This is a genomic window from Nostoc sp. CCY 9925, assembly GCF_963920935.1.
Taxonomy (GTDB): Bacteria; Cyanobacteriota; Cyanobacteriia; order Cyanobacteriales; family Nostocaceae; genus Nostoc.
This window is the reverse complement of the sequence record NZ_CAWUDO010000067.1, coordinates 1-48,355: the sequence shown is the minus strand read 5'-3', so window position 1 is coordinate 48,355 and position 48,355 is coordinate 1. Positions and strand designations below refer to the sequence as shown.

Annotated in this window: 40 protein-coding genes, 1 tRNA gene and 1 pseudogene; 14 read left to right on the top strand and 28 right to left on the bottom strand. The window is 41.0% G+C overall.

Annotated elements, in window-relative coordinates; genetic code table 11:
• Positions 1 to 48: 48 nt before the first annotated feature.
• From ACM0OY_RS27295 to ACM0OY_RS27285, 3 genes are all read left to right on the top strand, one after another.
• Positions 49 to 2,301 carry a PAS domain S-box protein gene (locus tag ACM0OY_RS27295; RefSeq protein WP_414571921.1) on the top strand — a complete coding sequence of 751 codons (2,253 nt, stop codon included), beginning with the start codon at positions 49 to 51 and terminating at the stop codon, positions 2,299 to 2,301.
• Between the two features lie 13 nt (positions 2,302 to 2,314).
• Complete coding sequence (locus ACM0OY_RS27290) at positions 2,315 to 3,529, top strand: EAL domain-containing protein (protein WP_414571920.1); 1,215 nt, start codon at positions 2,315 to 2,317, stop codon at positions 3,527 to 3,529.
• A 166-nt stretch (positions 3,530 to 3,695) separates the two neighbouring features.
• Positions 3,696 to 5,039 carry a PQQ-dependent sugar dehydrogenase gene (locus ACM0OY_RS27285; RefSeq protein ID WP_414571919.1) on the top strand — a complete coding sequence of 448 codons (1,344 nt, stop codon included), beginning with the start codon at positions 3,696 to 3,698 and terminating at the stop codon, positions 5,037 to 5,039.
• On the opposite strand, the gene ACM0OY_RS27280 is transcribed toward ACM0OY_RS27285, so the two are convergent.
• Positions 4,986 to 5,222: a hypothetical protein gene (locus ACM0OY_RS27280; RefSeq protein ID WP_414571918.1), complete on the bottom strand. Its 237-nt coding sequence runs from the start codon at positions 5,220 to 5,222 to the stop codon at positions 4,986 to 4,988. The genes ACM0OY_RS27285 and ACM0OY_RS27280 overlap by 54 nt on opposite strands.
• A gap of 79 nt (positions 5,223 to 5,301) precedes the next feature.
• Here ACM0OY_RS27280 and ACM0OY_RS27275 point away from each other — a divergent pair, with 79 nt between their 5' ends.
• The gene (locus tag ACM0OY_RS27275; RefSeq protein ID WP_414571917.1) at positions 5,302 to 5,709 is read left to right on the top strand and encodes a phosphomannose isomerase type II C-terminal cupin domain; all 408 of its coding nucleotides are present in this window, start codon (positions 5,302 to 5,304) and stop codon (positions 5,707 to 5,709) included.
• A 220-nt stretch (positions 5,710 to 5,929) separates the two neighbouring features.
• On the opposite strand, the gene ACM0OY_RS27270 is transcribed toward ACM0OY_RS27275, so the two are convergent.
• The 7 genes from ACM0OY_RS27270 to dndE all read right to left on the bottom strand — a co-directional run bounded on the left by ACM0OY_RS27270 (position 5,930) and on the right by dndE (position 11,840).
• A complete protein-coding gene (locus ACM0OY_RS27270) occupies positions 5,930 to 6,688 on the bottom strand; it encodes a HEAT repeat domain-containing protein (protein WP_414571916.1) in 759 nt (252 codons plus the stop codon).
• 174 nt (positions 6,689 to 6,862) lie between these two features.
• Positions 6,863 to 7,441 (bottom strand): GNAT family N-acetyltransferase, encoded by a 579-nt coding sequence (locus ACM0OY_RS27265; protein WP_414571915.1) that lies wholly within the window; start codon positions 7,439 to 7,441, stop codon positions 6,863 to 6,865.
• A 17-nt stretch (positions 7,442 to 7,458) separates the two neighbouring features.
• Complete coding sequence (locus ACM0OY_RS27260) at positions 7,459 to 7,647, bottom strand: hypothetical protein (RefSeq protein ID WP_414571914.1); 189 nt, start codon at positions 7,645 to 7,647, stop codon at positions 7,459 to 7,461.
• A 283-nt stretch (positions 7,648 to 7,930) separates the two neighbouring features.
• Entirely contained in the window at positions 7,931 to 8,341 is a 411-nt protein-coding gene (locus ACM0OY_RS27255; protein ID WP_414571913.1) for an ABC transporter permease, read from the bottom strand.
• Positions 8,326 to 9,618: an AmpG family muropeptide MFS transporter gene (locus ACM0OY_RS27250; RefSeq protein WP_414571912.1), complete on the bottom strand. Its 1,293-nt coding sequence runs from the start codon at positions 9,616 to 9,618 to the stop codon at positions 8,326 to 8,328. Before ACM0OY_RS27250 ends, ACM0OY_RS27255 begins: the two co-directional genes overlap by 16 nt.
• A 333-nt stretch (positions 9,619 to 9,951) precedes the next feature.
• A complete protein-coding gene (locus ACM0OY_RS27245) occupies positions 9,952 to 11,409 on the bottom strand; it encodes a DNA phosphorothioation-associated putative methyltransferase (protein WP_414571911.1) in 1,458 nt (485 codons plus the stop codon).
• A gap of 44 nt (positions 11,410 to 11,453) precedes the next feature.
• The gene (gene dndE / locus ACM0OY_RS27240; protein WP_414571910.1) at positions 11,454 to 11,840 is read right to left on the bottom strand and encodes a DNA sulfur modification protein DndE; all 387 of its coding nucleotides are present in this window, start codon (positions 11,838 to 11,840) and stop codon (positions 11,454 to 11,456) included.
• A 112-nt stretch (positions 11,841 to 11,952) separates the two neighbouring features.
• On the opposite strand from dndE, the pseudogene ACM0OY_RS27235 reads away from it, so the two are divergent.
• A pseudogene (locus ACM0OY_RS27235) lies at positions 11,953 to 12,308 on the top strand (four helix bundle protein).
• Positions 12,309 to 12,322: 14 nt separating this feature from the next.
• Here the strand turns inward: ACM0OY_RS27235 and dndD are convergent.
• The 3 genes from dndD to dndC form a co-directional block, all read right to left on the bottom strand.
• Entirely contained in the window at positions 12,323 to 14,308 is a 1,986-nt protein-coding gene (gene dndD, locus ACM0OY_RS27230) for a DNA sulfur modification protein DndD (RefSeq protein WP_414571909.1), read from the bottom strand.
• 121 nt (positions 14,309 to 14,429) lie between these two features.
• Positions 14,430 to 14,849 carry an IS200/IS605 family transposase gene (tnpA, locus tag ACM0OY_RS27225; protein WP_414571908.1) on the bottom strand — a complete coding sequence of 140 codons (420 nt, stop codon included), beginning with the start codon at positions 14,847 to 14,849 and terminating at the stop codon, positions 14,430 to 14,432.
• A gap of 84 nt (positions 14,850 to 14,933) precedes the next feature.
• Complete coding sequence (gene dndC, locus ACM0OY_RS27220; RefSeq protein ID WP_414571907.1) at positions 14,934 to 16,637, bottom strand: DNA phosphorothioation system sulfurtransferase DndC; 1,704 nt, start codon at positions 16,635 to 16,637, stop codon at positions 14,934 to 14,936.
• Positions 16,638 to 16,871: 234 nt separating this feature from the next.
• Between dndC and ACM0OY_RS27215 the strand changes: the two genes are divergently transcribed.
• The 3 genes from ACM0OY_RS27215 to ACM0OY_RS27205 all read left to right on the top strand — a co-directional run bounded on the left by ACM0OY_RS27215 (position 16,872) and on the right by ACM0OY_RS27205 (position 21,105).
• Positions 16,872 to 18,470 (top strand): DGQHR domain-containing protein, encoded by a 1,599-nt coding sequence (locus ACM0OY_RS27215; RefSeq protein WP_414571906.1) that lies wholly within the window; start codon positions 16,872 to 16,874, stop codon positions 18,468 to 18,470.
• 350 nt (positions 18,471 to 18,820) lie between these two features.
• Positions 18,821 to 20,164: an ATP-binding protein gene (locus ACM0OY_RS27210; RefSeq protein ID WP_414571905.1), complete on the top strand. Its 1,344-nt coding sequence runs from the start codon at positions 18,821 to 18,823 to the stop codon at positions 20,162 to 20,164.
• Complete coding sequence (locus ACM0OY_RS27205) at positions 20,161 to 21,105, top strand: O-methyltransferase (RefSeq protein ID WP_414571904.1); 945 nt, start codon at positions 20,161 to 20,163, stop codon at positions 21,103 to 21,105. Before ACM0OY_RS27210 ends, ACM0OY_RS27205 begins: the two co-directional genes overlap by 4 nt.
• A 40-nt stretch (positions 21,106 to 21,145) precedes the next feature.
• Here the strand turns inward: ACM0OY_RS27205 and ACM0OY_RS27200 are convergent, their stop codons facing one another.
• From ACM0OY_RS27200 to argF, 7 genes are all read right to left on the bottom strand, one after another.
• On the bottom strand, positions 21,146 to 21,613 hold the full coding sequence (locus ACM0OY_RS27200; protein ID WP_414571903.1) for a DNA phosphorothioation-associated protein 4: 468 nt from the start codon (positions 21,611 to 21,613) through the stop codon (positions 21,146 to 21,148).
• Between the two features lie 93 nt (positions 21,614 to 21,706).
• Entirely contained in the window at positions 21,707 to 22,258 is a 552-nt protein-coding gene (locus ACM0OY_RS27195) for a Uma2 family endonuclease (protein WP_414571902.1), read from the bottom strand.
• 153 nt (positions 22,259 to 22,411) lie between these two features.
• On the bottom strand, positions 22,412 to 24,484 hold the full coding sequence (locus ACM0OY_RS27190) for an AAA family ATPase (RefSeq protein WP_414571901.1): 2,073 nt from the start codon (positions 24,482 to 24,484) through the stop codon (positions 22,412 to 22,414).
• Entirely contained in the window at positions 24,481 to 24,654 is a 174-nt protein-coding gene (locus tag ACM0OY_RS27185; RefSeq protein WP_167755996.1) for a hypothetical protein, read from the bottom strand. The genes ACM0OY_RS27190 and ACM0OY_RS27185 overlap by 4 nt, the downstream gene beginning before the upstream one ends.
• Positions 24,655 to 24,962: 308 nt before the next feature.
• Positions 24,963 to 26,444 carry a DNA phosphorothioation system restriction enzyme gene (locus ACM0OY_RS27180; RefSeq protein WP_414571900.1) on the bottom strand — a complete coding sequence of 494 codons (1,482 nt, stop codon included), beginning with the start codon at positions 26,442 to 26,444 and terminating at the stop codon, positions 24,963 to 24,965.
• A 153-nt stretch (positions 26,445 to 26,597) separates the two neighbouring features.
• Positions 26,598 to 27,203: a transcriptional repressor LexA gene (gene lexA, locus ACM0OY_RS27175; RefSeq protein WP_414571899.1), complete on the bottom strand. Its 606-nt coding sequence runs from the start codon at positions 27,201 to 27,203 to the stop codon at positions 26,598 to 26,600.
• Between the two features lie 252 nt (positions 27,204 to 27,455).
• The gene (argF, locus tag ACM0OY_RS27170) at positions 27,456 to 28,376 is read right to left on the bottom strand and encodes an ornithine carbamoyltransferase (RefSeq protein ID WP_414571898.1); all 921 of its coding nucleotides are present in this window, start codon (positions 28,374 to 28,376) and stop codon (positions 27,456 to 27,458) included.
• A gap of 437 nt (positions 28,377 to 28,813) precedes the next feature.
• On the opposite strand from argF, the gene ACM0OY_RS27165 reads away from it, so the two are divergent.
• Positions 28,814 to 28,885, top strand: a tRNA-Thr gene (locus ACM0OY_RS27165).
• 115 nt (positions 28,886 to 29,000) lie between these two features.
• Positions 29,001 to 29,153 (top strand): hypothetical protein, encoded by a 153-nt coding sequence (locus ACM0OY_RS27160; protein WP_414571897.1) that lies wholly within the window; start codon positions 29,001 to 29,003, stop codon positions 29,151 to 29,153.
• Positions 29,154 to 29,167: 14 nt separating this feature from the next.
• On the opposite strand, the gene ACM0OY_RS27155 is transcribed toward ACM0OY_RS27160, so the two are convergent.
• A complete protein-coding gene (locus ACM0OY_RS27155) occupies positions 29,168 to 30,616 on the bottom strand; it encodes a protein kinase domain-containing protein (RefSeq protein WP_414571896.1) in 1,449 nt (482 codons plus the stop codon).
• 374 nt (positions 30,617 to 30,990) lie between these two features.
• On the opposite strand from ACM0OY_RS27155, the gene ACM0OY_RS27150 reads away from it, so the two are divergent.
• Positions 30,991 to 33,669 (top strand): MHYT domain-containing protein, encoded by a 2,679-nt coding sequence (locus tag ACM0OY_RS27150; RefSeq protein ID WP_414571895.1) that lies wholly within the window; start codon positions 30,991 to 30,993, stop codon positions 33,667 to 33,669.
• Positions 33,670 to 34,147: 478 nt separating this feature from the next.
• Here ACM0OY_RS27150 and ACM0OY_RS27145 read toward each other — a convergent pair whose 3' ends face one another.
• The 6 genes from ACM0OY_RS27145 to ACM0OY_RS27120 all read right to left on the bottom strand — a co-directional run bounded on the left by ACM0OY_RS27145 (position 34,148) and on the right by ACM0OY_RS27120 (position 42,213).
• A complete protein-coding gene (locus ACM0OY_RS27145; RefSeq protein ID WP_414571894.1) occupies positions 34,148 to 35,764 on the bottom strand; it encodes an iron uptake porin in 1,617 nt (538 codons plus the stop codon).
• 207 nt (positions 35,765 to 35,971) lie between these two features.
• Complete coding sequence (locus tag ACM0OY_RS27140; protein WP_414571893.1) at positions 35,972 to 37,015, bottom strand: Gfo/Idh/MocA family oxidoreductase; 1,044 nt, start codon at positions 37,013 to 37,015, stop codon at positions 35,972 to 35,974.
• 361 nt (positions 37,016 to 37,376) lie between these two features.
• Positions 37,377 to 38,378: an ABC transporter permease subunit gene (locus ACM0OY_RS27135; protein WP_414571892.1), complete on the bottom strand. Its 1,002-nt coding sequence runs from the start codon at positions 38,376 to 38,378 to the stop codon at positions 37,377 to 37,379.
• A complete protein-coding gene (locus tag ACM0OY_RS27130; RefSeq protein WP_414571891.1) occupies positions 38,375 to 39,928 on the bottom strand; it encodes a sugar ABC transporter ATP-binding protein in 1,554 nt (517 codons plus the stop codon). The genes ACM0OY_RS27135 and ACM0OY_RS27130 overlap by 4 nt, the downstream gene beginning before the upstream one ends.
• 121 nt (positions 39,929 to 40,049) lie before the next feature.
• The gene (locus ACM0OY_RS27125) at positions 40,050 to 41,075 is read right to left on the bottom strand and encodes an ABC transporter substrate-binding protein (protein WP_414571890.1); all 1,026 of its coding nucleotides are present in this window, start codon (positions 41,073 to 41,075) and stop codon (positions 40,050 to 40,052) included.
• 148 nt (positions 41,076 to 41,223) lie between these two features.
• The gene (locus ACM0OY_RS27120; protein ID WP_414571889.1) at positions 41,224 to 42,213 is read right to left on the bottom strand and encodes an ABC transporter substrate-binding protein; all 990 of its coding nucleotides are present in this window, start codon (positions 42,211 to 42,213) and stop codon (positions 41,224 to 41,226) included.
• A gap of 463 nt (positions 42,214 to 42,676) precedes the next feature.
• Between ACM0OY_RS27120 and ACM0OY_RS27115 the strand changes: the two genes are divergently transcribed.
• Positions 42,677 to 42,799 (top strand): hypothetical protein, encoded by a 123-nt coding sequence (locus ACM0OY_RS27115; RefSeq protein ID WP_414571888.1) that lies wholly within the window; start codon positions 42,677 to 42,679, stop codon positions 42,797 to 42,799.
• Positions 42,800 to 43,045: 246 nt separating this feature from the next.
• Here ACM0OY_RS27115 and ACM0OY_RS27110 read toward each other — a convergent pair whose 3' ends face one another.
• The 3 genes from ACM0OY_RS27110 to ACM0OY_RS27100 all read right to left on the bottom strand — a co-directional run bounded on the left by ACM0OY_RS27110 (position 43,046) and on the right by ACM0OY_RS27100 (position 45,229).
• Positions 43,046 to 43,942, bottom strand: a complete 897-nt coding sequence (locus ACM0OY_RS27110; RefSeq protein WP_414571887.1) for an inositol oxygenase family protein — start codon at positions 43,940 to 43,942, stop codon at positions 43,046 to 43,048.
• 298 nt (positions 43,943 to 44,240) lie between these two features.
• Positions 44,241 to 44,597 carry a DUF1815 family protein gene (locus ACM0OY_RS27105; protein ID WP_414571886.1) on the bottom strand — a complete coding sequence of 119 codons (357 nt, stop codon included), beginning with the start codon at positions 44,595 to 44,597 and terminating at the stop codon, positions 44,241 to 44,243.
• Between the two features lie 146 nt (positions 44,598 to 44,743).
• On the bottom strand, positions 44,744 to 45,229 hold the full coding sequence (locus tag ACM0OY_RS27100; protein WP_414571922.1) for a gluconokinase: 486 nt from the start codon (positions 45,227 to 45,229) through the stop codon (positions 44,744 to 44,746).
• Positions 45,230 to 45,542: 313 nt separating this feature from the next.
• Between ACM0OY_RS27100 and ACM0OY_RS27095 the strand changes: the two genes are divergently transcribed.
• Positions 45,543 to 46,772, top strand: coding sequence for a LacI family DNA-binding transcriptional regulator (locus ACM0OY_RS27095; protein ID WP_414571885.1), 1,230 nt, complete (start codon positions 45,543 to 45,545; stop codon positions 46,770 to 46,772).
• Between the two features lie 37 nt (positions 46,773 to 46,809).
• Positions 46,810 to 48,237 carry a glucuronate isomerase gene (gene uxaC / locus ACM0OY_RS27090; protein ID WP_414571884.1) on the top strand — a complete coding sequence of 476 codons (1,428 nt, stop codon included), beginning with the start codon at positions 46,810 to 46,812 and terminating at the stop codon, positions 48,235 to 48,237.
• Positions 48,238 to 48,355 lie beyond the last annotated feature (118 nt).

The window sequence follows — 48,355 nt, the reverse complement described above, 5'->3', positions numbered from 1 at the left end:
TATCATACTTTCATGCTTGGTTGTGGGTTTTTCCCATGATTGACTGACTTGAAAACAGCCAAGATTTCTGAGGTGATGCATACCTCAGTGAAAACACTGAAAGTGTCAGAATTTCAGGGAATGCCCTGTGTCCTGTCACTACTATGCCAGCAGCAGTTGGATATACTGCCAGTTGTCGATCGCCAAGGTCAAGTTGTCGGTGCAATCACTCATGAGAGTATTTGTCAAGCCCTGGCACAAGAAATAGAAAAAACTACAGATAACTACAAGCAAACTGAAGAAAGACGGCGTTTGTTAGAGTCAGCTGTAGTGAATGCTGCGTTTATTCAAAATCAACACCAAAAAATTCACGAATACACTGAGATTGACGATGATACCACGGCTTTTGAGGTGCTATGTGAAAGTGAACAGTGCTATTGCATGATGACTGATAGAGTACCTGTGCTGATTTGCATATCAGATAGTGACGCTTTGGGAAATTTTTTTAATCAATCTTGGCTAAACTCTACTGGAAGAACTCTAGAACAGAAATTAGGTAGCGGTTGCACACAAGGTGTTTATTCAAAAGATATTCAAAGCCATATCGCTATTATTGGTTCTTTTGAAAGAGAACATCTGATTTTCTTTCAGGGGCAATGGCCTAAGTACAAATGGTTACCAAGACGCGCTATATTACTTAAAGACACGACAGGCAAACCCGGCCGCCTCATTGGAGTTTCCGTGGATATTACCTCCCATGTACAGGCAAAAGAGGAACAACTGTGGCAATCCCAGCAAGCCGCGCTACAAGAATGCAAACTTGCTCATGAAGCACTCAAACATAGTGAAGAAAAATTCCGTAACTTAGTTGAAGCCAGCAGCGATTGGATATGGGAAATTGATGAAAACACAGTCTATACGTATGTCAGTCCGAAAATACGTGACATTTTGGGTTATGAACCAACAGAAATTTTAGGTAAAACACCCTTTGATTTCATGTCACCTGAAGAAGCTGAACGTCTGATTAATATTTTTACTCCGATTGCTGCTGCACAACAACCATTTAGATGTCTCAAGAATATTAATATTCATCAAGATGGTCATTTAGTTGTTCTCGAAACCAGCGCAGTTCCAGTGTTCAATGCTGAGGGACAATTCCGTGGGTATCGGGGTGTAGCCCGAGATATTACAGAGCGTAAACACTCAGAAATTCCACAATTTAGGAGCCAACAACAGCTGCAATATTTACTTTCTTTTAGCCCAGCTGTTATCTATACCTGCAAAACTTATGGGGACTTTGGCGCGACATTTATTAGCGAAAATGTCACAACAATCACGGGGTATGAAGCACAAACATTTGTCAAAAATTCTCAATTTTGGGTTAGTCATATTCATCCAGAAGACACAACCCAAGTGTTTGCTGAACTCTCGAAGATATTCGAGCAAGGACAGTACACAATTGAATACCGATTTTTACACCAAGATGGCATCTATCGTTGGATATACGACCAAGGTAAGCTAGTCCGAGATCGAGCTGGTAACCCTATGGAAATAGTGGGTTACTGGGTAGATATCACAGAACGTAAGCTATTAGAACAAGAACTCAGAGTAGCACTAGAAAAAGAAAAACAACTTAGCGAACTGAAATCTCGCTTTGTCTCCATGACTTCTCATGAATTCCGCACGCCGTTAACTACTATTCTTTCTTCTTGTGAGTTACTGGAACACTATCGCCACAAATGGACACAAGAAAAACAACTGACTCACTTCCATCGCATTCAAAGTGCCGTCAAGCGGATGACTGAAATGTTGAATGACGTGTTAGTTATTGGTAAAGCGGGAACCGGAAAATTAGAGTATAGACCAACATCTTTTGATTTAGTCCAATACTGCCAACAGCTAGTGGAAGAAATACAGATGAATCTCAACAATCAGCGCTTGATTTCTTTCACCAGTCAACATGAATCTATACCTTGCTGTATGGATGAAAAATTGTTGGGACATATTTTCAATAACTTACTATCAAATGCAATTAAATATTCGCCAGATGATAGCATTGTCAAGTTTAGTCTCCGTTGCCAAAATGGGCAAGCAGTATTTGAAATTCAAGATTGGGGGATTGGCATTCCAGAAAAAGATCTTCCGTTCCTGTTTGAATCATTCCATCGTGCCAATAATGTCGGCAATATACTAGGCACTGGATTAGGAATGGCAATTGTCAAAAAATGTATAGATATCCATCGAGGCAAAATATTTGTCAGAAGTACAGAGGGTTTAGGGACAAAATTTACTGTAATTATATCATTAAATAATAAACTATAATTTGAGGTCAATTATGCCCAAAATTTTAATAATTGAAGATGAGGAATCAGTCAGGGAAAATATATTAGATTTGCTAGAAGCTGAAGATTTTGAAACTGTTGCTGCCGCAAATGGGAGAATCGGGATAGATTTGGCTATTTCGGAAGTCCCTGATTTAATTTTGTGTGATATGATGATGCCTGAAATTGACGGTTATGGTGTGCTAACAGCATTACGCCAAGACCCCGCTACGGCAACAACTCCTTTCATTTTTCTCACTGCCAAATCTGCCAAATCTGACTTCCGTCGAGGTATGGATCTGGGTGCAGATGACTATATAACTAAGCCATTCACTCGGGCTGAGTTATTAAGTGCCATCATGAATAGGTTAGAAAAATACGCTACTTTAAAAAGATATTTATCTCCTCAAACTGCAACTCACAACTTGTCTCCGAAAATGCAGTTGTTAGAAATTAGCTTACATCGAGCAATCAGGCAATATAATTTTCAAGAGTTTGAGATTTATTATCAACCAATAGTGGATATTGCTTCTGGAAAGATAGTAGCTGCTGAAAGTTTGTTACGCTGGCAAAGTCCGGAGTTGGGGATAATTTATCCCACAGATTTTATTCCCATTGCAGAGTCTACAGGTTTAATTGTTCCTATTGGGAAATGGGTTTTAAAAAGAGTGTGCCAGCAAATTAAAAGCTGGCGGGATGATGCTGGAATTGATTCATTGAAGATTGCTGTAAATTTATCAGTGATTGAATTTAATCAGCCAGATTTTATTCAGAAAATAATAAATTTTATTGAAACCAATGATTTGCAACCAGATTGCCTAGAATTAGAACTGACAGAAAGTATGATTATGCAAGATATAAGTAGTGCGATCGCCACGATGAATAAATTGCGTTCTCTGGGTGTGAAAATAGCGATCGATGATTTTGGTACAGGCTACTCTTCTTTAATTTATCTGAAAAATTTACCAATCAATACTTTAAAAATTGACCGTTACTTTATCCATAACGTTGCCAACGACCTCCAAAAATCAGCCATTACCAAAGCGCTAATTCAAATGGCTCACAATCTCAACCTCAATGTAGTTGCTGAAGGTGTAGAAGCTGAAGCAGAACTAGCTTTTTTGCGCCAACACAACTGTAATTCTATGCAAGGTTTTCTATTTAGTCGTCCATTACCAGCAGCCGAATTTGAAAAGTTTTTTTTGACAAACAAATGCTTATATGCGTAAAAATTGAGGACTAGGTATTGGGTATTGGGCATTCGGAGTTGAAAAATAGTATTTCTAATCCCCAGTCCCCCGTCCCTAATCCGTTAATAAAAATCGGACTTTAGACCGACGACAATCATTAATTATTGAGTCTAAATTATAAAAATTGTGTATAGTGTTTACTGCTATGAAAGCTCCTGCGCGTTTCTTGCTGCCAGTTTTTTTACTCATTTTGGTAGCAGGGTGTAACCAGACTCGCGCCTCCTCAGATAATCCACCACTGCAAACATCTGTACCTGATGCCGAACTGGCACAAAATTCTACACAGTCGAAAAATATTATCCGCACAGAAGTATTTTCACCTAAACCTATCCGAATTAATCTCAAGAACCTGCCTGCACCCTTCGCAACAGAAAGTGCATCTAAGCGGCCTGAAGTTGTCCCCATTCCTCAAGAACCAGTACTACGCGTACCACCAGGCTTTACAGTTAATGTCTTTGCCGAAGATCTAAATGCCCCACGCTGGCTAGCTTTAACCCCTGGTGGTGATGTACTGGTGACCGAAACCGGGCAAAATCGTATTCGTCTGTTACGTGACACTAACAGCGATGGCGTAGCCGATGTTCGAGAAACTTTTGCTACCAGGAAAAACGGACTCAATCGACCTTTTGGCATGGCTTTTGCTGATGATTCCTTCTTTCTGGGGAACACGGATGCTGTATTGCGTTTTCCCTATACTCAAGGTCAAAAGCAAATTACAGGCAACGGGCAAAAAATTGCTGACTTGCCTGCTGAAGGTTATAACAATCATTGGACACGCAATGTTGTTGTCTCGCCTGATGGCAATAAATTATATGTATCAATTGGTTCCGGAACCAACGTGGATGAAGAACCTTTACCACGGGCTTCGGTGCAGGTGATGAATTTGGATGGTTCCCAACAGCAGACCTTTGCTTCTGGTTTGCGTAACCCTGTTGGTCTGGATTTTCATCCTGTAACTAAGGAACTTTACACTACCGTTAATGAACGGGATGGAATTGGTGATGATTTGGTGCCAGATTATTTGACACGCATCCGACAAGGAGAATTCTACGGCTGGCCTTACACTTACCTAACGCCAAATAACCTCGATCCACGTCAAAAAAACAACGATCAAAGCAAACGCCCCGACTTAGCAGCCCTTACCAAAACACCGGATGTGCTGTTTCAGGCGCACTCAGCAGCATTGGGTTTGCAGTTTTATGATGGTAAGACATTTCCCGAAAGATACCGCAACGGTGCTTTTGCTGCTTTTCGTGGTTCTTGGAACCGCGATCGCGGTACTGGCTATAAAGTCGTGTTTGTTCCCTTTGATGCAAAAGGGCAACCACAAGGCTACTACGAAGATTTTCTTACAGGATTTTTGCTCAATCCCTCTGTACCAACTACTTGGGGACGACCCGTGGGTTTACTTGTCTTACCAGATGGCAGTCTTCTATTAACAGAAGAAGCCAATAATCGGATTTATAGGATTCAGTATACAGGAGGCTAGTTTAAAAATGGGGAGATGGGGAAGCGTGGGGAGTAAAGGGGGAAAGATTTCTTTCCATCCTCCCACACCTCCCACACCTCTCACACCTCCCACACCTCCCACACCTCCCACACCTCCCACACCTCTCAATGCCCATGCGCCACGCCCCATACCCATATTCGGCGGGTATAGTCCTTTTTTCATAGGGAATACCTATCCGGATTTACTTCCTTTAGGGTAGATTATTGACAAATATTAATAATCATGGGTTGAAAGATTAGTTATGACTCTGGATGAAAATAATACTCAGTCAGATATTAATGAAGTGTCTTCACATTCAGGTACACGATATTGGGGTAACGTGGAGGTGATTGAAGAGGGACAAAGCTATAGAATTAGTCGCGTTGAAATCAAGCCCAGACATGGCATTAAACCACAAATCCATTATCATCGCAACGAACACTGGGTTGTAGTCTCCGGTGTAGCTAAAGTCACTTGTGGTGAAGACGAAATCCTACTCAATCGCAATCAGTCAACTTATGTTCCCGCAGCAACATTGCATAAGGTAGAAAATCCCGGTCATATTCCCTTAGTTATTTTAGAAATTCAAAATGGCGAGTATTTGGGTGAGGACGATACAGAACGCCCCTATGAACTAAATTTGGTCAAGTCTGTAAATGAAAATGAGTAGGAGATGACGGGTATTAGGCATAGGGAGTACTGTTAGCGGAAGCGGGGCGTTTAGCCCGTGCTGAGTTAGGAGTTAAGAGTAAAAGTTATCAAGAAAGGCAGAGGGCAGAGCTGCCTTCTTCAATCTTCCCCTGCCTCCCCTACCTCCCCTGTTCCCCCTGCCCCTTTGCCCCCCTGCCCCCTGCCTCTTCCCAATGCCCAATGCCCCATACCAAAATAAATCAAAACCACCCTTCTTGTTCTAGGGTTTCAATCAACTGCAAGCCACGGGGATCGCCTACTCCTAAGAGTGAGGCTTTGGCGTCTTCCCGTACTCCCAAATCTTGGTCTTCGGCGAAGGCTTGAATGAGAGCATCGATCGCTGTAGCATAAACTACGTTAGAAGGCAGTTCGCGGCACAGTTGACCAATTGCCCAAGCACTGTTGCTCCTGACTGCTGCTACTGGATCGTTGACTAAGGCTCCTATCAACGGTGGTATTGCCCCAATAATTGCTTCATAACTTACTTCTGCCATTTGTGCTAGGGCGCTAGCAGCCCACAAACGCACTGCGGAAATGTCAGTTCTTAAGGCGTCTGCCAGGGGTGCTAAAGAACGGCGATCGCGACAGTTTCCTAAAGCCCAAACAACGCCTTTACGCACATAGCCATTCCAGTCCTGGTTTAATTGAGTGATTAACGGACTCACAGCTTCGGAACTGGGATTGCGTCCGATGCCATAAGCTGCACTCACCCTAACTAAGGGGCAGGTATCAGTTAACAAGCGAATCAGATGGGGAGTTGCACGAGCATCTTCCAGATCGCAAAAAGCACGCGCCGCTAACATTCTTTGCTGGGGCTGGGGACTGTTTAGCAGGGCTAACATTACTTCTGGATCGGGTTTGGGCACTTCCGAGGAGGCAGTTAGCGGCTCTATTTTATCTAGGGGGCTTTCTAGCTCCTCCTCTGCATCAAGTAGGCTTAGATCGTCTTCGTCATACATAATTTCATTTCAATCCGTTTTGGGGATTAACACATAACCCCCTGCGCCAATAAGTTAAAGCTTTATATATATCAGTTGCGTTATTGTACACTTTCCGTTGTCCCTCGTTGAATTCGATCCAAACGAGAACCGCCATCACTCAGACGCTAAAGTATTTTATCGTTATCCTTTAATTTATTTTTCTGCATTCAGGAATTTTACCATCCATAGGGATTGGGTTTGATAACCTAATCGGTCGTAAAGATTTAATGCGGGTTTGTTTGATTGAAAAACTTGTAAGCCAATTTGGCGATCGCCTCTTTGAATCGCCCAATTTTCCACATATTCCATCAAGGCTGTACCAATACCTCGCCGCCGATGTTCTGGCGCAACATAGAGGACAAAGATATGAGCATGACGGTTACCCTGGACTTGATCTATGGCATTCCCCACCCAGACGCAGGCTATGGGGGAAGAGGCAGAGGGGATGGGGGGCGTACTTCGACTGCGCTCAGTAAGCAAAGGGGCACAGGAGAGAGATTCGTTATTAGTCCCTTGCTCCTCTGCTCCCCTGCTCCCTTGCTCCCCCTCCTCTTCGACCCACCACAAAGGGGTATCGCTGGAAAAGTATTGCTTAACTGTTTGCTCTAGGTGGGAAAAATCCTGGTTAGGAAAAAGATCTTGGTAAGTCTGCTGCATGAATTTTAGCAGCAGCGATCGATCTAAAGTTGAGCCACGGCGAATGAAATAGCCAGGTAGTAATTGCTCAGACACTTCTAACGTTTATTAACTTAGCTAGCTGACTTATGCGCTGGTGGTAAATCAGCGGGGGTTGGTTGAGAACTTATCCCTACGTCTTCAATTGGTGCTGGTGCTGCCATATCGGAGGGTAAAAATATCCGAGCGCTGACTGCCACTAGGGCAAAGACAAATACCAAAACTACAAGCAGCGGGGCGATGTATTGACGAAAAATGGCCATATTTTAATTGCAGATAGCTAGCAACTTTATGAGAACTTAGCTGAAAATTTGTAAACTATTCTTGATGTATTTTAGCGATTTCTCTGTATAGAGAATAGGGCATTGGGCATTGGGCATTGGGTATTGGGTATTGGGCATTGGGTTGGGCATTGGGTATTGGGCATTGGAGCAGGGGGGAAGATTTTCTCCCCTGCCCCCTGCCCCTTGCCTCCTGATCTCCCTCATCTCCCACCCTGCGGGAAGCTAAAGCTACATCTCCCCATGCCCCATGCCCCATGCCCCATTACCGATCGCCATCCAAGTCATCAAGCACTCTCTCGCAATACCAATTTTCCGGCATTCCAGGATAAGTCTCTTTTGCTTGTTCAATTAACTTTTCGGCAGCTGCGGTATCACCAGATAATCTTGCAATTAGCCTGTTTTTAAGATAACTATCAGATACATCCTCTTCTACTTGGCTTGGTATTGGGCGATTTAGTGATGATGGTGATGACCGAGACTGCTCTCTCCGCAGTTGCCAAAATAAGACGTAATAAAGGGTACCAAAAATTAAAATTAGGCTGAGTGTTCCGAAAAAAGTTAGGAGGTTAAACGGTAGAAATCCTAGAACTAACTGTGAGAGAACATACCCAAGTAATAAACCAGTAAGCAAGAGGATGAATGTGCCGACAGCAATAACTACTTGATTCCCCATATATCCTCTTCTTCGTCCTCAAGTCCTGGTCTGGATACTGCCACTGGCTGAGGGTTCCAAGGGGCAAATACTGGCAATAAAAGTAGTCCGGGGACAGCGGCGGCGATGGTGATTAAGAAAAAAGTAGGCCAACCGGTGCTTTGGGCGATGGCGCCTCCAGGTGCTGACAGAATATCGCGGCTGACAGCCATTAAGCTGGAGAGCAAGGCATATTGAGTTGCAGAAAACCGCTGGTTACAAAGACTCATCAAAAAGGCAACAAAGGCTGCCGTCCCCAATCCACCACAAAATTGTTCTATGTTGATGGCAAGTACCATAGCTTGGTAATTTTTACCGATGTATGCTAGGAAAAAGTAAGCTAAATTACTTACTGCTTGTAGAATACCAAAAACCCAAAGCGATCGATTGATGCCTATAGCACTGAGAATTGAACCACCTGCTAGGGCACCGACAATCGTTGCAATTAATCCCATGCCAACTTGAATTGCTCCAATATCGGTTTTGGTAAAACCTGTTTGCAGCAAAAAGGGCGTGGTCATATTGCTCAACAAAGCATCACCCAGTTTATATAGGGTAATGAACACAAGAATTAAAATAGCGTAGAAGATACCTTGACGCTGAAAAAATTCGCCAAAGGGCAAGATGACAGCATCAGCTAAGGAAGCGGGAGGACTAATTTCCTTGGGTTCTGGTGCTAACAAAGTGGCAAAAATACCAATTAACATTACTCCTGCCATCAATAAGTAAACTGACGACCAAGGCATTTTATCAGCAAGTATCAAGGCTAAAGCACCTGCGACTAACAAGGCAATGCGATAACCTAAGATAAAAACTGCTGCACCAGCCCCCATTTCTAGTTTTTCCAAAATATCGGTGCGGTAGGCATCACTGGCGATATCTTGAGTTGCACTGATAAAAGCAATGACTATGGCGTTGATGGCTAAAAGCTGCAATGCTTGTTTGGGTTGTTGAAAACCCATGATGGCGATCGCTATTACCAAACCCACCTGTGTCAAAATTAACCAACCTCGTCGTCGTCCCAAAACTGGCAAGCTGAACCTGTCTATCAAAGGCGACCAGAGAAACTTTAAGGAATAAGGCAACCCAGCGAGGCTAAACCACCCAATAGCGGCTAAATCTACCTTCTCTACGGTCATCCAAGCCTTCAAGGTATTACCGATTAACAATAAAGGTAAACCCGATGCAAAGCCTAAAAATAACAAAGCCGCCATCTTGCGACTACCGAAAACTTGCAGCAACGATTCAATTTTCCTCATGGTTTTAACTTTTTGCCTCTTTTGAGGAAATCTCAGTCATAGTAATTGGAGTTTGGATAAAGTACAACAAAGCAATGAAAAAATGTATCATCTAAACTAATCTTTGTAAGAATTTGCGCGATCGCAACAGCAGAAATTGAGTATTAATCCTTAGCAAAGGTTGTGTCTACTTTCCTGCACACACACCAACTCACCAAGATTTACTCGCCCTAAATCCAAATTCAGGATACCTTTATAGCTCAGTTGTTTACCTTAAACCAATTTGAATAATGATTGTGATACACGGTGTACTCAAAGCGATTCCCAGTAAATCTTTGACAATCCAAAATTGTATTAACTTTCTTGAATTGAATAAACCTCATGTCCTCTAATTTCTACTTTGTGTGCGGCGAGGCATTTTTCCCAACCTTCACGAGTACCGATATCGCTTTTGGCTTTGAGCAATCCTAATTCTTCTTGTTGTTGGGTGAGTTTAGCAAATTCTTCGTAATGCGGGTATGTGGTAGTAACAAATGTTTCTTTACGGTGCAAAATCGGCGGATTTGCTCTAGTTTTATATTCTCGGTGAGTAACAGCTAGGGTTTTTAAGTCAATACCTATACTTGCTTGTAAAGCTGGATGGGGGTCAGTATCAAATTCTGGATAAAAAAGATAGGATATTTGCGGTTTATCAATGTGATATTTTATCAATGTGGCTCCATCTACACGCCCAATGGTGCGGCTAGCGCAGCCTTCGTAAATTCGCAGCAAAGGATCGAGTGCTGCCAGCGCCGAAACATGGACGTAAAGGGCACCGCGTGTGCGTTTACCAATTTTGCTTTTTTCACAAGCAGTTTGAATCACCCCAGTTTTGCCTAAGCTGAAAAGTTTTTGGTCGGCGACTTGGCAGGCTTCTTCGTAGCTACTAAAAAAGGCTTTGATGTCGTGACGCATTTGGGGCGATAGCTTCTGCCATGCAGGGCGGCGATCGAAGTGGGTGAGGGCGAGATATACTTGGATATCTAGAGAGCGACGATAAGCGATCGCATCCCATTCTGTTTCATCAGTAGCTTGCAAAACTACCCCAAAGGCACGGCGGAAGTTACCAAATTCCTTCAGTAGTTCTTGTTCATTTTCCAATTCCCCTTTTACAGGCAATCTGCCGCGCTTGGTAAAAAAAGCCATGAGTGGTTGCAATTGTTCTTGGTAATCTTCAAACCGCTTAGTGGGAATACGAACTCGCGGTGTAGAAGATGTAGAAAAGAAGCGGATAGCTTTGTAACTTTCTTTTTGGGCTTCATCTCGAAAAACAAAGTAGACGCCTAGCGCTACGGGCACAGCGTCCACATTTAGGACTTCATCAATGTAAGTTTTGAGTTCCTCTTGTTCGTAATATTTCTGAAAAGTGTTGCGACGGGTTACAATTCCGTCATTGTAAGCCAGCTGAGTTTTGCTGGGAGCATTAACTAGCACTTGAGCCGCGACAATTAAAACTTGCTGGGTGAGTTCCCAAGCTTGGATGAGGCTTTGACGGCGTTCCTCTGCATCTTCGATGACGTTGAGGATGTAGCCCAAATTAACAACATCTGCGGGGGTGTGTGGTACATCGGGATAGTAGTAAGGGTCCCAGCCTGCGCTGGTATAGCCCAAGTTGGCTACTCGCTGCACATCACCACCGTAGCCGCAACCGTAGTCAAAAAAAGTGGTGTCTTGATGCAGGATTGCCCATTCTATTGCCAATCGCACGGGGCGGGATATGTCAGTGCGAGCGATCGCAGCTCGATGGCGCTCGATTTCTAAAGCTTCAGGCATAATATCAGTTAACAGTCAACAGTTAACAGTTAACTAATATCCTTTCAATCTTTAATGGCCAGTTGAATTAAATCTTCAATTTTCTTGATATTTTGATCGCCTGCTAAGTAACCGATACCGCGATGTAAATGCAGCCGGAATTGGGTGACGAGGGTTTCTTTGTCGGTGGGATAGCCATCATTGTGACAGCGTTGCTTGAGGGCGAGGAGGAGAATATCAGACATTTCGCCGCCAAAGACGCGCCAAGTCATTTCGACGTTGCTATCTTGGGGAATTGGTACGGGGGAGGGTGGAGTTGGTTCTGCTAGGGAACGACAAAAGGCCCAACGGCAGAGGATATTCCATTGGTCAATTTTAGTACTGCGCTTAAGTTTGCTAAGTTGGTCTTTGGCTGTTTGGGAAAGTTTTATTCTTTCGATTGGAGATTCCATAATAATTCGTAATTCGTAATTCGTAATTCGTAATTCGTAATTGATTGAGGCTGAGATTCTAGTTTTTGTTTTAGATGTGGGAAGTATAGATATTATGATTTAAAAGAGAAATATGGTAACTAATAGTAGCATTACTGACCGAACAAGAAGTTTTGCAGTAAGAATTGTTAAAGCTTGTTGTTTTTTAGATGAAAACCTGGAGTTTATCGAATCCTCTCTAAACAATTACTTCGTTCTGGTACTTCGATTGGTGCAAATGTTAGAGAAGCACAGTCTGCCCAATCTAATAAAGATTTTATCAATAAATTAGAAATTGCTTTGAAAGAAGCAAGAGAAACACAATACTGGTTAGAAATATTAATTGAATCCGAACTAGTAGATAGACACAAATTTCAAGGACTCCTCCAAGAAGCAAACGAAATTGGCAAAATTCTAGTTGCCTCCACCAAACGCCTCAAAGCCAAATAATTACGAATTACGAATTACCAAAAGTAGCCTCGTTGTATAGTGGTTTGGCGGGTAGAGGAGTCGTATTTGAGGAGGTATTCGCGGGCGATCGCTTCATTTTCTCGCAGTGTTTCCACTTCTTTTTTGCCAATCTCAGTATCCGTAGATAGCAGAATAACTTGATGGCTAGCGGATGGAAAGTAACGTTCAACTAAGTTGTTGCGGTGAGAGGAGTCGAGTCTACCTAGCGGCGTATCGATTGCTACTGGGAGGCGGTGTCCAGAGACTTTGGCTAAACCCCATAAGAAGGCGATCGCAAGTAGTTGTTTTTCGCCAGCAGAGAGGCGATGTTTCGGGACTTGTTTACCATTTAAATCGTAAAGCAAAAGGCTAAAAGTCTTAGTATCAATGGTAATGCGATGCACTAAATCTGATTTGTGCAGGAGATAAAGGAAGCAATTTTTAACTTCTTCCTCTAATTTATTGAGTTTTCGCAGAGTTAATTTTTCCCGAAAAGTCTTGAGTGTTTCTTGAACTTTCGCTACTGAGGTAATAATATGTTCGCTATTTTTATGTTTAATATTTTCTACGGTATAATCATTTAATTCCTTTTTTGACTTGGCAATAACAGTTTCTAATTCAGCTAAACGACGGCGGATTGTTTCATAATTTGCTTTAGCTTCAACAACTTGATTTTGTGCCGCTTCTACTGCTTGACGCAGCTTTGTATAATCTTCTGGTGCTGCTGCTGTTTGCACTTGTCTTTCTAGAGTATGAATTTCTTCTTCTTTATTTTTGAGAATAGCTAATTTCTCTTTTGCAGAAAGTTTAGAATTTTGTAAGTGATATATGAGATTATCTAGCTGACTTAAACTTTCATCATCAGCTAATAACCAAGGTTCTTCTATCTGGATAGTCTTGGCATATAAATTATCTACATCTTGAACTAGAAAAGATTGAATTTTTTCAACTTGTGTCGGGGAAATTTCCCCTTGATTTAGCCAAGCCAGTAAGCGCTGATCTCGCTCAATTAACAAATCTTTAGAAATTTGCACCTGTTGATGGCGAAATTCTTTTTCACCCTGTGTTTGCACCTGATTAAGCAAGTTTGGAATTAATGCCAGAGGTAAAACATCAGCCGCAAATTCACACATCGACTGACGTACTTGCTCAATTTCCGCAGTTTTTGTATTTTGTTGTAGTTCTAATTGATTGCGTTCTGCTGCAATCTTCCCGCCTTCAGAAATAAATTTATCAAAGGCTTCTTGCTGCTTTTTTTCTAATTCTTCTACCTGATTTTTGAAAATTTCTAATTTTTCTCCTGTTGTCTGATAATCTTCTTGTTGTTGGGTTAACCTAGTTTCAATTTCTTCTAGATTGGCTAAATCTTTACTATTACCAACTTCTTTCAGTTTGCGATTAACTAAGATATCTAAATCAACTGCTAAACGATCTGCTAACTCTAAACCTAAAAGTCCGCGAATTGCGTCTACTACAACTGGTGGTGGTGTTTCCTGTTCTGCAAGTTCTTTAACTTGTTCGCCATCAAAGAGAAATAAGTTAGAAATACCTAATGGCAGGAGATTTTCAATATATTCATCCCAGATATTAACTAAAGCATCAGGCCATGTATCACTGTCACCTAAAATACCTAATGTATCTTTACCGTCTTTAGGATTTTTTGTCCAACTACGGACAACACGATATTTTATTGGTTTATCGTTTTCAATATGTTCAAAAAGTAATTCAATACGGGTATCTGCAACTGGGTCTATTTTGTTGTTAACACATTGGTTGAGAAAATCGCTGTAACTTAAATTTCCACGGGTAGAACATTGGGCGCGGGGGCCATAAAGGGCGAGACGAATGGCATCCATAAGGGTAGTTTTTCCGCCGCCATTCATACCGCCTAAGAGAATAATTGGGTGTGAGTTTTCCTCATCAATTTTTGGGTTAAGGTTGATTACCTGTTTTCCACTGTAGGGGCCAAAGTTTTGTAATACGAGTTCAAGAAATATCATTTATTTTTAAGCAAGGTTTTTAAGATACTGGGCGAATGGAATTCGCGGTTACACAGGCAAAGTCCACCTTTCCTTCGGAACGCTACGCGAACGTGGACTAAATTCGTACATAATTTTTGGGTTATTTGGGAGTTAGTTCCCAGGTGGAAATGATTGATTTTTGGCTATGGTGATTGGGTTGCTTTCTGATGTAATTGGCTATATTATCAATAGCATCGTGACTAACTGTAAAAGCTCCATAGCTACCTTGCCATTTAAAAAACTCACCTGGCTTGATTTCGTCGGTGATGAAATGGGAAGAACTTCCTTTAATTTGTTTAATCAATTCAGAGATACTGATGGTTGGTGGAAAACCCGTTAGCAGATGGATATGATCTTCAATACCACCGATCGCAATTACGGTATACTTTAACTGTTCAGATTCCCGAATAATTGCCCCGTAAACTTCCTTCTGAATATCAGGCGTAATTATAGGCAATCTATCCCAGGTTGCCCAAACATAATGCACATACAATTGTGTAAAACTAAAACTTGCTCTCATTTCTGTTCAACCCACGAAGGTGGGTTTCGTCTGTGTAGCCGCGAATTCTATTCGCCCGGTATCTTATAAACTTCGATTAGCCTTCTATTCTTCCGAATTTCCCTTTTTAAATTTCATACTTGCCCAAGTTACTTGTTCATCAGTTTCACCTTCATCTACTTCATTGATTGCTGGAACATCGCCCAAAGTCATCTGCTTGACTTTTGCAACATCACCTTGACTAACTGCTTCGCTTAATTCGCGTTTCAAACGAGCATTTTTAATCGCATCTTCTGGAGAACGGGAACTCGTATTAAAGCATTTTTCTAGGGTTTCATATATTCCCACACGACGAGTCTTTTTACGATACTGGCGTTCTGTGTCTAACAATTTCGCCATGAGTTCCAAGTGCATTGCGTCACCTTCACAGATTTCTTCTAATACTATCCATTCATCACGACCTAGTAAACTATAGTCAGCACCAGGGCGGGGGTCTTGAAATTCTTCACCAGTCACTTCTTGATAAATCCGGGGTAAGCTATCATCAAATTCGTGTTTTTCTTCTAGCCAAATGCGGCGGATTTCGCTCATTTCTTCTAGAGTAATTAGGGTGATGTCGCGCATATTTTCTGGCGCTGTACGACGGGTTTTTGTTTGCGCTTCTAATAATCGTCTAAGCCAATGTTCCCGCCAATATTTGGTATATGGGCCATGAATTGGCTCAATAGATACTTCACCATCGACATGACGTTCAAAAAGTTGGACTTCTCCCCAGATGCGACGGAAGTCTCTTTTATCGCGGTCATCTCTATTATCTAATTCATTGCGAATATCCAATAGAGGCTGCATCCATTCTTTTTCTTCATCATTTTGAATCATTGCCTCCATTGATTTATCCTTACTAACAATTGTGCAAACCCAACAGCCAAATCGAGAATCACCACAGCTAGCAGTCGAAGTATCAACAACTAGTGGACATTCATTATCTGCTGTAGCACCTCGATACATAGTGAACAAATCTTTGTTGCTATATCCCCAAGGGTTTTGCCATTGATTTAAGTAAATCCAAACTTCATCAGTACGCCAATCTTCAATAGGGCTATAAATTAAAGAATTAGGTAAGCTTGCACTATGGTAAAGCAGAGATGTTGGTGAACTTGAATCAGAAATAAGACGATCTTTTAGACTACCTGCTTGATGTTTTTCCATTGAGATAGCGCGTTTAATACTTTCAGCCTTGCGCGTACCTAAAATAAGAATAACTTCCCCATTTACTCTAATTACATCACGGATAAAGTGGTTAGAAGGATGAATTTTCAAACGGTCTGTACACCAGCGGAATTTTCCTCGCGGTGTTGGATAACCTTTACCAATCAAGCTTACCCAGAATGTCTCTTTAATTTCTGGTTGTAATAAATGGGGTTCAATGGGCATTTTCTGTTCTTTAGCAGTAACCCTCATTTTTTCTAAGGATTTGCGTACCCAAACAGAGACTACAGGGTTTTCTACCAGTGTGTCAGTTGTAATAACATGAATAGTCTTTTTTCGTTTTTCAACTGGTAGTGCTGCGATCGCATTCCAGATAAGCTGTAAAGTGGCAGTACTATCTTTACCACCGGAATAGCCTACTACCCAAGGTATCTGGTCTAAACAATACAATTCTTGAATTTCAGTGGTGAGAGCTTGGATATAGTCCACTAACTCTGCTACAGTACGTGTTTGCTGACCTGTCTTGAAAAATTGCTCCTCTTGGGGAGACCCCAAGACCGCATTTTTCGCTTTATTTTCTGGTTGTTGTGCTGTAGTCATTTCTCCTTCTCTCTGGAAACACTGGCGTAATATTCGGGCGAATAGAATTCGCGTCTACATAGACAAAACCCACCTCCGCAGGTTTAATGTAATATCCGGGCGAATAGAATTCGCGGCTACACAGGCAAAACCCAGCGACCTGGGTTGAAGAAAAGTTTTTAAAAACTTTACTACTAATATCGAATTTTTTGGATAATTAAACGACATAATCTTATTGTGTTTTTAAAATTTAACATGAAAGACAGTGCATCCGACCCAACTGCTGACATCGCTAGAGAATACCTGGAACGAGAAAACAAGGAAAAGCAGGTACTAGCTTTACTCCTAGAGAAGTTTTTAGGGAAAAAAGATCAGATTCTTGTTCAAAAAACCGAGATGGGTGGTACTGAGGCTTATGTTAGCTCTGTTACACTGGAATGGTTTGCAGGTCGGGTTCACTTCGCCTCTGGCTTACCTCTGTTTCAGAAAAAGTATAATCCTGAAACTGATAATGTCGAAATTGACGCAGATAGTATTGATGAAATTCAGCAGCGTCCCCTTGATTGGTCACGTCAAGCGCCACTGGTGCAGTATTTGGCGGCTCGACACAATCATAAATTTCCGCCAGTGCTGGTAGTAATTAATCAACCGTGGGTGGATAATCCCAAAGCTGCTGAGTGGGATAGTGAAGGACGCGCCACCAAGTCTACTACTGATTTCGTCCCCTTAGATAAAGACGCTAAAGTAGGTCTGCTAAATATTTCTGAGGATGATGTAACTATTTATGCACTAGATGGTCAACACCGATTAATGGGTGTACAGGGGTTGATGGAGTTAATTAAAACTCGTAAACTCCAGCGCTATAAAAAAGATAAAGGTGCTGATGACAGTTTTATTACAGTCAATGATTTGATAGAAAAGTACCAAGTAGACCTTGCTTACTTGCAAAATTTACCCAAGGAGAAAATTGGTATTGAGTTCATCTGTGCGGTAGCGGTTGGGGAAACTCGCACCGAGGCAAGGCGGAGGGTGAGGTCGATTTTTGTTCATGTCAACCTGATGGCTGCACCCTTGACTAAAGGTCAGCTAACACAGTTGAATGAAGATGATGGTTTTGCGATCGTTGCTAGAAAAATTGCAGTTACACATCCACTATTAGAACAACGACAAGAGCGCAATCCCCGTGTTAATTGGAATAGTGCAACAGTAGCTTCAAATTCTACGGTTTTGACGACTTTGCAAGCTCTCCAAGATATGTCTGAGCGATATTTGGGTCAAAAGTTCCCTCACTGGAAACCCTTGGAGAAAGGTCTAATTCCCATGCGTCCAGAGGATGAAGAACTTGAGCAGGGAATTGAGGAATTTAAAAAGCTATTTGATTCTTTGGCTAGTCTTTCTAGTTATAAAATTTTAGAACACGAGGATACCCCAGCTTTACGGCGCTTCAGCTTTGAGAAAGATGGAGGTGAAGGAAATATGCTTTTCCGTCCAGTTGCTCAAGTTGCATTAGCGCAAGCTTTGGGAATTTTGGTTTTTAAAAAAGGTTTTTCCCTCGCAGATATTTTTAAGAAACTGCGGAAGTTTGACCAGCAAGGTGGTTTTAGTGGTGTGGAATATCCCCAATCTCTCTGGTATGGGGTTTTGTATGACCCAAATAAAAAGCGAGTGCAGGTTGCTGGACGAGATTTGGCGGCGAAGTTATTGGTTTATATTCTGGGTGGAATTCAGGAACAGATGGAACGTGCTGAACTTCGTAAGTCTTTGGCGGATGCTAGGACTGTGGAAGATAAAACTATAGGTTTTGATGGCAAGTTTGTTGAACCAAAAGCGGTAGGACTTCCACCTATCCTGTAATTACTAATCTTGAATCCTTAAGTCAACTCGGACAAAACTTTTTCATTGCTTCCTTTGTACTTAATTACTTTTGTAACAATAGTTTAAATAACATTAATTTGGAATTCGATTGGTAATATTTACAATATAAATATTACCAATCGACAATAATAAGGATATATGTTATGGTTGATTTATTTTATTGTTATATTTTATGTGAAATAAATAATTAAATTCTAAAAAATTTGAGTTTATTAAAAACTGTTTCCTCGAAGAAATCAATAGTATCTAGTTAACAGTTTATCCTCCTCAAACAGCAAGAAAATTAGCATTCCTAACAGGTTAAATTACTATTTAAATAAAGGAAATATATGTCTGATCAGACTGATATAGAGCGACGAATAGTAGCATCTCCTACAAAAGAGTTTTTTATCTATATGCTAGTAAAAGATTTAGATTTAACTCGTGCAATCTCGGATCTTGTAGATAATTGCATTGATGGAGCTAAGAGACTAAGAAAAGATAATAACTATAATGGCTTAGAAGTTTATATTGAAGCATCTGAACAACATTTTAAAATTAGTGATAACTGTGGTGGTATTCCAGTAGAAGTTGCAAGAAAGTATGCATTTCGTTTTGGCAGGGCAGATGGCACGCCTAGTACTGAATATTCTATTGGGCGATTTGGTGTAGGGATGAAAAGAGCGCTTTTTAAAATAGGAAAAACTTTTAGCATAGAGTCTATCGCTGAAAGCTCTCGATTTATTGTCAAACAGAATGTTGAAGAATGGGCTCATAATAAAGATGATTGGGACTTCCATTTCAACGAACTTCAAGAAAATTTTACTCCCACTACAGAACATCATTTGGGAACAGTAATAGAAGTCAGAGACCTTTATCCAGGTATAGCTGAAGAATTTGCATTAGCCAATTATCAAACACGCTTGAGTAATGAACTTACAGCAGATCACCAAATGAGTATAGAGCAAGGATTAAAAATATATTTAAATGGAATTTCCCTAAAATCTTCTCCTCTCCATCTCTTAGTTTCAGATAAAATTACTCCAGCATATAGTAATAGAGAAATCAAAGAAGAAGAGGAGATTGTTGCTGTTAAAATATATGCCGGTCTTGCTGAACCTGAACCAAGTAAAGCAGGTTGGCATATTTTCTGTAATGAAAGACTAATTCTTAAGGCAGACCAATCTCGTACAACTGGTTGGGGTAGAGAAGCGGGAAATCCAAACTACCATAATGACTATGCCAGGTTTAGAGGGTTTGCATTTTTTAATTCTACTCAACCTAATCTTCTTCCTTGGAATACTACTAAAAGTGATGTTGATTCAGACTTACCGCTCTATAGGTCAGTACGCTTGGAAATGATTAATATTATGAAACCAGTAATTCATGTATTAAGGGAAAATTCCAAAGATAAAAGGAAGCTAGAAGATGAAGATAAAACACCTTTAGAGAAAATTATTGAAGAAGCTGATTTTTGTTTGCTAAGTTCTATTACACATGAAAGTCCATTTAGTATATCGCCTCCTGAACTAGAATTATTACCTACTGAACAAGAGGCAATGAAAAATATTCAATATTCTAAGCCTGAATCAGAAGTTATTAAAGTTCAAAAATTACTGGAGGCAAAAACGCTTAGGGAAGTGGGAGAAAAAACATTTGATTACTTTATTAAAATGGAGTGTGATGAAGAGTGAGCGGAAGCTACAAAGATATTAATTACGCTATTCGACCAGCGAAGAGTATAGAGAGAAAAATGCTGTGTGAAACATTTCGTCGTCTCTCTGTAATTTGTCCAGTCGAAAAGTATCGTTACATTGGATTTGGTTCGGCGTACTTTTCTGACTTCTATCTCTTTCATAAAGCACTAAATTTCTATTCCATGCATAGCATTGAGAGAGATACTAACAATAGTAAACGTTTCGAGTTTAACTGTCCATTCAAATGTATCCAAATTCATTTTGGTGAATCAAACGTAATTTTACCCACGCTAGAATGGAACAATCTAAGTACTATAGTATGGTTAGATTATGATGGAAACTTGAATCAAAATGTTCTTGCAGATATTAAGACAGTTTGTTCAAATGTTAGCCCTGGAAGTGTAATTATTATTTCAGTTAACGCTCATCCTTCTGGAGAAGCAAGTACACGCCTTGATACCTTAAAAAAGTCAGTTGGAGAAGAAAGAGTTTCCCCATCTATATTTGAGAAATATTTAGCTCAATGGGGAACTGCAAAAGTTTTAAGAAGTATTATTAATAATGAGATTCAGGAAACACTTACTGATCGAAATGGTGGATTACAAAAGCCTGCTAAGATTACATATCAACAGTTATTAAATTTTCATTATGCTGATGGTGCAAAAATGTTAACAGTAGGAGGTATACTATATAGCCAAGAACAAAAGGATAAGGTTGATAATTGTTATTTTGATCAGCTACCATTTATCAGGACTCAAGAAGAAGAATATTTAATTAAAGTTCCTAATCTTACCTATCGTGAATTACGTTATCTAGATACTCAACTTCCAGTTAATGATATTTCAACAGTTACTTTACCTGGTGTATCTTCAAAAGATATTGAAAATTACTCTAATATTTATCGTTACTTCCCAATGTTTGCGGAAACTGACGTTTAAAACAAGATCATTTTCATATTAAAAAAATTTTAACCTCTTTTTATAAAAAGCTACGTAAATCAAATTCTTGCTTCTCAGATGGATAACCATCTCTTTCTAAACTAAGGAAGAGTAATATTCTCTCTGAGTAGTCAACAGAACCCCGTAACTCATTTTGTAAAATTTCCAGTCCTGCGTTAGCATACTCTTCAAATATTTGAGTACGTTTATCTTCATCTTGTTCTTCTCTAGATGAAAGTATGTTGATATCTTTAGTTTCATTGATTCCTAATAATTTAATGATTAGGTCATATCCCAATGAAGCAAAATTTTCTTGTGGAATTGGAGATGGTTCTCTTTTTGTAGTTTCTCCCAAAGGAACGCGCTTTTTATTTTTAACGCCCAATGCTGCGGCAAACACCATTACTTCTACATAAGTCTGAAAAGGCCCAGTTGTGTCTTTTGATGCGACTAGAGATTTCACTAACTCAGCCTTATCTTTAGCAACCCTGATTCTATTTGCAGCCATTGTTTTAATATTTACATTGTTGCTATTTTAACCGAAAGTTGGAAGTGATAGTAATTATTAGCGCATTATTTTATACTAGTATGTGGGCGATCGCTAAACAAATAAATTATCCACTAACATAGTCCATCCTGGTACTGCGGGTTCAGCTTCAGCTACCTCATCACGGCGATAAACTTGCGGTTTTTCAGGATTACCAGCACGATATACTCTGATAACTTCCTCTTTAAGTACATCCACATCCCAAACTACCAAAGTACCAGCCGCAAAATAATCACGGCGTTTGCTAGCCATATCTTTCTCTGCTGTCTCGCCATAATCATTTTCACTTCTTACCTCAGCAGCAAACACAGGCGCACCATTAAGAAACTTCCCACCTGTAGGTTTGCTAGTATAAAATGCAGCATCAGGACTTAAAGAACGACGATGAGGGAGATTGACAATAAAACCGACATTATCAGGTAAAGCATAGCCGCTTTTTGTTAGACGTTCATAATCCCGTAAACTTGCATAAATTTCACCACCTGCACGTCCTGGTAAAAATCCAGTTGGAGACATTAGTACCAATTTTCCATTGACAATCTCTGCCTTACAATTGTCTGGTAATTCGTACAAATCTTCAATAGTTGCTTCAGTTTTAATACTCATATCTTCTCTTCTCTCTGCGCCTCTGCGTGAAATTTAAATTTCCATTTCAGATATTCCTGTGGAGACATATAATTTCTGTCTGGATTCGCCACCATCACCTCATTCCTTTTCTCAACTGTAACTAAAAAAACCTCCGCGCCTCTGCATGAGTAATTACCCGTCTCGTTCAACCGCGATAATTTCCGTATACTCAAACTCGTTCGGACTTTGTTTCACCAAAGGATATCTTTCCCCACCCAACTCAATATAATCTTGTTCGCAATCTGGCTTAGAAGAATAATACGTAAGCACATATTCTCTCCCAATTCTGTCTGTCATTTCTGCTTCTACTTCACCCCGCCATTGAGTCTTAGTAACTAAAACTATCAACTGATTCGCTAATTGGGGAATTGTCTTCGCAATGTGTCGCCGCGAATTCTCATCCAAACTTCCAAACGGCGAATCCATCACAATTGGGAAAGTACTACTATCGGGAATCATCATCATTTTTCGTTTTTCACTCCATTCCCGCACTTTGTCAATGATGCTGGCTATAAAAGATAAACTGAGAATTTGATTCTCCCCGGTAGATGCTGCAACTGGTGCTTCCACCCCTGTAGTATTTTCTACTAATGTCAGTTCATATTTATCGCTAATTTTAGGAATATAGGGAGTTACAGAAATTTCTGTGAATATCTCCTGCACTCGCTTTTCTAATTGCAGACGAAATTGTTGTTCTTGACGATTTCTAACTTCTGTTAATCGTTCGATTGCATCTTGAGTGGCATTAATTCGTCGCTGTGCTAAAGTTTGCTTATCTTCATTCAGCTTTTGTTTGGCGATTTGTTTGTTTAAACCTTCAATTTCAGTTGTAAGTTGAGCAATTTGCTGCTGATTTGCACCCTGTTCTCGATTTAATTCATCAATTTTACTTTCAATTTCATCTAATCTTTTTTGCAAACTGCTAATTTCTTCATTAGCATCTTTTCGCAACCGTTCTTGAATATTATCTAAATCGCCTTCAATTTGAGATATACTTTGCCTTAATTGATTAATTCTAGTTTGTTCTCTATCAACTTCTTCCCAAAATCCTATCGCTTGCTTATCAATTTCATCTACTTGTGCGCTCATCCGAATTGCAGTTTCTTCCACCGCCGAGGAACCAGCTTTATTTAACCAAGTACTCACATGAGTATGAGAATGATTACCCTCGTGTAACTCTGCACCACAAATGCAGCGTTGAGAATTGAGTAAATCATTCACAAATTCCCGCGAAATTCCTGAGGTTAACTCGCCACGCTGCTTTAAATCATTGATAATCCCTCGGAACTGCGATGTAGTTTCTGACAGTAAAACCGTATAACCCCGTGCGGAGATAACTTTCTTCAGCGCTTCCTTGGTTTTTTTATATTCTTCTTGATTCGCTGCTTTCTGTGATTCTAAATCCTGCCATCTTTCTTGCAATTCCTTAGCAGCACTCAGTTCTCGTAAACGACTACTTGTCTCTTTTTTGAAAGTTTGTTGATATTCTAACTCTTCTTTAATTTCAGTTTGCCGTTTGGTAATGCCTTCACGTTCTCGTTCTATCTTTTCTTGCTGTCGTAATAGCTGTTTAGTTTCAGAATCACCAATAGCTTTTAACTCATTTTCTAGAGTTTTTTTAGCATCTCCCAAATGTCTGATAGAACGGTTGATTACTTCCACACCCAAGAAAATTTTTGTAGCTTCAGCAATTTCAGCTTTTTTATCAGAACGGACTATTTCTTCAATTCTTTCGCCGTCAAAGAAAAAATATTGATGTAAACTAGCGGGTAAAATTTGATTAATTATATCGTCTGGTTGCTGAATTGGTATATTCCATTTGCCATCATCCGCACCAACCCACATGGTTAATTGAGTTTTACCAGCGTCAAAATCACCTTCGTTTTTATAACCCCGACAGGTGCGTTTCACTCGATAGCGTTTACCTTCATGTTCCCAGCCAATCTCTACCCAACATTCTACAGCTTGGCCTTTTTGAGTTTCTGCGATCGCTCTTTTATTCACCAACTGCTCTATCGATGCAAAGGCCGCACTAAATTTATCATACAATACCCACGTAAAGGCATTCAGTAAACTAGTTTTTCCAGAGCCATTATTGCCATGAATAATTGTCGTATTCTGAGCATCTCCCCCAGCGATGAGCATCTCTGGTGTCGTACCATAAAAGGAGCGAAAGTTACAGAGCTTGATTGAAGTCAGCTTCATCGCACCTCTTCCTTAATAATGTCCAAAATATTATCATTTATATGGCTGTTAATCTTCTTATCTAGCCTGCCTTTTTCCAGCTTCCATACACGCTCAATAATTCGCCGTACTTCTGGTGGTGCGCTGTTTATTGGCTCCTGCACATCATCGATATTCGCCTCTTGTGACATATCGGATTTTGAAATATAGTTTCTCTATATTTTAACTTTCTCTAGTGCTGGAATTGCCTCAGTAAAGCCACTGTTAGCATTATCTTTAAAATCCTAATTTTATTTGAAAAAATACTTTATTGTTTAATTGTTTTCTGTTATTATATATTTTAAATAATCTAGATCATAATGGGATGTAAGTAAAATTTTTAAAGGTGCTGACATCCCATTATGATCAAACTCATAATTTTATTGTTTCATACTTAATACTTCTTTTTTCATAACTCGAAAAATTTTACAAAAAAATACAACTATTCCCTAATTCATCATCAAATATCTAATAAACCATATCGTTTTTGTAAATCCAGTAATTTCATTCTGGCTTCACCAGCGTTATCAGCCAAATCAGCAAACTCCACAAACCGACGTAACTCCTTTTTTAACAGATTGCGTTCAACTTCTATGGTTTCTCTATCTAAATCTGGCGGCAAAACAATCATGTCAAATATAGTTGCACGTTCTTTCGCAGGATGAGGGCGTAAAACTCGCCCCCGTCGTTGGATAAACTGACGAGGATTACCAGAACTTGATAAAATCACCGCAGTTTTAATTGCTGGAATATCAACACCTTCATCTAAACAACGAATTGCTACTAAACCTTGCAATTCTCCACTTTCAAATTGATGACGTAATATTTCTCTTTCTTCTAAAGAAGTTTGAGCCGTATAGGTGCTTACCTTATATCCCAAATCTACTCCCAAAATTTTAGCAACAGCTTTGAGTTGGCGTAGCGATGAACGTTGTCCCGCCTCTTGGGAACCATCACTACAATAAAAAAGAGTGTGGCTAGTTTCGCGGCGAGTTGACATTAAATCGCGCAAAGCATTTAATTTATTTTCCGCTGCACCAATTAACCTTGCCCTTTGCATCAATAACGGCTTTAAATCTTCATTATCTTCAAAATCTCCTGCTTGTCCATTTTCTCGTTCTCTATATAGTAGCGATCGCCCAATTCTTTTAGTTAACTTTAAATAGGCAATACTTTCTGCTTCAGTTAACTCCACCAACACAGGATAATACAGATAATGTACCAAAGCACCACAGGCGATCGCATCCCTTAAAGTGAACTCTGGCTGAAGAACTGGGCCAAAATAATCAAATAAAGATTGCGTACCCAAATCATCAAAATACCTTTCCGGCGTGGCAGATAAAGCTAATCTCAATCCCACGCGGCGCGGCAAACTTTCTTCTAACTTGGGTGCGCCTAAATTATGTGCTTCATCTCCAATAATTAAAGTTTTGGCGGGAAAATATTTGAGTTGAGATTGAAACCCATCTCCAATTAAAGTGGAGTTCGTAGTGATAACGGTGACAAACCGTTGAGAACCAGAACGCAGATTATAAATTTGCGTGGAAAGTTGACTTTGCCAAGTGCGTAAATTCTCAAAGGCTAAAATCGGTTGCAAATTAAATTTTTCACATTCTCGCGCCCATTGGGTGACAAGATGACGGTAGGGACACACCACCAACAGCACTTGTAAATTAATCTGCTGATATAATTCACAAGCGATCGCTAATGCCGTAATAGTTTTACCACTACCAGTAGCCATTTTGAGCGTCCCTCTACCATTATTAGCAAACCAGCTGGCGATCGCTTCTTGCTGATATTGCCGTAATTGCAAAGATGGAGGTCTTCTTGGACATCCTGGTAATGGTTGCGATGTTTGATAACTGCCCTTACTTTCCCTCGCAAATGGTACTTTTAATCGGAAAGTGGGCAGTTGGCGCACTGGATTTGCCGTCAGGTACATAAAATGTTAAGCACAAATGTGGTGATGAACCTTAATTATTGGACATTGGGAGTGTTGACTGTTGACTGTTGACTGAGGAGTTATTATTCTCCCTGTGCCTACCCATCTCCCTCATCTTCCCCAGTCCCCAGTCCCCAGTCCCCATTTCCCAATTCAGTTGTACCCCCGCCAAACACCAATCAGCGAACCCTGCACCTGCACTTGCATAGCGCTGACTTCAATGGGATTGTACTTAGAATTTGCTGGTTTGAGAGTAACGCGATCGCCTTGACGATAAAAACGTTTTAATGTTGTACCGAATCCATCAACTCTCGCGGCGACGATAGTGCCATTTTTCAAATGATTTGGTTCTGCTACTGGACGCAAGAATACCACATCGCCATCAGCAATTAAATCTTCAATCATGCTATCGCCAGCTACTCGCAAAGCGTAGGTTTGGGGAGGTAACGAGAAATTAGAAAAGTCTAAATGATCTACAGCATCAGTAAATGGTTCTATTAAACCACCAGCAGCGATGGTACCCAAAATTGGTATGCCTTGTTTAACAGAACGCAAAATCCGAATCGTTCTTGCTTGGCCTTCAGTCCATTCTATATATCCTTTTGTACGTAAATGTTCTAAACGACTTTGAATTGGTGCTGGTGACTTCAAATTCATCGCTTGCATCATTTGGCGAATTGAAGGCGAATGTTGATGCGTTCGGATATATTCTGCCAACCATTCGTAAAGTTCTTGTTGAGCTTCTGTTAGACGTTCCATAAAGAAAGCGGGAAGTAATTATAAATGTCTCTAGAACATTAGTACTACAAAAAACTCCCCATAGGCAATAGAAAAGTAAAAATATTAAAGGCAAAAGTAAGAATATTTTTCTTTTCTTTCACCTATTTATTCTTGATTTTTTCCGAATAACTCGTCAAGAGTCAGCCGCACGTCGCAATTCTGACTCTTATATTTTGTACAGACGCGATTAATTGCTATTTTGTACAGACGCGATTAATCGCGTCTCTTCCTTCATTCTGCCCCTAAGATACTAGCAAGCAAAGCTTTTTGGGCGTGGAGGCGATTTTCTGCCTGTTCCCAAACTCGTGATTGAGAACCCTCAATAACTGCTTCAGTAATTTCTTCACCACGATGGGCTGGTAAGCAGTGTAAAACAATTGCCTCTGGCTCAGCAAGGCTCAATAGCTGCTCGGAAATTTGGTAAGGTTGGAAGATAGGCAGACGGTTATCCGCTTCTGCTTCTTGTCCCATACTTGCCCAAACATCAGTATAAAGTACAGCACTTCCTTTGGCAGCTAATTCTGGGTCATGAGTGAGTAAGACTTCGGTTTTATGATTAGCGATCGCTCTTGCTTGTTCTACAATTTTAGAATCTGGTTCATATCCGCTAGGAGTGGCAATTCTGACATTCATTCCCACCAAAGCACAGCCCAACATCAGAGAATTAGCGACATTATTTCCATCACCCACATAGGTCAAAGTTAACCCAGCAAGGGTGCCAAAAGCTTCTTGAATCGTCAATAAATCCGCTAATATCTGACAGGGATGTTCTGCATCGGTAAGCGCATTAATCACCGGAATCTTCGCATAGTTAGCAAAAGTTTCCAAATCTTGCTGTGCAAAAGTGCGAATTGCCAAAATATCCAGATATCTATCTAAGACTCGCGCCGTATCCTGCAAAGGTTCCCCGCGACTAACTTGAGTGACATTGGGGTTAAGATCGATTACCTGTCCACCAAGTTGATACATCGCCACAGTAAAACTTACCCGCGTGCGAGTAGAAGCTTTAGAGAACAACAACCCTAAGACTTTATTACACTGCAACTTCAGCTGTTTGCTTTTAAGTTGAGTTGCCAATTGCAGAAGTTCTTGAAGTTCTGTTGGACTGATGTCCGCCAGACTTAATAAATCTCGTCCGTTCAACGCTGCCATGCTTGTGATGTGTAAAGAACAATTATATAATTCTGTTTCTTTACCCAGCCGTGTCAAAAAAGTACAATTTTAGAACTGTACCAGATATTTTGGCGTCCAGCCCAGGATTTGAGTTAGCTTTTGCTATGAATATTAATTTACCAACTTTATTTGTAATTACAATCACTGATTTTGGGGATCGTCGCATTTGCAAGGCGTATTCAAGCATCTATGCTTGGAAAAACCGCGATATTGCCAAAATATCAGATTTTCTAGACTAATTTGCGATCAAAGCAGTCATCACGGAAGAATCACACAACCAAATATCAAAAAGGTTTTCCCCTACTCCCCATTTTCTAGTATAGATATTTTTTAGCGATCGCTCTAGACAAATACATTCATTATGGTACAATTAGAAATTGTGGTTGCTCATTGAGAGCAATGCATACAGAAAACTTGCCAGCATAGCACAGTGGTAGTGCATCCGACTTGTAATCGGAAGGTCGTCGGTTCAAATCCGACTGCTGGCTTTAACGAAAAACCCCTATTTTCAGGGTTGTTGTACAGTGACTAATTATTTGTCGTCGGTGACAAATTAATGTCCCAGAAACTACTAACCCTTTTTAGAGAATTAGTCACTAATTAATGTCATCTAATATAGAATCAATCACTTTTGTAGGCTTTAATCAATATGATGATATCAAGCCAGCAGTGGGATTTGTTTTCAACCCTCCCAATGATTGGGAGGATGGTTGTAGCTTTAAGTCAATATTTGAGTACGATCCTTTTGCCCCGTAATCCTCAATTCTGTTTCACTTTATTTCCTTAAAAGACACTTTAGCCATTGGTGCATTTAAGTCTTTACTAGCAAAGGCGCAATATGCTTCTGGATTGATTTGTCCGTAATTTTTGAGAAACTTAATACAATTGGGACGGTCTTTAAAGGTGGCTATATAAACTATAAATAAATTTTTTTTCTCTAATAAATTAGGGTAATCTGGTATCCAAAACACTCCTGATTGGCTAATTCCTTGGGATTGTAAAATTTTCACTTGCTTGATGGCAGCTTGCAGATTTGGCAAACTAGAATTTGCTACGAAATAAAAAGAATTAGGTAAATTAGCAGCGTTTGTAATTGGTGATTCTCGGATTGTCCCTATTTGATAATTTGCCGCTCCAGGTGGAAGAGACAAGGAAGAATTTTCTCCAACTTGTGTTTTTGGAATTAGGGAAGATGTGGCTCCTTGATATGTCCCAGATTGGGGAGAGTTTGCTAACAAAAGACCAATAATCACGCACCCACCGATTAATCCACCGCCAATTAAAGTGCTACCAATAAAAATAGCATTTTGTTTACTACTTTGAGGCGCTGGCAAGCGGATCACAGAATTACTCAAAGCAGAGAGTTGACTATACATCGGTACTTTTGGTGCAGCTGAATTGGCGATGTTTTGCAAAGCATCCAGCATTTCTTTAGCACTTGAATAGCGCTCCCTAACATCAAATTGAGTTGCTTTTTTTAAAACTTCCATCAAATTGGGACTGATGGCATCTCGATTCCAAATATGCTCTCCAGTATAAGAATCTGTCATCAATTCGTGGGGCAATTTCCCCATCAATAAGAAAATAGCTGTTAGCGCCAAGCTATACAAGTCACTGCCAAAAACTGGACGCCCTGCTGCTTGCTCGCTAGGCATAAAACCTGGTGTACCAATAATAATTGAATTACTAACAGTGCCTTCTGAATGCATCACTGTTGCCATTGTTTCGCGCACTGCACCAAAATCAATTAAAATTGGTTTGCCATCAGATGAACGCAGAATAATATTGTCTGGTTTAATATCGCGGTGAATAATGCCTTTGCTATGTACAAAGTCCAGCAGTTTCAACAGACTGATTAAAATGGGAATTACTTCACTTTCGCTAAAACAACCGTTTTGTTTTACTTGTTGGTTTAAGGTTTGTCCAGAAATCCATTCTTGTACGAGGTAGAATTGCCCATCTGCTTGAAAGTAGGCGTAAAGAGTGGGAATTTGATTGCTAGCTCCTCCCAGATCTTCTAAAATAGCGGCTTCTCTTTGAAATCGCCTTTGTACCAACTGGTAAACTTCTGGGTTGTCGGTAACTGGTTTGAGTTGCTTAATTACACAACGTCGTCCCGAAGGCATTTGGGTATCTTCGGCTAAGAATGTTTCGCAAAATCCACCAGTTCCAAGTACGCTAATAATGCGATAGCGATCGCTCAAAAGTGTTGATATCATTACGTTTTCTTGACTTAGGTTTGTTTGGAAGCACTCTTTAGAATTAACAATATACAAATGCCCGTTTCAAAAACTTTGGCAGTGCATACTTTTTGATATAAATTATTAATTCATCCTAAACAAATAGAGTATGTATTAGCTGCATACTTATTTTTTGTATCTAAGTATGAGAATATCACGAATTGCTCTTTTGATTAAGATACTGAAACAGATATAGAGAGTAGTCGAGCTATGGGGAATTTGTAATTCTTATTGGGCATGTTGACTGTTGACTGAGGAGTTATTCTCCCCACACCTCCCACACTTCCCACACCCCCACACTCCCTTATCTCTCCACACTTCCCACACTTCCCACACCTCCCACACTCCCTCATATGAGTAGCATCTACGACCCACGCCTGATAACGCTTTCAATTGCGATCGCTGTCTTCGCCTCATATACTGCTCTTGATTTGGCCGCAAGGGTGACAGCAGCTAAAGCATCGGCGAAAGTCGCTTGGTTAATTGGCGGTGCAATGGTTATGGGAATCGGTATTTGGTCGATGCACTTTGTCGCCATGCTAGCTTTCAGTATGGCAATACCAATAACCTATGACATGTTGATTGTGCTGGTTTCTATGCTACCTGCTGTCATTGCTTCAGGAGGCGCACTTTTCCTTGCCAGCCGCCCAGTGTTAAGCATTTGGCAATTGCTGGTTGGTGGGACGTTAATGGGTATTGGTATCGCCTCCATGCACTACATCGGAATGCTGGCGATGCAGATGCAAGCAACCGCCATATATAACCCAGTGCTGTTTCTACTTTCTCTAGCGATCGCCATCGGCGCATCGATTCTAGCACTCAATATTGCGTTTCATTTACGCGCACAAACGAGTACAGCTGGCTGGTGGGCAAAGATTGGCAGTGCGCTTCTCATGGGAGGAGCGATCGCTGGAATGCATTATACAGGGATGGCGGCTGTTAAATTCATGCCGACTAACCCAACAGCAATATCTGGGCTAGCAAAAACCAACGATTCCCTAACTTTGCTGGGTATTTCTATTGGTACTGCCACATTCGTGATTCTCGGTTTTGCGCTGCTGACTTCGTTTATAGATCGGCGTTTGTCTGCCCAAACAAAGCTTTTAGCACAGCAAGATGCCCAAGGCAAACTTTCACAGTTATTTACAGAAATTACCCTAAAAATTCGGCGATCGCTGAAATTGGATGATGTCATTAACACAACTGTTTATGAAGTTCGTCAAGCATTGAGAACAGACCGTGTGATTATGTATCGTTTCAATAGTGACTGGAGTGGCACTATCATTGCCGAGTCCGTTACCCAAGGTTGGACGAAAACTTTAGGAAAAACGGTCAATGACCCATTTCGAGAAAATTATATTGAAATGTACAAAAATGGTCGAGTCCGAGCTACCAATGATATTTATGCAGCTGGTTTTACACAATGTCACCGGGAAATTCTCGAAGGTTTTGAAATCAAAGCGAATTTGATTGCACCGATTATCCATAACAATCAACTTGTCGGTTTATTGTGTGCCCACGAGTGTTCTACAACTCGCTATTGGCAACAATATGAAATTAATTTATTTAAACAATTAGCAATTCAAGTTGGCATCGCTTTAGAACAAGCGAGTCTAGTAGCTGAACTTGAGCAAGCACAGAAAGTTTTGCGGCTTCGCGACCGGGCGATCGCTTCAGCGAGTAACGCCATATTCATTACCGATCCACGCCAGCCAGGAAATCCAATTATATTTTGCAATGCTGCCTTGGAAAAAATTACAGGCTATTCATCTGATGAATTACTGGGATGTAGCTACCAATTTCTCCAAGGGTCTGACACAGATCCAGACACAATTACAGAATTAGACCAGGCAATAGAGGCTGCCAGAGAATGCCAAGTTGTGCTGAAAAGTTATCGCAAAGATGGAAGTCACTTCTGGTGTGAATTAACGGTTTCTCCTGTCCCAGATGTATTTGGACAAACAATCAACTTTGTTGGCGTGCTAGCTGAAATCACTTCGCGCAAGGAAACAGAAGAAGAATTAAGGCGTAGTCAACAAGTTCTTCAACAGCAACTGCTACAACTTATCTCTGATGTTAATAAGGTATCCCAAGGAGATTTAACTGTTAGCTCTCAAGTTCCAACAGGCGAAGTTGGCATCTTAGCTGATGTTATTAATAGCATCATTTACACTTTGTGGCAAATTGTTACTCAAGTCCAACAAAATGCTTACCAAATCAATGTTTTCCTTGGCGAAAACTCTGATTTTGTCCAGCAAATAGGAAATGAAACACTCAAACAAGTTGAACAAATTACCTATGGTCTTCAAGAAGTAGATAATCTGAATTTCTGGATTCAAAAAGTGGTAGATACCACTCAAGAACTACAGAAAGTAGTTATCACTACTACTAACACAGCAGAAACAGCCAAAGGAACAATGGATTTTACTGCACAAAGCATCTTAAATTTGCAACAGACAACTGCACAAATAACTAACAAAATCAATAGTCTAGGTGAATCTTCTCAAAAAATTTCCCATGTAGCATCAACCATTGGGCAAATCGCCACCCAAACTAACTTGTTAGCCAGCGACGCCAGCATTGAAGCCACATGGATGGGCGATCGAGGTCGAGGCTTTGCGAAAGTAGTAGAACAAATTGGTCAATTAGCTGTGCAGTCTGCCGAAGCCACCCAAGAAATTCAAGGCGTTTTAACTGATATGGCATTGGAAACTGGCGCCTTAGTTAAAGCCATAGAATCGGGAACGACTGAGATAGTAGAAAGAGCAAATCTTGTACAAAACGCCAAATTTAGTCTGGAAGATATTTTAGAAGTATCTGGGCAGATGAATCATTTAGTACAATCAATTTTTACGGCAACAGCATCTCAAACAGAAACTTCCCAGGCGATCAAAGATGCGATCGAACACATTACCGAAACCTTAAAATACACCTCAGATTCGTCTAGTACTATATCTAACTCTCTACAACAAACAAGAGAAGTGGCAGAGCAATTACAAGCGTATCTGGGTGGATTTCAAACTGGGCAGTAGAAAGAATTGCCCTATGAATCCAGATGTAGAGACGTTGCAATGCAGCGTCTCTACAAGGATTTTGATATCATGCACAATCGTTTTCATAGATGAAATCAGCAACGCCGAAAAAAGGTTATGTTTCAGGTTACTTAACCTTTTTAATTTCATCAAAATTTTGATGGAAATGCAAGGACAGTTAAGACAGTTAAGACAGTTAACAAAAATTAATTTTTAATCATGTATAGGACTAGTATTTGATTTCTGAAAAAATCTAAGTATGTGTAGGGTGTGTTACGGCTTCCGTAACGCACCACCCGAAGGTTTTGGTGCGTTAGCCTACGGCATAACACACCCTACGTATATTTCAAAAATCAAATATGATTCCTATATAAGCTAGTTAATAAAAATAAGTGTGGGGAGTATCGAGAGAATTGGAAGAATTTGACACTCCTCGAAAAAAAAGCTTCTCACACCTCCCACACTCCCTTTTTTAAATTTAAAAATCGAAGGTTGTGCGAATTACTCCCACATACTGAGTATTATTTTCGCTATTGTTTTCGGGGTTGAGAATCACCCAAAAACCAGGAGTCACGGAGATGTGGTCGTTCATTCGTAAGCGATAAAATGCTTCGATGTGGTAAGCGTTGTCCGATTCTTCACGGACATCACTGTTAGAGATCCGCGGTGGCAAACCAAAGAGAATTCCTGGCAGGTTTCCCTTACCTCCCACATCTGGAAACGACAAGCCGATCGCCCCAAACCAGGCATTGGCATTATCGCCATTGTTCACAAACAGAGAATCTGTTCCAGCCCTACCATTGGAAACATCACTCAAACCAGAACTCTCAGCAGTTGCCCAAATATATCCACCCCAACCGTGAATCTGGAAATTCGGCGAAAAGCGATAGTATCCTTGAGCGCCGACAATGCTGTTGGAAGTGGCAATGTTGTTGCCAAAGGGAGCGCTTGATAGGGCACTACCTCTTTTGCCTGTGACATCAACAGTGCCAGCAGGATTATAGCCATGAGAATAGGCGACACCAATAGCCCCTTGTTTGCCGTAATACACTAGATGAGCAAGAGCATTGTAACCGCCATCAAATAACCCATTGTTCTGTGTTGGGTTATTGGGACTATTTGCTAAGTAGCCCACAGTCAGAACCAAGTCCTTTCTGATACTCCAGTTGACGGCTGCACCACCGCCACCCCGCTCGAAGAGAAAACTGTTCTTGCCAAATAGTGAGGGAATTCCGTTGCCATCATCGCCAATAGTAGCAGGGGTTACGTTGTCTGTGATGTCGTTGTAACCAATGCCTACAGGGCCGACAACGAAGGAAAGGGAATCACTCACCGGGAAGTAGTAACGAATGTGGGGAATGATCAGTGAATTGTTGCTGTCGTTGTCGAAGTTTAGGCGTGTCATCCCTGTACCACTGGCCGCCGCAATTTGGCTTGAGCCATTAGAATTAGCAAAGTTGCCAAATTCCAGCCGGACTCGCAACAAATCTTTACCTGTGAAACTACTTTCCAAGTTCAGACGACCGCGAGTAGCAAAGATGGCGTTGGATTCATCGCGATCGCCTCCTACCCGATCGCCAAAAGTGTCGGTAATAGCAGTAATAATTTGAGCGTTCAACCTGGTAGTAGTAGAAAACTGCTGCGCCTCTAGTGTGGCTGTACGTGCCTCTAAAGTATCCACCCGCCCGCGCAGAGTAGCCAGTTCTGCCGCAAAGTCTTCCTGTAATTTTTGCAGCACTGCCAAGTTTTCCTTACTGACTAAATCGCCAGTAGCTGTAGCAATTAACTCATTAACTCGATCCAAACAAGCATTCAAACCTGCGGCAAATTCGTAACGAGTTAAAGCACGGTTACCACGATAGGTGGAATTGGGATAACCTGCAATGCAACCGTAGCGTTCCACCAGCGATTGTAGTGCTTGAAATGCCCAATCAGTCGGCTGGACATCGGAAAACTGAGAGACTGAGGTGACTTGTCCCTGCAAGGTGCTAAAGCTAGCATCTGTGGTATTTGAATTATCCTCCAAAGGTATCGCCCAAACTGCTGGGCATGACAATAAGAGCAGTGGAAAACTGTACAAAAAATTTTTCAGCATTGGATGTAGTATTGTTTGAAATCAGATATGAGTAAAAATCTGTGGTCAGGAGCAAAGCCGCCGACACTCCACCTCCGATCAAAATTCACGAGTCAGGAGCAAAGCCGCAGACGTTTCCGTTGCTCCGGTCAGGATTCTAGATTTTGAATCCTGATGACGAAACCATCAATTAACGTCCAGATAAATTTCTGAATTCTGAATTCTTCTTCAAACTGCGATTACTTTTTGCTCGTTGTTGCTTTTAATAGCCGCTTCTATAATCTGCATCACATTAATTCCGTCTTCGGCAGTTACGGGAATTGGCTGGCCATGGACAATTGATTTGTAAACCTCATCGTAGTAGCCTAAATAACTACCCTGTGAACTTTTGACTTTTTCTCGGATTACTTTTCCGTCTTTTTCTGTGTGCAACAAGCCATATTCACTTTCAGGCTCTGTGTACCAGTCATAAGTGTTAGGCTTCATACCAGCCCGTAACTTGTCTTCTTGTGCATCAGCTCTGCTTTTGAGAAAAGAACCTTTTGTACCATGTATGATGTACGACGGCACAGGTTCCCGCACCAGGAAACTAGCTTTCAACTTTACACGCAGCTTCTCGTAGTAAAGTATCAACTCAAAATAATCATCTATCTGTGATCCTGCCCTGGTGATTCGCATGTCTGCGAAAACAGCATTAGGCATTCCAAATAAATGCAAAGCTTGGTCTATTAAGTGCGGCCCTAAATCTTTAATGATTCCCGCTCCCGGTCCGGGAAGTTCTACATGTTGTTTATGGCTAAGTGTTGGTTTGTATCGAGCAAAATGAAATTCAGCTTCAATAATATCTCCCAATAAGCCTAACTGGATAATTGTTTTTACTGTTTGAAAATCACTATCCCACCTCCGATTTTGATACACAGATAATTTTTTTTGCTTTTCTTGTGCTAATTTTTTGAGTTCTTTTGCTTCTGTTACTGTTGTAGTAAATGCTTTCTCTACTACTACGTGTTTACCTGCAATTAAAGCCTCTTTGCTATACTCATAATGAGTATAAGTAGGCGTATTTACTACTATTAATTCAACTTGCTCATCTCCGATCAAAGCTTCTAAGGAAGAATAGCTTTTGACATCAGGATAATCTTCCTGTATTAGCTTTTTGCTTCTTTCCCAGGAACCTATTAATTCAAATCCGGGATGCAGATTTATAAATGGTGCATGAAATACCTTCCCTGACAATCCATAAGAGCAAAGAGCGGTCTTGATAATTTCCATCTTATTACTGATTTACTGAAGCGAAATTTTATATTTGGTTGTTGTATGATTATTGTTCTGGAGAATGTAGATTCGCAGACTAAAATGCAGATTGATGAAAAAAAAGTAGGAAAATGTTGTGTTGCTAATTTATGGAATTTTAAAAAGTAAATAAAAAGGCAAGCTCAAGAATAAATAAAAATAGTTATGAAGTGCCTAAATTTATTTATTGGATTTTACTTTTTACGTAAGAATTCAGAATCTGGAATTAATAAGGTTTAGATACCCAAGCTTGATAATTTTACCAAAATCAAGCAGATATATAAACATTGATTTTTCAACTCTTCTGACTCGTGAATTCTTACTTTTAACTTTTATCTTTCTATCGTCTAGAACGTCTGCGGAGTCGATCAATCATCACGGCAACGATAATTACTAGCCCTTTAACAACTAGTTGCCAGAAGAAAGACATGTTCAACAGAGTTAAACCATTGTTGAGGACAGCAATGATTAATGCACCAAGAAGAGTACCGCCAATTGTGCCAATCCCGCCTGTAAAACTAGTTCCACCTAAAATTACAGCTGCGATCGCATCTAATTCATAACCTTGACCCAATAAGCCACTAGCACTATAAAGACGGCTGGCACTCATGATACCTGCCAAGCCTGATAGCAATCCACTCACGCCATAAACAAACAGCAACACCCGATTAACTTTAATCCCAGTTAATCTTGCTGCCCGTTCGTTACCACCCACAGCGTAGATTTGCACTCCTAAAACGGTCTGTCGCAGTACAAACCAACTAGCTCCTACAGTCAGTAACGCAATTATGACTAACCAAGGAAGAGGACCGATATAGCTATTACCGATCCAAGCAAAGTTGATATCACGGTTAATAATTGTTGTTCCCTTGGCAATCAAATAGGCAACACCCCGCAAAGCAGTCAGTGAACCCAATGTGACAATAAAAGGTGGCACGTCCAAAAAGGTGATCAAAGCGCCGTTGAGTAAGCCCAAAAGCAATCCTGCCAATAAACCAGCAGGCAAAGCCGCCCAACCTATAGCCGGAAGTAGGGATACAAGTAAGGCAACTACGGCAGAAACAGCCAACATTGACCCCACAGACAAATCAATGCCTCCGGTGAGAATCACGAAGGTCATGCCTGTGGCTAGGACAATGTTAATAGATGCTTGCCGTAAGATATTGACGAGGTTACCGCCTGTGAGGAAGTTGGGAGAAAGAAAGGTAAATAAGATACAGATAAGTACGAGTATTGGTAAAATACCTGCAACTTCCAGGAAGGTGGCAATGGATCTCGGTTGGCGGGCATTTGGATTGTTGCCGACTTTATTTCTATTAGTAGGTCTTACTGTTTGACTCATGATTCTGCTACTCCCGATGCTCCTGTTGCATAATGCATAATCTTTTCTTGGGTAATTTCTTTACCGGGACTGTCGTCGAGTTCGCCCACTAGCTGTCCTTCTCGCATTACCAAAACGCGATCGCTCATGCCAACGATTTCTGGTAATTCGCTGGAAACCATTAAAATAGCAACGCCTTGGGCTGCTAACTCGCTGATAATTCGGTAAATCTCGCTCTTGGCGCCGATATCTACGCCCCGTGTCGGCTCATCGAGCATGATGACTCTTGGTTTGATGGCCAGCCAACGCGCTAATAGTAGCTTCTGCTGATTGCCACCAGAAAGATCCACGGCTCTGATTTCCAAATTAGCCAGTCGGATATTGAAATCTTCCACCGCTGAGGTCGCCAACCGATTGACTGAACCCCAGTTGACAACCCCAGCCTTGGCATCCTGTTTGAGTGTGTTCAGGGCAATATTCTTGCGGGAACTCATTTCCAGAAATAAACCCTGGTCTTTGCGGTCTTCGGGGACGTAGCCGATACCGGCAGCAATGGCGTCACTGGGACTATTAATATTCAGTTTCACGCCATTCAGGAAGACTTCACCACTGGCCTTGCGATCGGCACCAAAAATCAGTCGGGATACTTCTGTGCGCCCTGCACCTACCAATCCTGCTAAACCAAGGATCTCACCAGCGCGAATTTGAAAACTAGCCGGTTCAATCTTGCGTCCGTCGCTAATATTTCGGACTTCCAACACCACTGGGCCGGGATTGGTTTGGCGTTGATGTTCGTAAAAGTCTTGCATCGAACGACCAACCATCATCTGCACTAACCGCTGGGCAGAAATTTCATCCCGTGTGAGACTACCGATGTATTGACCATCGCGCAGCACGCTAATTCGGTCAGCCAATGCATATATTTCTTCCATGCGATGACTAATGTAGATAATGGCAATGCCATCGTCTCGCAGTCTGCGAATGACTTGAAATAAACGCTCAGTCTCGCGGTCAGATAAGGCTGCTGTCGGCTCATCCATCACCAAAACCCGACTTTTGTCTTTCAGCGCCCTGGCAATTTCTACCTGCTGCTGTTCGGCGATGGATAAGGTGCCAACTATGGTATTGGCTGTAAAATTTGCTCCCAGGCTTTGGAGTACTAGCCGTGCTTCCTCTTCCATAGCTTTGCGGTCTAAGAACTGACCCCGCTGCAACTCGCTACCCATAAAAATATTTTCGGTAACGGTTAAGTTGGGTGCGACATTCAGTTCTTGATAAATCAGGTTAATCCCCGCTTTGCGTGCTGAAGCTGGATCGGTAATTTTCACGGGGCTACCATTGATGCGAATCTCGCCTTCATCGGCAATATAAGCCCCGGCGAGAATTTTCATCAATGTGCTTTTGCCTGCTCCGTTTTCGCCCATGAGGGCATGAACTTCTCCGGGATAAATTGTGAGATTCACATTTTGCAGAGCAGGTACACCATGAAATCGTTTGGCAATCCCTTGCATTTCTAATACAGGGGCGGCGGTTGGTGCTTCAGGAAAGGAGGTTTCAATACTTCTGGTCATGAGTAACTCCTGTAAAAATAATGGGCAATGGGCATTGGGCAATGGGCAATGGGAGTGGTGAGTAGAGACGCGATTAATCGCGTCTGTACAAGAGTTAGGAGTTATTTTCCCCATTCCCCATTTACCAACCTTTTTCTGTGCTGACGTTATCTTTGGTGATCAGTTTGACTGGAATCAAAATTGTGGGTGACTGGGGTTTTTTACCGTTCAAAATGTCGTTGCCAACTTCGACTGCTTTTGCTGCCATGCCTCGCGGATTTTGAGTCGCTGTTGCTGCATATATACTATCTTTGGCAGCGATCGCTTTAATGGCTTCTGGCGCACCATCGACGCCAACAATAAAGAAGTCTTTACGTTGTGCTTGGTTGGCTGCTAGTTCTGCTCCCACTCCACTGGGATCGTTGATCGCAAACACAGCATCAATTTTGGGAAAGGTTGTCAGCAAATCAGTCATGACTCTCAGTCCACCATCCCGACTGCCTTCTCCATTCTGGTCTTTGGAGAGGAGTTTGAGATCGGGATATTTGGCCAATACTTTCTCGCAACCACTGACTCGCTGAATCACGGAGTCTACCTGAGGCCCATTGAGAATTACTACATTACCTTTGCCTTTGAGGCGGTCAGCAATATATTGACAACCAACTTCTCCAGCTTGCACATTATTAGTCGTAACCGTGGCATCTACACCGCCTTCAGCACCCGTATCTACTGCAATCACAATTCTGCCCGCTTCTTTAGCTTTTTCCACTGCTGGCTTAATACCACTTTTATCAGCAGCATTCAGGATAATAATGTCAGTATTCGACGCAGTGAAGTTTTCGATTTGGTTGGCTTGTTGGTTGAGGTCATAGGCACTGGAAACTACGGTTGTCCTGACATCATTACCGCCGATTTTTTTGGCTGTGGCTTCAATTTCTTGCCCCATCAAGACGAAGAAGGGGTTACTTAAATCTCCAGCGGTGAAAGCTACCGATCGCAATTTCCCATCCTTACTTTGGGCGCTAGTATTAGTAGCAGTGTTCCCAGCAGCGTTGGGATCGGGATTAGTAGCAGTATTGCCATTTTCAGAACCATTTGAGCAACCAATTACGGTACCACCAACCAGACTTATTAAACTCGCTGCGATCGCAATTTTTTTTAAATTCATATCTCTCCTCTTAAAAAAAATCTGAATGGGGCATTGGGCATGGGGCAATGGGAGTGGTGAGTAGAGACGCGATTAATCGCGTCTCTACAAGAGTTAGGAGTTATTCTCCCCCTGCTCCCCCTGCTTCCCCATCTCCCCCCTGCCCCCACTACCACCCTTTGTAGCTACCAAGGTTATCGCGGGTGACCAACTTGACTGGAACAAGAATCTCAGAATTACTGAGTTTTTTGCCTTGGATGACATCGTTGCCAACCTCGACGGCTTTTTGTGCCATCCTTGCGGGATCTTGAGCGGCAGTTGCAACAAATACACCGTCTTTGTCTTCCATTGCTTTGATTGCATCTGGCGAACCATCAACCCCAACAATAAAAAATTCTTTACGTCTTGCTTGTCTGGCTGCTAAATCTGCGCCGACGCCGCTTTGGTCGTTGGTGGCAAAAACAGCATCGATTTTGCCAAAGGTTGTCAGCACGTCAGTCATGACTCTTAGTCCGCCATCCCTTGTCCCTTCTGCGTTCTGGTCTGAGATGATTTTGATATCTGGATATTTGGCTAAGGAACTCTTACAGCCACTGACTCGCTGATTAATTGAGTCCATCGGTGTACCGTTGAGAATAACTACATTACCTTTGCCGTTGAGGCGATCGCTAATATACTTGCAAGCAATCTCTCCAGCTTGGATATTATTAGAGCTAATCATCGCATCCACGTCTGCATCAACGGCTGAATCTACTGCAATCACTATCCTACCTGCGCTCCTCGCTTGATCGATCGCTGGTTTAACTCCTTTTTTGTCAACCGCACTCAGGATAATTAGATCGGTATTCGCCGCTGTGAAATTTTCGATTTGGTTGGCTTGTTGGTTCAGATCGAAGCCACTGGAAACTGTATTAACTCTGATATCCCCAATTTTTTTTGCTTGTTGTTCAGCTCCCTTCTGCACTGCTAGATAAAAGGGATTACCTAAATCGCCCAAGGTAATGCCAATTGTTTGCAATCCTTTATTCTCTAAACTCGTGTTAATAGCAGTATTAGTAGTATTATCGGTAGCGGTGCTATTGTTTGGAGTGCTATTACAACCCACAACCGCAGTCCCAACAAGACTTAATATGCTAGCTAATAAACAAACTTTTTTCATATTCATCTATAATCCAACAATGCTTTTGAACTTGAGGGAAATTAGCAGAATATAAATCCGCAAGATCATAAAATCATTGACACCTTCAGCATTTAGTGTCACTTCTCGCTTTGGCAAGTTAAACTCAAACCTCTATTGGCAGTCTGATGTTATTTGAGTTCTTGCTATTAGTCACACTAAATTAAGTTTTTGCTTATTAAAGCAAAATACTGAACGTTACAATAATTCACAAATCCAGTTTTTTGTTTTTTGGGAAAATTTTATTTGAAACTGGTTAGTCTGAAAAAATTTGTTTACTAAAATTCAAAGAATTTTAGGCGATCAAACTTCAAACTTCTTTTGTTATTTGGCTTTTCATTTTATCGTGGATTTTTCCCAAAAATTAATTTACTTTATCGAAGTTTACAAAATTAAGAAGTGTTTTTCATTTCAATGTAATATGATGTCAGATGAGTAAATTTTGATGATTTCTGATGCCAAGATGAATGCGATCGCCAAAATTCGGCGATGGCTTTGTCAAAGTCAACCGCGAAGGAAACTTGAGAAGGCACAGAAAGATTTTGATATCAAAGAATGGACGCAATGATTAGCTTTGCGCTTATTTCAGTTGACTAGATAATCCCAAAAAATCGAGCAATTGGCTGTAAACTAAAGATATTTCTACAGTTTTGATAGTATTACAGACACAAATTATGCCATTCTGACTTGAAAAATATTCCCTTAGATTGAAGCTTGGAGAAAAATTTTTGCTGACAATGACGAATAAAAAATCATCGCAATCTTGAGAAACTCAATCAGGAACCAAAATCTCTGGTTTTGTGGCGTCAGAAATTTAAAATTTTAAGGTTGGTGGTAAATATTTAGCCACTAAGTCTTCGTAGTATGGTTTAAGTTTTTGCCAATCAGGAGGATTGGGATTTTTGGAATACAAATCGTAGGGATTGAATAACTTCACCCATTTAAACATTTCTTCATCGTGTTTATCCATCAAATGCTCGTAGGCGTTCTCACGATGTTGAGGATAAAATGAGTGATAGCGAAGGATGTACAATGCAGCTTCGGGCAAGTAAGGTTTCATCATACTATAGAAATACTCATCATGTCCCCATGACATGTGTACATTACTCAATCCACAATTGGGTTTGTAGATACCATATTTAGTGTTATATTTCGGGTTATGGCGATCGCGATTATCTTTGAAAAACTCAGAGAAAACAATTTTCTCTGAAAATGCACAACCTACAGGATAGGTATCGCCGACAGTTGCCCATTGGGGTTCGCCAAATAAACACAGCACTTTCCCCATATCATGAAAGAAACCTGTTAGCACCATCCAATCAGGATGACCATCAGCGCGAATAGCTTCTGATGTTTGCAACAAATGTTGTAATTGGTCTAAGTCTGTATCAGGATCTGAATCATCAACTAATTGATTCAGAAATTCTACCGCATCCCAAACAGTCATTTCTTTTTTGTCAAACTTTAAAAACTCTGATTTTTTTTGTAGTACAAAATCATATGTTTGATTAATATGATTTAAGCGGTAAAATTCTTGGACTGTATCTCTAGTAGTTGTTTCGTAATTTCTATAGGCTTCAACAGTTTTACCTTCTTTAACTATGCTGTTTGGATCGGGATAGCGATGGAGTAAGTCTTCTTCCCATTCTTCTAGTGAATGCAAAGGATTGTTTTGAGCTTCTTGGATTGAATGATTTAGAGTTTGAGACATATTTTCCTACTTTTACTGGATCTAAGTTGTCATGTTAGATAAAACTTTTGGAATTCATCCATGCACAGGTGTGCATAAACTCTATATATTTAGTTTTGCACACGTGTGCAAAAGTGTGTGTTAAGTTTTTTTGCATAACCTGTCTATCAATTACTCACGCTGCCCGTGCGTTGTCGGTAGCAATGACCTTATACCAAAGCGATCGCCTAAAATTTTCGCAATAAGTAAGAGTTAATGACATTATTTATAACTCTATTGACAATATACTTTGCTTATTGACATGATGTGGCCGCCCTGCTTACTTGGCTAGATGAATTTTCTGCTGTCGATAGTTAACAATGTCAATTTGTTGCTCTGGATACTTGACAATATCCGACAACTCCCGCAATTGATTGATTGCTTCTGCACCCTCTAACTTCATTAATTCGCGGTCATCCAAGATTTCCATCCAAGTAATACCGTAATCAGACACTAAAAATCGAATCAGGTGCTTGTCTGTTAAGCTAACCATAAATGAAGCACTCTTGATTTGGTTGCCACACGTATAACAAGATGTAGTATAACCACATTTCTCAAGTGCAATTGATAAAGCTTGCAAGCTCATTACTAAGTCTTGAACGACTTCCTGATATTGTTGCGCTAATCTTAGAAACATCACTTTCCTTCTATGACTACAATAATGCGATTAGTTTATATTTGTTTTAGATGTGTTTTCGCACAGAGGTGATTAATTTTCCTTTATGGAGATATAAGCTAACATTGTGTTTCTTTTGATGCTCCCAGGTAATACGCCCACAGATGCTAAATTCCTAAAGCTGTTCTGATGTTTTGGACAATTACCTGGGGTGTCTCGATGGCATCTATATATATAGTGTCTAATGGTTCTTCTAGAGTATTAAACTGGCTGTCTAACAGTTTATCGCTCATATAGTGGTTATGACGCTCTAGCAAGCGCTTTTGAATTAATTCATAAGAACCTTTAAGGTAAACTAGCTTCATGCGTTCGCTATCCACAACCAGAAATTGCCGATAGCTTTCTTTAAGAGCGGAACACGCTAGCACCGCATTTTTATTTTCTTGCAGCCAGTTTTTAATAGCTGTTTGCAAATCTTGTAACCAAGGTATTCTGTCTGCTTCACTCAGAGGAATACCGCACCGCATTTTCTCAACATTCTCCGGCGAGTGAAAAGCGTCAGCGTCGCTAAATTGCCAGTCTAGAGAATCTGCTAGCAGTTTTCCTATGGTGGTTTTGCCAGCTCCAGAAACACCCATAATGATGATAATCATTGACTTGTCGCTCATAGTTTTACAAAAAAAGCTCAGTTATATCAGAGTCAGAAGTCAGAATTCAGAATAAGATCCTCTGTTTGCTTAGTACCAGATTTAGATGGTGTACTCCAATTTGCTGGAAATCTGCTCTCAAGTCACTCAACCGGAATATTTATTTTTGAAACAACAAAGTTTTAGCTAACTTTTTGTTACACTTTCTCCTTAACTCAAGTTTTGTGCTTGGTTACAGAGTAAATACATTGACAGATGACTCAACTTTGCTAATAATTAAAATTATAATGCACACGTTTGCATTAAATATGGTAAGATTATGAAGAAACGAAAAGTTTCAATTGAAGATATTGCTCGTAGAGCAGGCGTTTCTCATTCTACAGTTTCGCGTGCTTTGCGAGATAACTCTCTAATTAGCCCGAAGGTGAGAGAGGAAATTAAGAAAATAGCGCGGGAAATGAACTATGTACCGAACGCCATCGCTCAAAGCTTGCAAAATCAACGCACTAATACTGTTGGGGTAGTGGTGACTTCAATTGCAGATCCCTTTTACGCTGAGGTGGTAGAGGGAATTGAACAGGTAGCGAGAACGGCAGGTTTGAGTGTTTTCTTAACTGCTTCACACCGGGATTTCGAGCAGGAAATAGCAGCTATTGATAATTTTCATCGTCGCAGAGTGGACGGAATATTAGTCACTGATTCACGGATTAATCAAAATAATACAAATCAACTAGGAGAAATTGCTGTACCAATAGTTTTGATTAATAGTCAGACAGAAGATCAACCTGAAACATTTCACACAGTCACAGTGGATGATTTTTTAGGCGGTCGATTGGCGGTAGAGCATCTGATAAGTTTGGGACACACGGCTATTGGTTATTTGGGTGTGGGCGATCGCAGTCAGTCAAACCAGCTACGCCTAGAAGGATATCGCACAGCTTTGAGAGAAGCTGGTTTACCGCAAAATAGCGATTGGGTGGCAATTAGTGATGAAGACAATATCAGAATCAGCGATGTTGATACTGGAAAAAAGATGCTACCTCAACTATTTGCCGCTGGCGTCACAGGCATATTTTGTTACAACGACATGGTAGCAGTTGGCGCTCTCTTAGCTTGCCAGGAATTAAATATTTCAGTACCGCAAGATTTAAGTTTGGTTGGATTTGACGATATTGCTCTTTGTCGTTATGTAACGCCGTCACTGACGACAGTTTGCCAACCAATGTTGCAAATTGGTCGCTTGGCTATGCAAATGTTACTCGACTTATTAGAAGAAAAAAGTTTAGAAGAAAAAAGTGTGGAAAATCTTGTTTTATCACCTTTTCTAGTAAAGCGAGGTAGTACTGCTGCATTCGCTCAAGGAAGAGAATTCGTAACTGTTAATGGGCTAACAGCAGTCCCAATACAGGATGCCCAATGCCCCGTACCCCAAGCCCAATACTTCTCTACGAGAGGCTGCGCCAACGGCTACGCTCAGCACAAGTCAGGGCAAGTTGCTCAGGACAAGTGCCCAATGCTCAATACTAAATGCCCATTTTCAGCTGGTTAGGAATAATGACTAAATTTTTGAACTTTGGATAAAAAATATGTTGACGAAAAAGTGGAGTTTATCTGGCGATCGCTGTTTCGCTCCAGAACCAATTCAAAGACAACTAGCGCGTCAATTTTTTGACAGCATATCTACTCTACCGCTGGTCTGTCCCCACGGACACGTAGACCCAGCCTTGCTAGCTAATCCAGCAGCGCGTTTTGGTTCGCCAACGCAATTATTGATTATTCCTGACCACTATATTTTCCGGATGCTCTATAGTCGGGGCGTACCTTTGTCAGCTTTAGGCATACCTAGCCGCGATGGTTCACCAATCGAAACCGACCACCGCAAAATCTGGCAGCTTTTCGCCGACCATTTTTACTTATTCCAAGGTACTCCTTCTGGGTTGTGGCTGAAAGACGAACTCACTAACGTCTTTGGGGTGGATGAGCCTTTAAATTCTCGCAATGCCGGACATATCTATGATTATCTGGAAAAGCTGTTATTGTTACCTGAGTTCTCACCTCGTGCTTTATTTAAAAAGTTTAATATTGAAGTCCTTTGCACTACCGATGCGGCTAGTGACACTCTTGAATACCATCAATCGCTACACCAACAAGGTTTTACTCAGATCAAACCTACCTTTCGACCAGATGCAGTAGTTAACCTAGATACTCCTGGTTGGCGGGAAAATCTAGCGAAGCTCGAAAGTACTGTTGGGCGAGAAATTAGCAATTATGCTGCTTTTGTGCAAACTCTAGAAGAACGTCGAGCCTTTTTTAAAGAAATGGGCGCCACAGCTACTGACCATAGTGCAGCTACACCTTATACCAATCATCTTACCGACCAAGAAGCAGAAGCTATCTTTGCTAGAGCATTAGCCAATAAGCTAAATCCCGGTGATGCAGAGCGTTTTACCGGTCATATGTTCATGGAAATGGCTAGGATGAGCGTAGAAGATGGTCTGGTGATGCAAATGCATTGCGGTATTATGCGTAACCATAATTCAGCTGTCTTTGAGCGGTTTGGGTCTGATAAAGGTGCTGATATTCCCTTGAAAATAGAGTGGACGGAAAATTTGCACCCGTTGTTGTCAGCCTACGGGAATCATAAGGACTTTCACTTAATCCTGTTTGGATTGGATGAAAGCACTTATAGCCGCGAACTAGCTCCCCTAGCCGGTCATTATCCCGCAGTCTTGCTGGGACCGCCTTGGTGGTTTCACGACAGTATGAATGGAATGGAACGGTACTTCAATCAAGTAATGGAAACAGCCGGACTTTATAACACTGCTGGCTTTAACGATGATACACGGGCTTTTGTTTCTATTCCTGCCCGCCACACAGTTTGGCGACGTGTAGGTTGTAACTGGTTAGCGGGGTTAGTAACACGCGGGTTAATTGAGGAAGAAGAAGGCTATGAAATGGCTTTTGCTTTAGCTTATGACCTCGCCAAGGTTGCTTACAAATTAGACGTTTCTTGACCTGCACCTTTGATGCATCGACCTGCACCTTTGATGCATCGACCTGCACCTTTGATGTATCAACTTGCACCTTTGTTGCATCGACCTGCACCTTTGTTGCATCGACCTGCACCTTTGT

What these genes read in the sequence shown, in the direction of transcription:
- ACM0OY_RS27290 (WP_414571920.1), top strand. Translation starts at nt 2,315, where the DNA reads ATGCCCAAAATTTTAATAATTGAAGATGAGGAATCAGTCAGGGAAAAT.
- ACM0OY_RS27285 (WP_414571919.1), top strand. Translation starts at nt 3,696, where the DNA reads ATGAAAGCTCCTGCGCGTTTCTTGCTGCCAGTTTTTTTACTCATTTTG.
- ACM0OY_RS27280 (WP_414571918.1), bottom strand. Translation starts at nt 5,222, where the DNA reads ATGAAAAAAGGACTATACCCGCCGAATATGGGTATGGGGCGTGGCGCA.
- ACM0OY_RS27275 (WP_414571917.1), top strand. Translation starts at nt 5,302, where the DNA reads ATGACTCTGGATGAAAATAATACTCAGTCAGATATTAATGAAGTGTCT.
- ACM0OY_RS27270 (WP_414571916.1), bottom strand. Translation starts at nt 6,688, where the DNA reads ATGTATGACGAAGACGATCTAAGCCTACTTGATGCAGAGGAGGAGCTA.
- ACM0OY_RS27260 (WP_414571914.1), bottom strand. Translation starts at nt 7,647, where the DNA reads ATGGCCATTTTTCGTCAATACATCGCCCCGCTGCTTGTAGTTTTGGTA.
- ACM0OY_RS27255 (WP_414571913.1), bottom strand. Translation starts at nt 8,341, where the DNA reads ATGGGGAATCAAGTAGTTATTGCTGTCGGCACATTCATCCTCTTGCTT.
- ACM0OY_RS27250 (WP_414571912.1), bottom strand. Translation starts at nt 9,618, where the DNA reads ATGAGGAAAATTGAATCGTTGCTGCAAGTTTTCGGTAGTCGCAAGATG.
- ACM0OY_RS27245 (WP_414571911.1), bottom strand. Translation starts at nt 11,409, where the DNA reads ATGCCTGAAGCTTTAGAAATCGAGCGCCATCGAGCTGCGATCGCTCGC.
- dndE (WP_414571910.1), bottom strand. Translation starts at nt 11,840, where the DNA reads ATGGAATCTCCAATCGAAAGAATAAAACTTTCCCAAACAGCCAAAGAC.
- dndD (WP_414571909.1), bottom strand. Translation starts at nt 14,308, where the DNA reads ATGATATTTCTTGAACTCGTATTACAAAACTTTGGCCCCTACAGTGGA.
- tnpA (WP_414571908.1), bottom strand. Translation starts at nt 14,849, where the DNA reads ATGAGAGCAAGTTTTAGTTTTACACAATTGTATGTGCATTATGTTTGG.
- dndC (WP_414571907.1), bottom strand. Translation starts at nt 16,637, where the DNA reads ATGACTACAGCACAACAACCAGAAAATAAAGCGAAAAATGCGGTCTTG.
- ACM0OY_RS27215 (WP_414571906.1), top strand. Translation starts at nt 16,872, where the DNA reads ATGAAAGACAGTGCATCCGACCCAACTGCTGACATCGCTAGAGAATAC.
- ACM0OY_RS27210 (WP_414571905.1), top strand. Translation starts at nt 18,821, where the DNA reads ATGTCTGATCAGACTGATATAGAGCGACGAATAGTAGCATCTCCTACA.
- ACM0OY_RS27200 (WP_414571903.1), bottom strand. Translation starts at nt 21,613, where the DNA reads ATGGCTGCAAATAGAATCAGGGTTGCTAAAGATAAGGCTGAGTTAGTG.
- ACM0OY_RS27195 (WP_414571902.1), bottom strand. Translation starts at nt 22,258, where the DNA reads ATGAGTATTAAAACTGAAGCAACTATTGAAGATTTGTACGAATTACCA.
- ACM0OY_RS27190 (WP_414571901.1), bottom strand. Translation starts at nt 24,484, where the DNA reads ATGAAGCTGACTTCAATCAAGCTCTGTAACTTTCGCTCCTTTTATGGT.
- ACM0OY_RS27185 (WP_167755996.1), bottom strand. Translation starts at nt 24,654, where the DNA reads ATGTCACAAGAGGCGAATATCGATGATGTGCAGGAGCCAATAAACAGC.
- ACM0OY_RS27180 (WP_414571900.1), bottom strand. Translation starts at nt 26,444, where the DNA reads ATGTACCTGACGGCAAATCCAGTGCGCCAACTGCCCACTTTCCGATTA.
- lexA (WP_414571899.1), bottom strand. Translation starts at nt 27,203, where the DNA reads ATGGAACGTCTAACAGAAGCTCAACAAGAACTTTACGAATGGTTGGCA.
- argF (WP_414571898.1), bottom strand. Translation starts at nt 28,376, where the DNA reads ATGGCAGCGTTGAACGGACGAGATTTATTAAGTCTGGCGGACATCAGT.
- ACM0OY_RS27160 (WP_414571897.1), top strand. Translation starts at nt 29,001, where the DNA reads ATGTCATCTAATATAGAATCAATCACTTTTGTAGGCTTTAATCAATAT.
- ACM0OY_RS27155 (WP_414571896.1), bottom strand. Translation starts at nt 30,616, where the DNA reads ATGATATCAACACTTTTGAGCGATCGCTATCGCATTATTAGCGTACTT.
- ACM0OY_RS27150 (WP_414571895.1), top strand. Translation starts at nt 30,991, where the DNA reads ATGAGTAGCATCTACGACCCACGCCTGATAACGCTTTCAATTGCGATC.
- ACM0OY_RS27145 (WP_414571894.1), bottom strand. Translation starts at nt 35,764, where the DNA reads ATGCTGAAAAATTTTTTGTACAGTTTTCCACTGCTCTTATTGTCATGC.
- ACM0OY_RS27140 (WP_414571893.1), bottom strand. Translation starts at nt 37,015, where the DNA reads ATGGAAATTATCAAGACCGCTCTTTGCTCTTATGGATTGTCAGGGAAG.
- ACM0OY_RS27135 (WP_414571892.1), bottom strand. Translation starts at nt 38,378, where the DNA reads ATGAGTCAAACAGTAAGACCTACTAATAGAAATAAAGTCGGCAACAAT.
- ACM0OY_RS27130 (WP_414571891.1), bottom strand. Translation starts at nt 39,928, where the DNA reads ATGACCAGAAGTATTGAAACCTCCTTTCCTGAAGCACCAACCGCCGCC.
- ACM0OY_RS27125 (WP_414571890.1), bottom strand. Translation starts at nt 41,075, where the DNA reads ATGAATTTAAAAAAAATTGCGATCGCAGCGAGTTTAATAAGTCTGGTT.
- ACM0OY_RS27120 (WP_414571889.1), bottom strand. Translation starts at nt 42,213, where the DNA reads ATGAAAAAAGTTTGTTTATTAGCTAGCATATTAAGTCTTGTTGGGACT.
- ACM0OY_RS27115 (WP_414571888.1), top strand. Translation starts at nt 42,677, where the DNA reads ATGATTTCTGATGCCAAGATGAATGCGATCGCCAAAATTCGGCGATGG.
- ACM0OY_RS27110 (WP_414571887.1), bottom strand. Translation starts at nt 43,942, where the DNA reads ATGTCTCAAACTCTAAATCATTCAATCCAAGAAGCTCAAAACAATCCT.
- ACM0OY_RS27105 (WP_414571886.1), bottom strand. Translation starts at nt 44,597, where the DNA reads ATGTTTCTAAGATTAGCGCAACAATATCAGGAAGTCGTTCAAGACTTA.
- ACM0OY_RS27100 (WP_414571922.1), bottom strand. Translation starts at nt 45,229, where the DNA reads ATGATTATCATCATTATGGGTGTTTCTGGAGCTGGCAAAACCACCATA.
- ACM0OY_RS27095 (WP_414571885.1), top strand. Translation starts at nt 45,543, where the DNA reads ATGAAGAAACGAAAAGTTTCAATTGAAGATATTGCTCGTAGAGCAGGC.
- uxaC (WP_414571884.1), top strand. Translation starts at nt 46,810, where the DNA reads ATGTTGACGAAAAAGTGGAGTTTATCTGGCGATCGCTGTTTCGCTCCA.